Here is a 57,321-nt window from a genome sequence, read left to right on the forward strand (position 1 = left end):
GTGGGACTCCTGGCGCGGGGACAGCTTGGGCTTCTTGCCGCGCAACCGGCCCTTGGCCCGGGCGACCTTCATGCCCTCCCGGGTGCGCATCTTGATCAGGTCGGACTCGAACTCGGCGACCATGGCCAGCACGTTGAACAGCAGCCTGCCGACCGGGTCGGTGGGGTCGTGCACCGATCCGCCGAGGCTGAGCTTGACCTCGCGGGCGGTGAGCTCGGCGACGATGTCGCGGGCGTCGGGCAGCGACCGGGCGAGTCGGTCGAGCTTGGTCACGACCAGGACGTCGCCGCCGCGGCAGGCGGCCATCGCTTCGCGCAGCCCGGGGCGGGCCCGGTTGGTCCCGGTGAGCCCGTGGTCGACGTAGATCCGCTCGGGTGCGACACCGAGCGCGGCCAGCGCGTCGCGTTGGGCGGTGAGGTCTTGTTCGTCAGTGGAGACCCGGGCGTAGCCGATCAGCAGTCCGCTCACAGCGCGAGTGTCCCAGTTAGCACCCCTTCATCGGGCATTTCACCGGGCGGGTCTTACGGGAATCGGTGAGCAGCGGCGACCTTCGACGCGCGGGCGGGGCCCCGGTGCGCCGCTCGCCACGGCGATCGAGTGATCGGCAGCACGCCGACGGGATGGTGACCCGCGGAGAGGCCAGCACCCCGCCCCAGCGCGCGTGGAGGGCCGGACAGTCACGCGCCGGATCGGCGGATGACGCCCCGGTCGGTCGCGGCGGCGACCGCGGCGGTGCGGGAGTCGACGCCGAGCTTCGAGTAGACGTGTACAAGGTGGGATTTGACGGTGGCCTGGCTCAGGTGCAGCCGTTTGCTGATCTGCTGGTTGGACAGGCCGTCGGCGACGAGCTCGAGCACCTCGGTTTCGCGGCGGCTCAGGGCCGTGGCGGGGGTGCGCATGCGGGCCATCAGCCGGCGCGCGACGGTGGGGGCGAGGGCGGATCTGCCCGCCGCGGCGGTGCGCACGGCGGCGGCGAGCTCGTCGGGTGGGGCGTCCTTGAGCAGGTAGCCGGTGGCGCCGGCCTCGATCGCGGCGAGGATGTCGGCGTCGGTGTCGTAGGTGGTCAGTACGAGCACGCGGGGCGCGCCGGGGCGGGCGGTGATCGCCGCGGTGGCCGCGGCGCCGTGCATCCCGGGCCCGAACTGCAGGTCCATCAGCACCACGTCGACGGTTTCGCTCGTGGCGAGTGCGACGGCCTGTTCGGCGGTGGCCGCCTCGGCCACCACGGTGAACCCGGGTTCGGTCTCCAGCACGGCGCGCAGGCCGCGCCGTACCACCGGATGGTCGTCGGCGAGCAGGAGCCGGATCATGTCGTCGCGTCCTGGGTGAGGCTCACGGCAACGGCGGTGCCGTCGCCCGGCGCCGATTCGATGTTCAGGGTCGCGCCCAGTGCCAGTGCCCGGGCGCGCATCGCGGCGAGCCCGTGTCCCCCCGCGCAGCCGGGCTTGGGCAACGCGGCCGGGTCGAACCCGACGCCGTCGTCCACGACGTCGAGCGCCACCCCGTCGTCCATGTAGCTCACCGTCACCTCCACGCGGCTCGCGCCGGCGTGTTGGACGGCGTTGGCCAGCGCCGACTGCGCGATCCGCAGCAGCGCCACCTCGACGGGGGCGGGCAGCGGGGCGGGTGTGCCGCTGCAGTGGAACGCGACGGTGAGCCCGGACTGCGCCGTGGTCGTCGCGCAGAGCCGGTGCAGCGCAGTGGGCAGCGACCGGTCGTCGAGGTCGGGTGGAGCCAGCGCGTGCACGAAGCGGCGGGCCTCGGCGAGGTTGTCCTGCGCGGCCCTGCGCGCCAGCTCGACGTGCCCGGCCGCGGCATCCGGTTGATGCGGCAGGGCACGCTCGGCGGCGCGGAGCAGCAGCTGGATGCTGGACAGGCCCTGGGCCAGGGTGTCGTGGATCTCTCGGGCGAGGCGTTCCCGCTCGGCGAGCGTGCCCGCGGTGCGTTCCGCGGCGGCCAGATCGCTGCGGGTGGCGGTGAGCTCGGCGATCAGGTGCGCCCGCTGCTCGCTCTCGCGGTAGAGGGCCTGGTAGCCCAGCACGGTGGCGACGGCGACCGCGGCGCCCAGCGCCGGCCCGATCACCGCGGAAGGCGTGAGCGAGCCCTGGTGCCAGGTGAACCCGCTGATCGCGGCGAGGGTCGTTGCGGTGACGGCGACAAGCCCGGGGCGGGGCGGGAGCAGGTGCAGCTGGAGGAAGAACAGGGGGAAGGCCAGGTAGACCCCGACCGGGGTCAGCGCGAGCAGCACGAGCCAGGCCGCGCCGAGCACAGCCAACCAGGCCGCTGTGGCGCCGACGGAACGGCCCACCCTGCGGAGCGCGGAACCGGTCGCGTAAACCGCGCCCAGCACCACGGCGGTCGCGGCGACAGCCCCCGCGTGCGCTACGCCGTCGGCCAGTGCGGTGCCGGCGGCCAACGCGAGCAGCCCCGCCACCAGCAGGTGCACGCACACGCGCAGCACCCTCAGTGGGCGGTCGAGCAGGGGCGGGTTCACGACATCCCCAGGCTAGCGCCGTGAGCGCGGGCGTCATCGATCGAAAGGTGGAGCTTTCCCTGCACCGCACGATCCTCCCGGGCCGATCGCCGGCGTGATGACCGGGGCGGCCTCGACCCCGACGCTGGAGGCATGAAACAGCTGTACTACGCCGCACTCATCTACCTGGTGCTCGGCCTCGCCGGTGGCCTGGGTTATCGAGAGATCACGAAGGCGAACGGGTTCACCGGGGACACCCAACTGGCGGTCGTCCACACGCACCTGCTGGTGCTCGGGATGCTCGTCTTCCTCGTCGTGCTCCTGCTCGAGAAGACGTTCACCCTGACTGACAGCCGACTCTTCCCGTGGTTCTTCTGGGTCTACAACGCCGGCGTCGTATGGACCGCCGCGTTCCTGGCGATCAACGGGACGCGCACCGTGGCGGGCGAGCCCACCGGCGCCGCCCTCGCCGGGATGGCCGGGTTCGGCCACATCCTGCTCACCGCGGGCCTGGTCCTGTTCTTCGTCTGCCTGCGCTCTCGGCTGAGTACCTCCGACACCGCGCCTACTACGACGATCGGGCGGTGACCCGGTGTTCGTCGCCTGGCGAGACCTCCGGTTCGCCCAGGGCCGTTTCGCCTTGATGGCCGCGGTCGTCGTCCTGATCACGTTGCTGGTCGGGCTGCTGTCGGGGCTGACCGCGGGTCTGGGCCGGGACAGCACCTCGGCCATCACCGACCTACCCGCCGATCACCTGGTGTTCTCGGCACCGCCGCAGGATGCGGCGCCCTCGTTCACCTCGTCCTCGGTCGGGCCCGACCGGTGGCAGGCGTGGGCGGCGGTCCCCGGCGTACAGCGCGCGGAGCCGCTGGGGGTGGCCACCACCCGGGTCGAGTCCGGTGACCGCTCCGCCGCGCTGACAGCGATGGGGGTCCGGCCCGGCTCGACGCTCGCTCCGGAACCGGTCACCCCCGGCGATGTGGTGCTGTCCACCGGAGCCGCCGAGGCCCTGGGTGCGGAGCCGGGGGACACCGTCACGCTCGCGGCTGTCGCACTGCGCGTCACCGCCGTCTCCGGCGACGGGGCCTACAGCCACACCCCGGTGGTCTGGACCGGCCTCGACGACTGGCAGCGCCTGACCCCGGGCGACGCACCCGCCACCGTGATCGCCCTGACCACCGCTGGCCCCGTCGATCTCGCCTGGGCCGACGCCGAGCTCGGCACCCGCACCCTCAGCCGGGCCGACTCGCTGTCGGCGATCGGATCTTACACAGCCGAGAACGGGTCGCTGCAGCTCATGCGCGGGTTCCTGTTCGCGATATCCGCGCTCGTGATCGGCGCCTTCTTCACGGTGTGGACGATCCAGCGCAGCGGCGACATCGCGGTCCTCAAAGCACTCGGGGCCGGCACCGGTTACCTGCTGCGCGACGCGCTCGGGCAGGCTGTGGTTCTGCTCGTCAGCGGCACCGCACTCGGCACCGGGCTGGCCGTCGCACTCGGCGCCGTGGCCTCGAACACCGTGCCGTTCCTGCTCGACACCACGACCATGCTCTTCCCGGCCATCGTGATCATCGTTCTCGGTGCGCTCGGCGCCGGCCTGTCCATCCGGCGGATCACCGCCGTCGACCCGTTGACGGCCCTGTCCGCCCGCTGAGGAGACCGACTTCTATGAGCCTGCACCTGTCCGACGTCACGCTCACCTACCCCGACGGCGACACCCGGCTGACCGCGCTGGACGGCGTCGACCTCGACGTGCCCGCCGGCACGGTCACCGCGGTCACCGGCCCGTCGGGCTCCGGCAAGTCCAGCCTGCTCGCCGCGGCCGCCACCCTGATCACCCCCGACCGCGGCACGGTGGTCGTCGACGGCACCTCGACCGCCGGGATGAACCGAGTCGAGCTCACCGCGCTGCGCCGCCAGAAGATCGGCATCGTGTTCCAGCAGCCCAACCTGATCGCCTCGTTGACCGCCCTCGAGCAGCTGCAGGTCATCGCGCACCTCGCCGGGCGCTCCCCAGCCGCGGCCCGCGACCGGGCGGCGACGCTGCTCACGGCAGTCGGGATGGCCGACCAGGCCGGGCGGCGCCCACACCAACTCTCCGGTGGGCAGCGGCAGAGGGTCAACATCGCGCGCGCCCTGATGAACGACCCGGCCGTGCTGCTGATCGACGAGCCGACCAGCGCACTGGACGCCGAACGCGGCGCGGCCGTGATCGAGCTGATCATCACGCTCACCCACCGCAGGGGCACCGCCACCGTCCTGGTCACCCACGACCGCTCACACCTCGAGGGGGTCGACGAGGTCGTCGAGATCGTCGACGGCTCGCTCTCGCACCTCGTCAGGCCCGGCGGGTGATCAGGTCACGGTCACGTCGGCGGCGGCCGAGCGAAGATCAGGGTTCGGCGCCGGCGGCAGCGCTGGGGTGCGGTTCCGCGTCCCAGTTCGGTGATCACGGGGCGGGCTGATCACCGCCGTACCGGCTGCACCGGGAAGTCGTCAGAAGAGCTGGACCACCGGACCTCCCCTGGGGGACGTCCAGGTCACCGTCTGCCCGCCGGGACCCCGCACGACCGTTCGATTTCACCAGGAACGGCTGCGCGAAGCCGACGAACGCGCAGCCCAACGCCCCCACTGGCAAGCGACGCTCGACCGGCTCGCCGCCGCTCTCGATCACTGACCGCGCCGCGGCTCGTCCCGATTCAGGATCCCCTTACGGCACGGTCAGGTCGAGCCGGGTGTCCATGTCGAGCCGGAACCGGCCGTAGGGGTTGATGTGGGTCCAGAACAGTGGACTCAGCCCGCGCCGCTCGTCGGCGCCCATCCGGTCGTGGAACGCCGGGGTCTCCAGCACGGTCTGCACGAGCAGCGTCCCGGCTCGGGCAGCGCCGCCAACTTGGGGATGCTGATCCACGGACCCCGCCGGCGGTGCCGTCCCACCAGGGCGGAGTCCAGGCCGGCCAGCGCGGCGGTCATCCGTGCGAACGCCGCGCTCGCGGCCGAGCACGGCGTTGCGGTGCTGCTGGTCACCGGCGACGACCGCGCCTGCGCGGAGGCGGCGGGATACGCGCCCGCCGCGGTGCGCGTCGCCGTCAAGGAGTGCGTGAGCCGCTACGCCGCGATCTGCCTGCCGCCCGCCCGCACCACCGCGATGATCACCGAGGGGGCGCGGTCGGCAATGGCAGCAGCGGGTCGGCGCGCCCCGGCGCCCGCGCCGCACCGCATCGAGGTGGAGTTCGACGCGGCGCACCTGGCCGACGCCGCGGCGGTCGTACCCACTGTGGAGCGGCTCGACGTCCTGCGGGTCGGTTTCGACGCCCCCGACATGACGGCCGCGATGCAGGCCTTCAAGATCGTGACGGCGATCGCGGCGGGCGCGATGCAGGGCATCTATGGCTGACCTCGCGATCGACCCGGCGATCGGCGTCGCCGAGCTGTGCGCCCGCCTGATCCGCTGCGACACCACCAACCGCGCCTCCGGCGATGCCGAGGGCGAACGGGAGGCGGCCGAGCTGGTGGCCGGGGTGCTCGCCGACGAGGTCGGGGTGGCCCCGGTGGTGCTGGAGTCCGCGCCGCGGCGCACCAGCATCGTCGCGCGCATCCCGGGCGCGGACCCGGGGCTCGACGCGCTGCTCGTCCAGGCACACCTCGACGTGGTGCCTGCGGTGGCGGCGGACTGGACGGTGCCGCCGTTCGCGGGCGAGATCCGCGACGGGTTCCTGTGGGGCCGCGGCGCGATCGACATGAAGGACATGTGCGCGGCGGTGCTCTCGGCGCTGCGCTCGTGGCGGGCGCGCGGGGTGGCACCGCGGCGCGACATCGTGGTCGCCTTCGTCGCCGACGAGGAGACCGGCGGGCGGTACGGCGCACACTGGCTCGTCGACGAGCACCGTGCGCTGTTCGACGGCTGCGCCGCCGCGATCGGGGAGCCCGGCGGCTTCACCGTGGGCGTCGACGGGGTGCCGATCTACCCGGTCGGCACGGCCGAGCGGGGCACGCTGCACCTGCGGCTCACCGCGTCGGGCCGGGCCGGGCACGGCTCGCGGCCCAACCCGGACAACGCCGTGGTCGCGCTGGTGCAGGCGCTGGCGCGGATCGCCGACCACCGGTGCCGCGCTCGGCGTCGCCGTGGAGCTGGACTCGGAAGCCGCGGTCGAGGCCACGGTCGCGCGGCCGGGCCGGGCCGGTGCGCTCGCCGCTGTCACCCTGCGGCACAGCACCACGCCGACCGTCCTGTCGGCAGGCGGCGCGGTCAACGTCATCCCCGCGCGTGCCGAGGCGCTCGTCGACACGCGGGTGCTGCCCGGCGGCGTCGACGAGGTCCTCGCAGTGATCGACGGGTTGCTCGGGCCGACGGTGCGTCGCGAGTTCGTCAGCCGGGGGGACCCGGTGCAGGCGCCGCTGGACGGGCCGTGGTTCGCGGCGATGGCCGAGTCGTTGCAGGCGTACGAGCCGGACGCCGTCGTGGTGCCCTACTGCCTGGGTGGCGGCACGGACGCGAAGGCGTTCGCGGCGCTGGGGATCCCCTGCTACGGGTTCGCGCCGCTGCGGGTGCCGCTCGACCCCGCCGAGTACGACTACCGCGCGATGGCCCACGCGGTCGACGAGCGGGTGCCGGTGGCGGGACTGGAATTCGGGGCCCGGGTGCTCGACCGGTTCCTGCTGCACGGCTAATTATCAAACTGGACTGTCTCGTATGATAATGTCGCAGCGTGACAGCGAAGGCGCCCCGGCGCGGGCGGCCACCGTCGGTGGCGAAGGGTGAGGCGATCCTGGAGGCCGCCACCGACGTCTTCCTCGAGGAGGGCTTCGGCGGGGCCGGCGTCGACGTGATCGCGGCGGCGGCCGGGGTGTCGAAGCAGACCGTCTACAGCCGCTACGCCGACAAGGAGGCGCTGTTCCTCGCGGTGGTCGAGGCCGCACGCACCGAGGGGGCCGGGATCGACGGGTTCGGCCTGGTCGGGGCAACGGATCTGCGGGTGGCGCTCGTCGAGCTGGGGGAGCGGCTGCTGGGGATCATGTTGACCCCGCGCGTCACCGCGTTCCGACGGCTGATCATCGCCGAGGCCGGGCGGCGGCCGTGGTTGCGCGAGCTGTGGAACGTCGGCGGGCCCGACGTCACGCTGGCAGCGCTCACCGGTCAGCTCGCGGAGGTGCTCGATGCACCCGATCCGGGCCGGGCGGCCCGGCAGTACCTCGCGCTGCTCGGGCACGAGGCCAACATGCGGTCGCACTACGGCGTGGTGGAGCTCGACCCCGCGCAGCGCCGGGAGATCGCGGACGAGGCCGCGGACATGATCGTCCGGGCCTACGGGAGGGGGAACGGATCGTGATGCGCAGGATCGGGTTTCGGACCTACGGTGGACCCGAGGTGCTGGAGTGCGAGCACGTGCCCCGGCCGGAGTGCGGGCCGGGGGAGCTGCTGGTGGAGGTCGCGGCCACCGGGGTGACGCGGCCGGTCGTGCGCCTGACCCGGGGCGACGGCAACGGCGGGGGCGTCGCGCTGCCGCACGCGCCCGGCGGGGACGTCGCCGGCACCGTCGTCGCGGTCGGGGAGGGCGTATCGGGCTTCCGGGTGGGCGACCTCGTGGCGGGGATCGTGTTCGCGGGCGCCTACGCGGAGTTCGCCCTGCTGCCCGTGGCGTTCGCCGCGCGCGTGCCTGTGGGCATCGATGCCGCGGCGGCCGTCGCGCTCGTGCGCAACGGGCAGGTGGCGCTCGGCGCGCTGCGGGCCGGCGCCGTCCAGCCGGGGGAGAGCGTGCTGGTCACGGGCGCGGCGGGCGGGGTGGGGCACCTCGCGTTGCAGCTCGCCCGGGTGCTCGGCGCGAGCCGGGTGGTGGCGGCGGTCGGGTCGGCGGCGAAAGCGGAGTTCGTGCGCGGGCTGGGTGCGGACGAGGTTGTGGTCTACGACCAGCAGGCGGGGTGGGGCGAGCCCGTCGACGTCGTGCTCGACTCGGTCGGCGACGCCGTGCTCGCCCCGGCACTGCGGGCGGTTGCCCCGCTGGGGCGGCTGGTGGAGTTCAGCGGTGGCGGCGGCACGGTCGACGTGGTCGACCTGCGGATGCGCGCCGTCTCGGTGATCGGCTTCTCGATGGCGCCGTTCGCGGGGCGCCACCGCGACGTCTACGAGGCACAGCGGGAGCGGCTGTGGGAACTGGCCCGGGCCGGGGAGCTCCGGCCTGCCATCACGGCGATGCCGCTGGAGAAGGCGGCCGAGGCCCATCGGCTGCTGGAGTCCCGGGACGGGGTGGGCAAGATCGTGCTGGTGCCGTAGGGCGTGCCGGTGGCCGAGCGCGCACTGGTTCATGATCGAACCGGAACCTGTGGGCGTTGATCACTCGCCCGGCGCGGCAGAATGCGGGGGTGGGCGGCCGGCGCAGCAACGCGGCCGGGACCTCTACCCCACCACCGCCCCGAACACCTGCTCCAGCCGCCCCAGCGTCGCCTCGATCGACCGCAGGTTCCGCTCCGGCGCCCCCCAGAGCTCCAGCCCGCGGGGCACGAGCGAGGGTGCCCAGTCGAACGTCTCCGTCACCTGCGTGCCGCCCGCCACCGGCTCCAGCTCGTAGCGCCAGATGTGGCGGCCGAAGTGGCGCCAGGCGATCCGCCGGTTCTCCTCGAACTCCACCACCGTGTTCTGGATGACGTAGGGCAGCACCCAGTGCATCCGCATCCCGAACGTCGCGCCCGCCGCGAGCCGGTCGGGGCCCTGCACCGCGCTGCGCACCGTGCCGGAGCCGTCGATCTCGTGGTGGCGCCGGGGGTCGGCCAGCAGCGCGAACACCTGCTCCGGCGGTGCCGCGACCACGACCTCGGCGCTGACCGACCGGGCACTCATGCCGCGTTGGCCTTGAGCTTCTTCACGACCTCGAGCGCCTCGTCGGCGTGCAGGTCGAACTTGGTCTCGCTCGCGATCGTCTCGATGAGCCTGCGGTCGGCGCCGATCACGAACGTCATGCGCCGCGTGTGCAGGCCACCGGGCAGGAACCAGCGGTACGCGCCGAGCTCCTTCGCCACCTTGTTGCCCTTGTCCGACAGCAGCGGGTAGCCCAGCGAGTGCGCGGACGCGAAGATGCTCTGCTTCGTGATGCCGTCGCCGCTGATCCCGACGGGCTGCGCGCCCGCGGCCGCGAAGTCGGCGGCGAGGTCGCGGAAGTGGCACGCCTCCTGGGTGCAGCCGCCGCTGGACGCGACCGGGTAGAAGAACAGCACGACGGGGCCACCTCCCAGCAGCGAGGTCAGCGTGCGCGACGTGCCCGTCTCGTCGAGCAGCTCGAAGTCGCTGATCTGGTCACCGGGGTTCATGAAGATCCTTTCGCGATGGACTTGCGGGGCGGCAGCGGGATGAAGCCGCTGGTCCGCTGCACGTACTCGACATAACCGGGCCGCCGCCTGCCGATGCTCGACTCCAGCAGCTTCGCACCGGTGCCCTTCGCCAGCAGCCACGTCATGAGCGCCGCGCTGATCAGCCCGATCAGCCCGGCGCCGTGGTGCAGCGCCAGTGACGTCAGACCCCACCAGACGGCCGCGTCGCCGAAGTAGTTGGGGTGGCGGGTGTAGCGCCACAGGCCGCGGTCCATGACCTGGCCCTTGTTGGACGGGTCGGCCATGAACGCCGCGAGCTGGGCGTCACCGACGGTCTCGAAGGTGAAACCGACCACCCAGGACAGCACCCCGAGCACGGTGACGAGCACCGACAGCGCGCCGTCGGCGAACCCGTACTGGCCCAGCTGTACGGGCAGCGACACGACCCAGAGGATCACGGCCTGCGGCAGGTACACCTTGCGCACGATGTGCAGCAGCGGGTTGCCCTTGGCGCGCTTGATGATCGCGACGTAGCGGGGGTCCTCTGGCTTGCCGTGGTTGCGGCGTCCGATGTGGATGGCCAGCCGCAGCCCCCAGACCACGGTGAGCGCGGTGATCAGCCAGCGTCGCCAGTCGTCGCCGCTGCCCGCCGACACGATCACCGTGACGATGGCGACGATGGCGAAGCCGCCGCCCCACACCACGTCGATGCCGTCGTGGCGCCCCTTCCGGACGGTCACCGCCACCAGCAGCGCCGCAGCGAAGATCGCGACGACGACCACGGCGCTGATCCAGAGGTTCGTCAGGGCTGCCGCCCACGGGTAGGTGCTCACCGGGTCATCGTGGCCGCTCACCCAGCAGCGCGCGCGTCGAGCCGTTGACGCGGGCGCCGTTGGTGGCCCGACGGTGATCGAGCTCCGGGTCCGTGCCCAGGGTGGACGTCCGCCCGCGTGGCAGCTCCGTGCGTCCCTCGGCGTCCGGGCGCACCATGAGGACCTGGTGCACACCCATCCGGTTCTCCTCGAACGCCAGCGCCGCACCTGCCAGGTAGAGCAGCCACACGCGGAACTGTTCCTCGCCGATGAGCGCGACGGCCTCGGCCTTGTTGTCCTGCAACGTGTCGAGCCACGGCCGCACCGTCCAGACGTAGTGCTCGCGCAGCGAGTGCACGTCCACCACCTCGAGCCCGGCGGCCTCCAGGAAGTTCAGGGTCTCCCCGAGCGGGCGCATGTACATGTCGGGCGCCACGTAGCTCTCCATGAACGCCCCGCCACCCGGCGCGGTGTTGGCGCCGGCGGCACCCCGTGACATCTGCTGCAGCAGCAGGCGACCGTGCGGGAGCAGCAGCTTGTGCAGCTGCGCCGCGTAGACCGGGTAGTTGTCCTGGCCGACGTGCTCACCCATCTCGATCGACGAGATCGCGTCGAAGGGCTGGTCAGGGACCTCGCGATAGTCCTGGAGCCGGATCTCCACCTTGTCGGTGAGTCCCAGCGCCGCGACCCGCGCCATGCCGAACGCGCGCTGCTGCGCCGAGAGCGTGACGCCCACCGCGGTGACGCCGTAGTGCGTGGCCGCGTGGATCAGCAGCGACGCCCACCCGCAGCCGACGTCGAGCAGCCGCATGCCGGGCTTGAGTCCGAGCTTGCGGCAGATCAGGTCCAGCTTGTCGCGCTGGGCGTCGACCAGCCCGTAGGACTGGCTGGCCCCCCGCGTCCAGTAGCCGCAGGAGTAGGCCATCTGCGGGTCGAGCAGGAACTCGTAGAAGTCGTTGGACAGGTCGTAGTGGTGCGCGATCGCGGCCCGGTCCCGGCGGCGGGTGTGCAGCCCGCCCGCCAGCTTCGCCTCCGACGCCGGGGGCTTCGGCCGCGGCCCGACCAGGCCCAGCCGGACCGCGGTCCTGACCGCGTCGACCTTGTCGGCGGCAGTGAGCGTGAGCGCCCCGAGGTTCTGGGCCTTCGCGAGCTTCCAGAACCGCGACAGGCCGTCGGCGATGTCCCCGTCGATCTCCAGCTCGCCGGCCACGAACGCCCGGGCCAGGCCCAGCTCGCCCGGGTTCCACAGCAGTCGCCGCAACGCGCGCCGGTGCCGGATGGTGACGACCGGACCGTCGGACGCGCCGCTCTCGCTGCCGTCCCAGGCGCGGATCCGGACGGGCAGCGGCGCGCCGATCAGGCGCTCGACGAGCGCGACGAGCTGCGGGGCAACGGGGCTGGGCACGGGGCCTCCTCGAACAGGGGTGGCAGGGATCAGCGGCTGTAGTGCGCGGGGCGCGGCTGCAGCGAGAACTGGAAGACGTCGAGGTAGCCGACGCGGAAACCGGCCTCGCTGTAGGCGAGGTAGAACTCCCACATCCGGCGGAACGTGTCGTCGAAGCCGAGCCCGGCGACGTCGGCCCAGCGGGCCATGAACGTCTCCCGCCAGTGCGCGAGCGTGCGCGCGTAGTCGGGGCCGAGGCTGCGACGCTCGGCGATGCGCAGGCCGGTGTGCTCGGCGACGTTGTCCTCGATCGCCTCGACCGACGGGATGAGCCCGCCGGGGAACACGTACTTGTGGATCCAGGAGTAGTCGCTGCGGGCGGCGAGCATCCGGTCGTGCGGCATGGTGATCGCCTGCAGCCCGACGGACCCGCCCGGCTTGAGCAGGCGGTCCAGCGCCGCGAAGAACGTGGGCCAGTACTCCATGCCGACGGCCTCGATCATCTCGACGCTCACGACCGCGTCGTAGCTGCCCTGGGCCTCGCGGTAGTCGCGCAGCAGCACCTGCACCTGGTCGGCGACACCCGCCGCCGCGATGCGCTCCTGCGCGAGCTTGGCCTGCTCGGCCGAGATCGTCAGCGTGGTGACGCGGGCGCCCCGCTGCGCCGCGCGGATCGCGAGCCCGCCCCAGCCGGTGCCGATCTCCAGCACGTGCTGACCGGAACGGACGTTCGCCATGTCCAGCACGCCGTCGATCTTGCGGCGCTGCGCGTCGGGCAGATCGTCGCTGCCGGGCGCGAACCATGCCGACGAGTACGACATCGTCTCGTCGAGGAACGTGGTGAACAGCTCGTTGGACAGGTCGTAGTGGCGGTGGATGTTCTCCCGCGACCCGTCGACGGTGTTGGACTCCTCGCTGGGCTGGCGGGCCTCGGCGAAGCGCCGCCCGATCCGCTGCAGCGTGGGCGGGATCAGCGTGGACAGGCGCGCCGCGAACGGTGTGAGCAGGTCGGCCAGGTCGGTGGAGGTCCAGTCGCCCGCCATGTACGACTCGCCGAACCCGATCTTCGAGCCGGCCCCGAGGCGGTTGAAGAACGCCGCGGGGCGCACGATGCGCATCACCGGGGAGTCGTCGTCACCGACGCCGAGCCGCTCGCCGCCGGGGAAGACCACCCGCACCGGCAGCTCCTTGACGGCGCGCCGGAACAGCGACTCGGCGATGCGCGCGCGGGCCGGTACGTGCGGAGGCGTGGCCAGTCCCGGCCAGACGCCCTCGCTGGGCCGCGGCAGTGCCTGGGGGGTGTACCGGCGGAAGGTCGCCGGCGCCGAAGCGGGGGTGATCGGATGAGTGGTCACTGGACGCCCTCCTGTGGTGCGTGGGTGGGTCGGGAGATCACGGGCAGCCTGCGCAGCCACAGCGCGATGCCGTGGCGCCGGATCAGTGCCGAGGTGCGGTAGGTCATGAGCGGGCGGCGCACGAGCATCCGCACGAGCGCCGCCGGTGTGGCGGGTCGGCGGGCCCCGGCGACGCTGGCCGTCAACGCCGTGGCGCCCTCCTGTCGCAGCGTCACGGAGATCGCGAGCCGCTCGCCGGGAAGGCGCAGCAGCATCCGGTACTGCCCCTCGACGGACAGGAACGGCGAGACGTAGAAGTCCTTGTCGGTCTCGGCGCGGCCGGCGTCGTCGGTGTGCAGCAGGTAGCAGTGGCGCTCGCCGTAGGTGTTGTGCACCTCGGCGACGACGCAGGCGAGCGTGCCGTCGGGCCGGTGGCACCAGTACACGGTGATCGGGTTGAACACGTAGCCCAGCAGCCGCGCGTTGGCGAGCATCAGCACCTGGCCGCCGTCCAGGTCGATGCCATGGCTGGCGAGCCAGGCGTCGAGGTTCTGGCGGATCGTTCGCGCGGGGTCGCCCAGGTGGTCGCGGGCCTCGAACCGGGCGAAGGGGCGCAGCCAGGCGGGGAGCCGCGGCAGCGCGTCGATGTCCACGAGCCAGAGGTAGATGTCGTGGCCGAACCGGCGGTCCATGGCCTGCTTGCGGACGTGGGTGACCGTGGCGTCGTACAGCGCCGGCACGGCCACCGGTGCCCGGACGACGGTAGGTGTGTGGCGTGGGTGTCGTGCCGCGGTGGCCGTCACCAGCCCGCTCCCAAGGACGCGGCCGCCCGCACGCCGGCGGCGCAGCCGTCCTCGTGGAAGCCCCAGCCGTGGTAGGCACCGGCGAAGGCGACGGTGCCGTCGTTGAGCACCGGCAACCGCCGCTGGGCCGCCACCGACTCCGGCGTGTAGACGGGGTGCTCGTAGTGCATGGTGGCGAGTACCCGGTCCTGGTCGACGGTCTCGGTGCCGTTGAGCGTCACCACGTAGTCGTCGGGTTCGGCGAGGCGCTGCAGCCGGTTCATGTCGTAGCTGACGAGCACCGGGGCGTCGGTGGACGAGCAGGACGGCTTCAGGTAGTTCCAGGAGGCCCGCGCGGCGGCCCGGCGCGGCAGCACCGACGTGTCGTGGTGCAGCTGCGTGACGTTCTGCGAGTAGGTGAACGCGCCGAGCACGCTGCGCTCGTCCGCGGTGGGCGCGGCGAGCAGCGCGAGGGCCTGCGCCGGATGCGTCGCGACGACGACCCGGTCGAAGGTGTGCGTGCTGTCGGACTCGTCGCGGACCTCGACGCCGTCGCCGGTCCGGCCGACGGCGCGCACCGGCGTGGCGACGTGCACGGCGCTGAGGCTCTTCACGGCCTGCTCGACGTAGCTGCGCGAGCCGCCCACGACGGTGCGCCACTGCGGCGAGCCGCCGATGGCGAGCAACCCGTGGTGGTCGAGGAAGGTGAACAGGTACCGGGCCGGGTAGGCCAGCGACACCGTCTCACCCGCCGACCAGACGGCCGAGACCACCGGGAGCATGAAGTGCTCCACGAAGTAGCGGGAGTAGCCGCCGATGGCGAGGAAGGCGCCGAGCGTGACGTCGCCTGCGCGCTCGTCGGCGAGTACGCGGCGGGCGTGGCGGTGGAACCGCACGACCTCGGCGAGCATCTTCAGGTAGGCGGGTCGGGCCAGGTTGGACGCGCCCGGGAAGAGACCGCCGATCTTGCGGGCGCCCGCGTACTCGAGCCCGCACCCGTCGCAGCGGACGCTCATCGACATGTCCGACTCCTGCGTCGCGACGCCGAGCTCGCCGAACAGCCGGAGCAGGTGGGGGTAGGTGCGCGCGTTGTGCACGATGAACCCGGTGTCGACGTAGGCGCAGCCGCCGTCCGCCGTCGGGATCGCGTGGGTGTGGGCGTGGCCGCCGAGGCGGCCGTCGGCCTCGAACAGCGTCACGTCGTAGCGGCGTTGCAGCAGGTAGGCGGCGGTGAGCCCGGCCACCCCGGAGCCGATGACGGCGGCCGTCGCGCGGCCCGTCGCGTTGCTCGTCATGCGGTGCCTCCTGTTCCGTGCGTTGCCGGCAGCGCGGTGCGCAGCCGGTCCGGGTCGCTCTCTGCGAAGGCATTCGTCAGAAGAGGGTCCTCAGGTTCGATCCCCAGCGCACCGAGTACGAACCGGCTCACGAGCCACTGCCAGTCCCGGGCGCGGCTGATCATGAAATGGCCGGCCCCGTGCACGTCGAAGCGGGCGATGCGACCGGCCACCCGCTGCGCGCGGACGGCGTAGTCGTAGGACTCGACGGGGTCGGTCCAGCGTTCCCGGTCGCCGTGCGCGATGAGGACCGTCCGCCCGGCGAGCTGCGCCACCGGGTCGGAGCCGTCGAGCCACGGGGCGAGCGCGCAGACCGCGACGACGTTGGACGCGCTCGCGGCGGCGAGCGCGGCCCGGCCTCCCATCGAGTGCCCGACGAGCGCGACCGGCACACCCGGGTGCCGGGCCGCGAGGTCCGCGAGCACCGCCTGCGCGTCGCGTAGCGCGTCGGCCGCGGGGGCGTTCCATCCGCGGTACCGGTAGCGGAGCATGAAGACCGCCAGCCCGGAACCGGCACCGTGGTGCACCAGCGTGCGCGCGAAGGGGATCATCCGGCGGTAGGTCAGGCGCTTGCGCTCACCGCTCTCGCGGCTGTGCGCACGGCCGCCGTGGAGCAGCACGACGATCGCGGACGGGTCGCGCGGCGCGTCGCCCACGTGGTCGAGACGGGGCAGCCGGGAGTTCTCGATCACGGCGCGTCCTCGCGGTCGGGGGAACAATGGTGTCGCCCAGGTGTTCTTGCGTGACGGGGCCACCGGTTCGAGGCTGGGATCGATGTCACACCATGGAGCCGTGCCGGCGAGCGTCCGGGCACGATCGTCGCGTGGTGCGGGATGATCTGCGCGCCGTCGTGGGAACGAATGCGCTAAAAGGAGGACAAATGACGGGTACCCGACAGCTGACCGTGAGGGAGAAGCTGCGACTGAGCTTCTCCCGGCGCTTTCGGGACTCGGGGTTCTGGTACGGGCTCGCCATCGCCGTGATCTGGCCGTTCGCGATCTTCGGCACCCGCATCGGCTGGCGCGGCGGGGAGCACATCCCGCGCGAGGGCGGGGCGCTGCTGGCCATCAACCACGTGTCGTTCTCCGACCCGCTGTTCGACGTCGCCTTCACGATCAGCCACGGGCGGATGCCGCGGTTCCTCGCGAAGTCGGAGCTGTGGAGCACCCCCGTCGCGAAGTACGTGCTCGCCGGCGGCAAGCACATCCCCGTGTACCGGGAGTCCGCGCGCGCCACCGACGCCTTCCGCGGCGCCGTCGACGCCGTGAAGCGCGGCGAGGTCGTCGCGTTCTACCCCGAGGGCACCTACACCTCCGACCCCGACGGCTGGCCGATGAAGTCGAAGAACGGCATCGGCAAGATCGCGCTGCTCACCGGCGCCCCGGTGATCCCGGTGGCGAACTGGGGGAGCCAGGAGTTCCTGGTGCCCGGCAAGGGCCGCCCCCACTTCTTCCCCCGCCGCAGGGTCACGGTCGTGGCCGGGCCGCCCGTGGACCTCTCCGCGTGGCTCGGCGGCCCCCGCACCCGCACGGCGCTCGACGGCGCCACCGCGGCGATCATGGCCGACGTCACGGCGCTGGTGGCCGACATCCGGGGGGAGCAGCCGCCGCAGGTGGCCTACGACCCGGCGGTGGAGCGGCCGGCGAGCTAGCCCGGACGATGATCGCCGGGTGCGGTACCTGAGCTGCGCATATGCAGCTGCGGTACCGCTGACGGTGATCTTGCGTTCACATGTGCATCGAAATCGTGCGATTCGGCTCCGTTCGCGGCGCCCTTCGCCCATCCTCTGGCCCATGTCGTTGGCACGCATCCTCACCCGCCAGGCCGGGGTCATCAGCCTCGCCCAGGCCGTGCGGGAGGGCGTATCGGCGTCCACCGTGCAGCGGTGGACGCGGCAAGGCGAGTGGGAACGCCTCCACCCGGCCGTCTACCTGGCAGGCGGACACCGTCTCACCGACGAGGCCCGGGTCCGGGCAGCGTGGCTGTGGGCGGGGGAGTCTGCCGCGGTGAGCGGAGTGGCGGCCGCGTTCTGGCACGGCATGCTCGATCGGATCCTGCCGGAGGTCGAGCTGACACTGCCCCGGCAGACGCACCTGCGGGAGCGGCCCGGGATCGTGCTGCGCCGCCGTGATCTGCCGCCGATCGACACCGTCTCGGTGCGGCGGCTGCGCGTCACCGACGTCCCGCTGACCACGCTCGACACGGCCGTCACGCTGCCGAACGGGTCCACCTTCCTGGACCGGGCCCTACAGCGGCACGTGCGGTTCCCTGCCCTCTACCGCGCGTACTGCCGCAACGTCGGACGTACCGGCTCGTCGCAGGCCGGCCGCATGATCATCGCCGCTGCCGACCACGCCGACTCGGCGGCCGAACGGCTGCTGGTGTCGCTGCTGCGGGCTGCCGGCATCGAGGGGTGGGTGCTGGGCTACCCGTTCGGCCCCTACCGGATCGACCTGGCCTTCCCGGCCGCAAGACTCGCGATCGAGGTGGACGGCTGGGCCTGGCATGTCGACGCCGACCGGTTCCGCACGGACCGGCGCAAGGGCAATGCCATCACCCGCGAGGGCTGGGACCTGCTGCGCTTCACTTGGCACGACCTGCACGGTGAGCCGACGGCGACGATCCGGGAGATCGGTTCCGCGCTGGGCAATGTTCCGAATCGCACCCGCACGCGAGGCTGAGCTGGGACCATCGGTGGGTGGCGGAGATCGAGAGCGATCCGGGGATGGTCGATCCGGGTAAGGAGATCGACCGGGCCCGGGCGGGGTTGGCCGCGGCGCAGGGGATGCGGGACGAGGCGATCCGGGCTGTGGGCGGGTACGTGGTGGATCCGGAGCGGGCGCAGGCGTGCATTCGCGAGATGGATCGGATCCTCACCGAGGTCCGCAAGAGTTTGATCTCCACTCACATGGCGACGTTCGATCCGCCGGGATTTGATGAGGTCAGCCTCAATGTGACGCGCAACGCGGCATTGATGGCGTCACGGGCCGCCGCGTACATCGAAGCGTGGGCCGGCCAGATCGAAGCGACACGGACTGCACTGCAACGCCAACTGGATGCGTACCTCATGGCAGAGCAGGCCAACGCGAGCGAGCGATCGTGATCTCTTGGGAGCGACTCGTAGCGGTCGGATTTGCCGCAGGGGTGCTGGCTGGATGCGCATCACCGGCTTCGTCCGCCAGCGCTCCAACTGCGCCGTCGACTGCCATACCGTCGACATCGAGGCCGTTGCCGCGTTTCGCACCCTCGGTCCAAAGTCCATTGGACGCCCGAGGATTGGCACCCTGCGATCTGCTGACCTCCGCACAAGCCACGGAGCTGGACCTTCTCCCGGAGACTGCCAAGGCTGGCATCGCCGGACCTGCAAAGACATGCACCTGGGATTCGCGGATCGGAGGCGGCGCGGCCGGCCTCCAGATGCGGACGGAATCGGAACTCCCCGTACTGGACGGGATCCACCTCCTCAAGGAGGCGCTTGTCGTGTTCGAGCCGACCGAGGTGGCAGGGCATCCCGCGATCCATGGTGACTACACAGTCGACGGAGCCTGCACGATCTACACGGCCATTGCCGACTATCAGATCCTCACCACCGACGGCGATCTCTCCGGCCACACCCGCCCCGACAAGTGCGCCCCGTCCCGCCGCATGGCGGAGCTGATCCTCTCCAACCTCCCGCCCCTGCGTTCCTAGCCGGCCTCATGATCGGCGTGTGCGGTGCAGGAGGTGCAGATATGCAGCTCATGCACCGCAGGCGCTGATCAAGGCGGCTGTCGGGTGGCCGGTCAACCTGGGAACCTTCGCCAGCCGCTCCCAACTAACCGTTCTCGACATGAGGTACTCGTCGCCGCCCGGCGCGTCGGTTCAGATGTCGAGCCCCAGCAGCGCGTTCTCGACCACCTCGGGCAGCGCCGGGTGGATCCAGTACTGCCCGGTGGCCATCTCGCGCACCCCCAGCCCGAACGACATGGCCTGGATCAGCGGCTGGATCAACGACGACGCCTGCGGGCCCATCAGGTGCGCGCCCAACAGCCGCCCGGTGCCGCGCTCGGCCAGCAGCTTGCAGAAGCCGGTGGTGTCCTCCATCGCCCAGCCGTACGCGACGTCGCCGACCGCCTGGATCTTGACGGCGTAGTCGATGCCCTCGGCGCGGCAGTCGGCCTCGGTGCGGCCGACCGACGCGATCTGCGGGCTGGTGAACACCGCCGACGGGACGAACCGGTGGTCGGTGTAGCGGGGCTCGTCGGGGTGGGCGAGGTTGTGCGCCACCACCCGCGCCTCGTGGTTGGCGACGTGCTTGAGCTGGTAGGGCGAGCTGATGTCGCCGAGGGCGAAGATCCCGTCGACGGGCGTGCGCTGCTGGCCGTCGACGACGATCCGCCCGTCGGCGTGCACCGGGATGCCGGCCTTCTCGAGGTCGAGGCGATCGCTGTTGGGGATCCGGCCGGTGGCGACGAGCAGTGTGTCACCGCGCACCACTGTGCCGTCGGTGAGCACGACCTCGATGCCCGACGCGTCGCCGGTCGCGTGGCTGACCTTGCGGCCCAGGTGCAGGTCCCACCGCTTCGCGGCCAGCTCGGTGAACCGTTCGGACACCGTCTCGTCCTCGGCGCGCAGCATGCGGTCGCCGCGCGTGATGATCGAGACCTGCGCGCCGAGCGCGGAGAAGACGTGCGCGAACTCGGCCGCGATGAACCCGCCACCGACGATCACCAGCCGCTCCGGCACCGCGTCGATCCGCATGATCGTGTCGGAGGTGTGGAACGGCACCCCGGACGCGGCGATCGGGTCCGGCACCATGGCCCGTCCGCCCGCGGCGATGACGATCCGGTCGGCGGTGAACGCGTCGGTGCCCGAGCCGTCGGTGCGCTCGACGCTCAGCTCGTGGGCGCCGGTGAATGTCGCGTGCCCCTCGTAGACCGTGACGTTGGGGGAGCGGTCGACGCGGTACTCGCGACCGCCCGCCGCGATGGGGTCGATGCGCCCGAAGACGCGGTCGCGGATGTCGGCCCAGCGGATCTTGTCGATGCTCGCATCGATGCCGTAGCGCGAGGCCTTGAGGATCGTCTGCGCCACGTCGGCGGGGTAGACGTACATCTTGGTCGGGATGCAGCCGACGTTGAGGCAGGTGCCGCCGAAGACGCCGTGCTCGACGATGGCGACGTCCAGATCGTCGAAGCGACGGTCGACGATCGAGTTGCCGGAACCGGTGCCGATGACGGCCAGATCATGGTGACGCACCCCACGAGGCTATGCCGTGGCCGTTGGGGCCGGGCCTTACGGCTTCGTGATTCATCTTGCGGGCGGTCCGGGAAGAATCTGCCGGGGAGACTGCCGTCACCTGATCTGGTACCCCTATGCGATGACGAGCGAGGCGATGTCAGCAACCGTCCACCGGGCGTGGGCCGCTGACCTGGACACGGCCACGCTCTACGCGTTGCTGCGGCTGCGCGTCGACGTCTTCGTCGTCGAGCAGGCCTGTCCCTATGGCGAGCTCGACGGACGCGACCTCGAGCCTCGCGCCCGGCACTACTGGCTCGGCGGCGCGGGGCGTCCCGAGCCGGTGCTGGGGTGCCTGCGGCTGCTCAAGGAGCCCGACGGCGCCTACCGCATCGGGCGCCTGTGCACGGCGCGGGCGGGCCGCGGTCGGGGGCTGGGCCGCCGGTTGATGGAGGCGGCGCTCGGTGAGGTCGGTGACGGCGCCTGCGTGCTCGATGCCCAGGAGCACCTCGCCGACTTCTACCGGACGCACGGGTTCGAGGCCAGCGGTCCGACCTATGACTGGGACGGCGTAGCGCACCTGCCGATGCGCCGCGACGGGCGCTGACGACCGGGCGAACCGGACGCCCATCCACCGATCGTGGTCTGCCCGACACGCGTTGTTGCGGGATACTGCGCCGCACCGGGCCGTGTGGGCCAGGCAGCGAGGGAGAGCCATGACCGACGAATCCGGCCGGGCGATGCGGTACCCCGTCGAGGCGACCGGCCCCGCCGGCAGCGCCCCCACGATCGACTCCGCCATCGACGCGGCCGCCGATCCGGCGACGGATCCGGGGATGCTGCCGGTCCACGTCGACGACGTGGAATCCGCGCCACCCGCCGCACCGCCGACCAAGCCGATCCCGACCACGCCACCGGCTCGTCGCCAGGACCAGGCGCTCGCCCACAGCCGCTCGGGCGGGCTGTGGACCGGCTTGATCCTCTCGGCCGTCGTGCTGCTGTTCCTGCTGATCTTCATCCTGCAGAACCTGGGGCCGGTCCAGATCAACTTCCTCTGGATGAGCGGTAGCCTCCCGGTCGGGGTCGCGATGCTGCTGGCCGCGATCGCCGGCCTGCTGCTCATCGCCATCCCGGGCGGGATCCGCATCCTGCAGCTGCGCCGGGTCGCCCGACGCGGGCCGAAGAACCTGCGCTGAGTCGGCAACACGAAAGGGCCGGGCCCGCCACCGTGCTGGTGGCGGGCCCGGCCCCCTTCGTACGAGCCGGCTCAGGCTGCGGTGTCGCGCCTGCGCCCACCGCGGGAACCCGACGAGCGACCGCCCGATCCGCCGGAGCGGACCGGACCGCCACCGCTGCGCGAGCGGCGACCGCTGCCGCTGCCGCGCGGGTTCTGGGCAGGCTTGGGCGGGTCGATGATCGGCACGCCCGACGGCGGGCGAGCGCCGGTGATCTTGGCCAGCGCCGCGTCGCCGGGGGCGACATCGGTGTTGGTGGCCCGGACACCGGCCAGGCGGGTGAGCCGGTCGACGTCACGCCGCTCGGGCGGGGTGACCATCGTGACGACGACACCCGAGTCGCCCGCGCGGGCCGTGCGGCCCGCCCGGTGCAGGTAGTCCTTGGGGTCGGCGGGCGGGTCCACGTGGACGACGAGGCTGACGTCGTCGATGTGGATGCCGCGAGCAGCCACGTCGGTGGCCACGAGGACCGGCGTCTGCCCGTCCTTGAAGTCCGCGATGGCCCGGTTGCGGGCGTTCTGCGCCTTGCCACCGTGCAGCGCTCCGGCGTTGATGCCGTCGCGACGCAGGCCCTTGACCAGGCGATCCACGCCGTGCTTGGTGCGCACGAACAGGATCGTGCGGCCGTCGCGGGCGGCGATCTCGGTGATGACCCGCGGCTTCGACGCGAGGTCGACGTGGAGCACGTGGTGCTCCATCGTCTCGACCTGCGCGGTCGCCGACGCGACGGAGCGCGTGACCGGGTCGGTCAGGTACTGGCGCACCAGCGTGCCCACGTCACCGTCGAGGGTGGCCGAGAACAGCAGCCGCTGCCCGTCGGCCGGGGTGAGGTCGAGGATCTTGCGGACCTGGGGCAGGAACCCCATGTCGGCCATCCGGTCGGCCTCGTCGATGGCGGTGATGCTGACCTGGGACAGGTCGCAGGTGCGCTGCGTGGTGTGGTCGGTGAGCCGGCCCGGCGTGGCGACCAGCAGGTCGATGCCCCGGGACAGCTCGGCGGCCTGCCGGTTGAACGACATGCCCCCGACCACGGACGTGGTGGTGAGACCGAGCGCCTTGGCGAACGGCGTGAGCGCGTCGACTACCTGCGTGGCGAGCTCACGGGTGGGCACGAGCACCAGCCCGCGGGGCTGCTTCGCGTGGGAGCGGCTCCCGGCGAGGCGGGCCAGCAGCGCGAGACCGAACGCGAGCGTCTTGCCCGAACCGGTCTGGCCGCGACCGAGCAGGTCGCGCCCGGCGATGGTGTCGGGCAGCGTTGCGGCCTGGATCGGGAACGGCTCGGTGAAGCCGTTGGCGGTCAGCGCGCGCAGCACGGGCTCGGGGAGACCGAGTTCGGCGAAGGACGGCATCCCGGTCTCGGGGACGGTCCAGAGCACCTCGGGCGGGGTGGCCGCCGCGGGGGTGCGAGGAGCAGCGGTGCCGCGGGAGCGGCCACCGGTGGAGCGGGGACGTCCGCCGTCGGAGCGACGGGGACGGGGACTCGCCGAGGTGAAAGTGGCGCGGCGAGAAGACGGGGAAGACAAACGAACCTCCGGGACGTGGCACGCCGCACGGGGAGTCAGCGCCGAAATGGCGGCAGCTGAGAATCACAGGGACGAGCCCGGGTGGCCCTGGCGTTCAGGGCAACCCATGGGTACAGCGGGACGCGCCCGCACAGCGTCGTGTAGGGCTGGGCCAAAATGGGCTGGAAGCCGTGTCGGGCCGGGGCGCTCGTGATCCATCCTATCCCAGCGCCCGCCCCGGCACGGCTGCCACGGGCTTCTATTGCTGTGACGTTGCTGTCCCTCCCGGCATTCCCGCCTCGACGCGCAGTGCCTCCAGCAGGTCGCCGGGATCACCCGACTCGGGCGGCAGACCGCGCGCGACGAACCAGTCGCCGATGCGGCGGACGTCGCGGGCGAGGAACTCCGGTCCCTGCGGGTTGCCGATGACGTCGACGACCTGCGGAAGGTCGATCATCATCAGCCTGCCGTCGTGGACCAGCAGGTTGTAGGCCGACAGGTCGCCGTGGGTGAGCTGGTGGCGAGCCAGCCCGAGCAGTGCCTCGGCGAGCTGCTCCCAGAGGTCGACCAGCTCGTCCGGCTCGGGCCGCAGCTGGGCCAGGCGCGGCGCCGCCGAGCCGTCCTCGCTGCCGAGGAACTCGATCAGCAGCTCGGTGCCGGCCACCTGGACGGGGTAGGGCACCGCGACGCCGTCGGACCAGAGCGTGGTGAGCGCGGCGAACTCCGCGCCCGCCCACTGACCGGCCAGGATGTCGCGACCGAAGGCAGTGCGGTTGGCCATCGCGCGCATCTCGCGCGACCGCCGCACGCGGCGGCCCTCGAGGTAGCCGGCATCGCGGTGGAACATGCGGTGCTCGGCACTGCGGTAGCGCTTGGCGGCCAGCAGCGTCCGGCGGCCGGTGCCGGGCACGGAGCGCTCGACGAGGTGGACGTCGGCCTCCTTGCCGGTCTTGATCACGCCCAGCTCGGCGTCGACGGCGCCGTGGTCGGTGATGACCCAGTCCGGACGGGGCTGCGGGCCGTGCTCGGCCCCGTCCCAGGTCGACCAGCGGTCGCCCTCCGGTGGGCCGTCGAGATCGTCGGCACCGCGCCCGTCGACGTCGGAGACGTCGACGTGGGCCGTGCGGCCCCGGTGCTGCTGGACGGGTTCGTCGTCATCGAAGCGGCGACGGCCGCCCCGGCGGGTGGAGAAATGGGTGTCGTAGAGGTCGTTCTCGCGCAACGCGGGGTCTCCTGTGGAGTGCCACCCCGCGGATCTGCGTCAGCGCGGGGCAGGAAGGAACGGACGGGGACGTGCCACATCCCGGGCAGTCGTAGCCACGAGGCACCTCCCTAGTTCCACCGCAGCGCGGTTCGTCGGCGGTGAGCCTGGCGCAGCGCCGCCGCTGTCCGCAACGGGTTTTCCGCCACTACCCTCCGCGGGTGCTCTCCGACCGGCGGACGTCTGCGGGTGCCATCACGTTCTCGCTCGTCGGGTTCCTGTTCCTCGTGGAGATCACGAGCGGGATCCTGCAGGGGTTCTACGTGCCGCTGATCAGCGATCTCGTCACCCACCTCGGCATCCACGACGCCGACTTCAACTGGTTCGAGGCCGCGCAGCTGCTGGTCTCGGCGCTGGTGGTGCCGGTGCTCGCGAAGCTCGGCGACATGTACGGCCACAAGCGGATCCTGCTGGTCTCCACCGCGCTCACCGCCGCGGCGAGCTGGTGGCTGGCCTTCGCCGACACGTTCACCACGTTCCTGATCGCGTGGGCCCTGCAGGGCTTCTACGTCGTGTGGCTGCCGCTGGAGGTCGCGCTGATCTTCGACAGGGGTCGCCGGACGGGCACCGCGGCGTCGCAGACCCGCCGGGCCGCGGCGCTGCTCGTCGTCGCGCTCGAGCTCGGGGCGATCATCGGGGCACTGGGTGGCCCGCAGGTGTTCGGCGCGCTCGGGGCGGACGTGTCGCTGACGCTCGCAGTGCCCGCGATCGTCGTATCGCTGGTGTTCTTCGCGATCCTGTTCGGGGTGCCCGAGTCCGAGCCGGTGCCAGGACGTTCGCTCGACGTGCCCGGGTTCGCGATGCTGGCCGCGGCGCTGCTACTGATCACGTCCGGGCTGATGTTCCTGCGGATCAACGGCCCGTCCGCGTGGTTCGTGTGGGTGCTGATCGCGGCTGGCGCGGCCGCACTCGTGCCGTTCGGCCGCTTCGAGCTGCGCCGCCCCGACCCCGCGATCGACATGCGGGTGCTGCGCAGCCCGTCGATGTGGCCGGTGCAGCTCACCGCCGGGCTGATCGGCATCAGCGTGCTCGGCGCGCAGGCGCCGCTGTCGACGTACGCGGGCACCGATCCTGCGCTGGGCTACGGGCTGGGCCTCGACGCGGGTACGCGCGGGATCCTGATCGGTCTCTACGTGATCATGATGATCCCGGGGGCGCTGCTGTTCCCGATCGTGTCCAGGCGGTTGACGCCGCGGGTGACGCTGATCATCGCGACGTTCCTGGTGGGCGTCGGGTACGCGCTGTTCCTGCCGTTCCACCTGGTGACGTGGCAGGTGTTCGTCAACATGTCGATCGCGGCGGTGGGCACCGGGGCGCTGGTGGCCGCGCTCCCCGCGGCGGCGGCTGCCGCGGCACCACGCGGCCAGACGGGGATCGCGGCGGGGCTCACCAACACCACCAAGACGATCGGCGGCTCGTTCGCGTCCGCGGTGTTCGGGGTGGTGCTGCTCTCGGGTGCCACCGCGGCGCTGGGGACGTCGGCGAGCCTCACCGGCTACATGATCGTGTGGACGATCTGCGGGGTGACGGGGCTGGTGGCGGGGCTGGCCCTGTTCGCGGTGCCCAGGTCGGCCTTCGCGGATCCGGCGCCGGAGGTGGGGTGATCGGGCTCGCCCCATCTCCCGGGTTGCAGGAAAGCCACTTTGCTGCAACCACGTTGCGGGAAAGTGGCTTTCCTGCCATCGCTACGCTCGGCCGGGCACGAAGATCAACGCCCACTGGCTCATGGTCAACACCGAACCGGTAGGCGTTGATCGCCGGGCCTGATCCGCGTGAGCCGCACCGCAGCGCCTGCGCGAGGACCGTCGTGTCGCCATGACGGGCTCTCCTGCAACGTGGCAGGGTCGCCCGCAACCCCGGGAGCGCTACCGACCTAGTGCATCGCCGCATCCGACGACACGATGACGGAGAGGGCCTTCCCGGCCCGCTCCACCCGCATCCCGGCTCGCCGCGCCAGCGTGGCGACACCCGCCGCATCCGACGGCTCCGCCCGCGAGCCGGCGAGCAGCCGGGCCAGCCGCCCCTTGTGCGCCTTGTTGAAGTGGCTCACCACGGTGCGGTGGCCGTCGGGGTGCTCGGCCAGCACCGTGACGGTGACGGCGCCGGGGATCTTCGCCAGCGCCGCGTAGGAGCCCGACCGCAGGTCGACGACGAGCTCGCCGGTCGCGATCGTGGCGAGCACCGGTTCCAGCACCGGCTTCCAGCGCGCTGCGATCGTCGCGCGTCCGGGCAGCGCCGAGCCCGCCGACAGGCGGTAGGCCGGCACCGGGTCGCACGCGCGCAGCAGCCCGAACAGCGCCGAACCGACCGCGAGCCGTTCCTGCGCGCGCGCCGCGGCGGTGCCGCGCAGTGACCGCACGTCGAGCGCGTCGTAGAGCACGCCGGTGTAGCGCAGCAGCGCGGGCATCGTCGGCGACGTCCAGATGGCGGCGTTGCGGGCGATCTCGCTGTCCAGGGACGGGGAGATCCCGAGCGCCTTGCGGCTCGCCACGAGGTCCCCTGACAGTTCGACCAGGTCGGTGACGAGTTCCTTGCGGACGGTGTCCAGCTCGGGGTACGGGAGGACGTCGAGGCGCAGCGGCGGGCCGTCGCCGCCGTCGATCTTGGTTTCCGACGGCGGGAGCAGCACGAGCACGCCGCAGAGCGTATCGCCGGGGTAACGGCGGGGTATCGATGGTGCTGTTGTGCCTGCGCATGGGGCCGACTACGGTTCGCCTCGTGATCAGCCTCGTGGCGCGACGGCATGTGGACTTCATGCGCGTCACCAGCGCGGCCTGTCGTCGCGGCCGCTGAACCCTGCCGAGCAAACCTTCCCGCTTGAACCCTCTCAGGGAGACGACTGTGTCAGATACGGCGAATTCGACCGACGACGCCCCAGACCCCACCGCCAACTGGTCCTTCGAGACCAAGCAGGTGCACTCCGGTGCCGCCCCCGACCCCACCACGGGCGCCCGGGCCACCCCGATCTACCAGACCACCTCGTACGTCTTCCGCGACAGCGACCACGCCGCTGCGCTGTTCGGGCTCGCCGAGCTCGGCAACATCTACACGCGGATCATGAACCCGACGCAGGACGTGCTGGAGCAGCGCGTCGCCGCGCTCGAGGGCGGGATCGGCGCCGTGGCGTTCGCATCCGGCCAGGCCGCGCAGACGCTCGCGATCCTCAACATCGCCGAGGCGGGCGACCACTTCGTCTCCAGCGCCTCGCTCTACGGCGGTACGTACAACCTGTTCCACTACACGCTGCCCAAGCTCGGCATCGAGGTCACGTTCGTCGACGACCCCGATGACATCGAGGCCTGGAAGGCCGCTGTCCGGCCCAACACGAAGCTCTTCTACGCCGAGACGCTGGGCAACCCGCGCGGCAACGTGCTCGACGTGCGCGCCGTCGCCGACGCTGCCCACGAGGCGGGTGTCCCGCTGCTCGTGGACAACACGGTGCCCACGCCGTTCCTGCTGCGCCCGATCGAGCACGGCGCCGACATCGTGATCCACTCCGCCACCAAGTTCCTCGGCGGCCACGGCACCACCATCGGCGGCGTCGTCGTCGACTCCGGCAACTTCTCGTGGGGTGACAACGCCGCGCGGTTCCCCGGCCTCACCACCCCGGACCCGAGCTACCACGGCCTCGTCTACTGGGACGCGCTCGGCCCGGTGTCGTACCTGATCAAGCTGCGCGTCCAGCTGCTGCGCGACCTCGGCCCGGCCATCTCGCCCAACAGCGCGTTCCTGCTGATCCAGGGCATCGAGACACTGTCGCTGCGCATCGAGCGCCACGTCCAGAACGCGCAGGCGCTGGCCGAGTGGCTCGAGGGGCGCGACGAGGTCGAGAAGGTCTACTACGCGGGCCTCGAGTCGAGCGAGTGGTACGGCGCGGCGCAGAAGTACCTGCCCCGCGGTGCCGGTGCCATCGTGTCGTTCGAGATCGCGGGCGGCGTCGAGGCCGGCAAGAAGTTCGTCGACGCGCTGGAGCTGTTCAGCCACCTCGCCAACATCGGCGACGTGCGCAGCCTGGTGATCCACCCGGCCAGCACCACCCACAGCCAGCTCACCGGCGCGGAGCAGATCGCCACCGGCGTGACGCCGGGCCTGGTCCGGCTCTCGGTCGGGCTCGAAGGCATCGAGGACCTCAAGGCCGACCTCGACGCCGGGTTCCGGGCGGCCAAGGGCGCGTGACCATCGCACGACCACGCCTCGATCTCCCTCCCGCCAGCGGTGCCTGGCGGGAGGGAGGCGATGCCGGACGTCGCCAGTGGGTGACGCTGCCCGGGTCACTTCAGCTGGAGGCGGGCGGCACGCTGCCCGGGGTTCGCATCGCCTACGAGACGTGGGGCACGCTCGCGCCCGACGGCTCCAACGCCGTGCTGGTGCTGCATGCGCTCACCGGTGACAGCCACGTCTCCGGGCCGGCCGGGCCGGGGCACCCCACCGCGGGCTGGTGGGATCCGGTCGTGGGGCCGGGCCGCGTGCTCGACCCGGCGCGCTGGTTCGTCGTGGCGCCCAACGTGGTCGGCGGCTGCCAGGGCAGCACCGGGCCGTCGTCGTCGCACCCGGACGGTGCTCCGTGGGGTAGCCGCTTCCCGCTGGTGACGGTGCGCGACTCGGTCGCGGCGGAGACGGCGCTGGCCGACGCGCTCGGCATCGACCGCTGGGCCTGCGTCGTCGGCGGGTCGATGGGCGGGATGCGGGCGCTGGAGTGGGCCGCCACCGAACCCGATCGGGTGCAACGGTTGTTCCTGCTCGCCACCACGGCCGCGGCGTCGGCCGACCAGATCGGCTGGGCGTCCCCGCAGATCGCCGCGATCCGCGCCGACCAGGGGTGGTGCGGCGGCGACTACCACGCCGCGCCGCCCGGGCAGGGCCCGCACAACGGACTGGGGATCGCCCGGCGCATGGCCCACCTGAGCTACCGCAGCGCGTTCGAGCTGTCCGAGCGCTTCGGTCGCGAGGCGCAGGACGGTGAGGACCCGTTCGCCGGGGGCCGCTACGCCGTCGAGTCCTACCTCGACCACCACGCCGAGAAGCTGGTGCGACGCTTCGACGCGGCCTCCTACGTGCGGCTCACCGAGATGATGAACGCCCACGACGTCGGCAGGGGCCGGGGCGGGGTCGCCGCCGGGCTGGCCAGGGTCACCGCCACCACGTTGGTGGCCGGTGTGACGTCGGATCGGCTCTACCCGCCGGAGCAGCAGCACGAGCTCGCGGCCGGGATTCCGGGGGCCGATGCGGCCCGGATGATCGATTCCCCCTACGGTCACGACGGCTTCCTGATCGAGGCCGAGACGGTCGGCGCGCTGCTCGGTGAGTTGCTCACGAGGTAACGAGGGCGACCCTCGTCACGATCCGTGAGGCAGGACTGAACTTCGCGGCCCGCTCCTCCGTGTATCTCACGAGTTGGTGACGGCCTCTGTGAAGTGTTCAGACAACTTCGTAGGATCGGCGGGGGGATTACTTTGGAGTCGGCACCAGTTCGGCTACCGTTCGCCCCGAAGGTGGTGGGATGAACGCATTCCTCGAGGTCTGGCGGCCCGCCGGGGCTGATCTGGTGCAGCTGGATGCTGACCGCATCACCGTCGGCCGTTCCGCCGGCAACGACATCGTGCTGTCCGACGACAGCCAGGTCTCCCGGGTGCACGCCATCCTGGAGCGGTTCGCCGGGATCTGGAGCGTGCGCGACGTCAGCTCGCGCAACGGCACGTTCGTCAACGGTTCCCGGGTGGCGGGCGAGGCCCGGCTCGGTCCGGGGGACGAGCTGCGGATCGGTCGCACGCGCATCGTGCTGCGTGCCGACCGCACCGCGGATGACCCCGGCCTGACCGAGGTGCCGGCACCGCCCCCGCAGCTCACGCCGCGTGAGCGCGACGTCCTCATCGCGCTGTTCAAGCCGATGATCGGCGCCGACATGTTCACCGAGCCGGCGTCCACCCGGCAGATCGCGCAGGCGCTGTGGGTCAGCGAAGCAGCGGTCAAGCAGCACCTGCTGCGGCTCTACGACAAGTTCGGCATCGGCGGTGAAGGCGAGCGGCGGCGCAGCAGGCTCGCGAACGAAGCACTCCGGCGCGGTGCCATCACCCTGGCCGAGGTGCGCGCGGCGGAGTCGAAGGGCTGAGCAGCCATGACCACCGACCACGGCTCGGCGCACACCGCAGGCGGCCGCCCCGCTGTTGTACTCGACCTCAATCGCGCCGGATTCAGTGACGCCACCGAAGTCGGGCGTGGCGGGTTCGGCGTGGTGTTCCGCTGCCACCAGGAGGCGCTCAACCGCACCGTCGCGGTGAAGCTGCTCCACACCGATCTCGACACGGTCAGCCGCGAGCGGTTCTTCCGCGAGGGCCGGGCCATGGGCGGGCTCTCGGGCCACCCCAACGTCGTCGACGTGCTGCAGGTCGGGGTCACCGACAGCGGCCGGCCCTACATCGTCATGCCGTTCCAGTCGCTCGACTCGCTTGCTGCGCGCGTCCGTCGCGAGGGCCCGGTCGTGTGGACCGACGCCATCCGCCTCGGGGTCCGGCTGGCCGGTGCGCTGGAGAGCGCGCACCGCGTGGGCACGCTGCACCGCGACGTCAAGCCGGCCAACATCCTGCTGTCGGACTACGGCGAGGCCCAGCTCACCGACTTCGGCATCGCCCGCATCGAGGGCGGCTTCGAGACGGCGACGGGTGCGTTCACCGGCTCGCTGTCCTACACCGCGCCCGAGGTGCTCAACGGGCACCCGCCCACGCCGGCATCCGACATCTACGGGCTCGCCGCGGCGCTGTTCTCGATCATCGCGGGCCGCGCGGCGTTCGAGCGCCGTGAGGGCGAGGAGATCATCGCCCAGTTCCTGCGGATCACCGGCCAGCCGGTGCCCGATCTGCGTGGCCACGGCGTACCCGACGAGCTGTGCGACGTACTGGAACGCGCGATGGCGAAGAACCCGCTGGAGCGACCGGCGAGCTCCGAGGAGTTCGGCCACGAGCTGCAGGAGGTGCAGCGCGCCGCCGGCCTGCCCGTCGCCGAGATGGCGTTGCCGGCCGCCCGCCCCACGCCCCGGCCACTGGCCGACGGCGAGGTCACCGAGATGGCCAGCCGCGACGACCTGTCACCGCACCGTGTCTCGGCGCCCCTGCCGATCGTCGACCGTCCATGGGTGGCCTCGGAGATGACGGTGGTGCAGCCACCGTCCCGGCCCCAAACCGGTTCGCACCAGACCGGTTCACACTCGACCGGCTCGTACCAGACCCACTCGCCGGAGACGCAGCGGATCGCGCCGGTGCCCGCACCGCGGCCCGCACCGCCGGACCACCGCGACAACTCCGGTGGCCAGCAGCCGCCGCAGCGCCCTTGGCCGCCGAACAACGGCCAGCAGGGCCCGCCGCCGCCGCAGGGACCGCGGCGGCGCAAGCCCTGGACGCTCGTGGCGATCGCGGCCGTGGTGGTCCTGCTCGCCGGTCTCGTCGTGGGCGGGGTGTACCTGGTGCGTGATCGGTTCGGCGCCAACACCGCGGCGGCCGCCGGCACCGGTCAGGCCGACGTCGCCGAGCCCGACGTCCCGGCGAGTGCGTGGCGTCCGCTCGACGCCTCGCCGACGAAGCGCCAGCAGGTGGCCTCCACGGTCGCCGACGGCACCATCTGGGTGATCGGCGGTCTCACCGACACCGGCGCCAGCACGAAGGTCGAGGGCTTCGACTCGGCGATCAACACCTGGAAGACGGCGATCGACCTGCCGGTGGCGCTGCACCATGCCATGGCCGTCACCTACGCGGGCGAGATCGTGGTGCTCAGCGGCTGGCAGCCGGTGGGCAGCGACCTCACCGCGATCTTCTCCAACAAGGTCTACGCGCAGCGCGGTGGCGGCTGGCCGGAGCTCCCGCCGATGGCGGGCCCGCACGTGGCGGGTGGTGCGGCCGTGGTCGGCAACAAGATCATCGTGGTGGGCGGGCAGTCGGCGAAGGACACCCTCGCCACCACCACGGAGGTCTTCGACGGCACCAAGTGGACGCTCGGCGCACCCATGCCCACCCCCCGTGAGCACCTCGCGGTGGTCACCGACGGCACGTTCGTCTACGCGATCGGTGGTCGGAACCTCACGGCCGACAAGAACACCGCGGTCGTCGAGCGCTACGACCCGGTTGCGAACAAGTGGCTGAAGATGGCCGACATGCCCACGCCGCGCGGCAGCATCGGCGCGGCCGTGGCCGACGGGCGGATCGTGGTGGTCGGCGGCGAGGACGCCACCCACGTCTTCGACGCCGTCGAGGCTTACGACATCGTCTCCAACTCGTGGTCCACGATGCCGAAGATGACCACGCCGCGCCACGGCGCGGCCGTCGCCGCCGTCGGCAAGACGATCTATGCGATCGACGGCGCGGCGAAACCGAGCCACCAGGCCTCCAGCGACGTCGGGGAGGCGTTCACGATCCCGCCGCGCCGGCTGGTGCCTGCCGCGGTATGGCGGCCGCTGCAGGATGCGCCGGTGGCCCGCCAGTTCACCGGGTCCGCCGTGGTCGACGGCACCCTGTGGGTGGCGGGCGGGCTCACCACGGGCGTGGCCACACCGCAGGTGTTCGGCTACGACATGGCCATCGACAAGTGGAAGGCGGGGCCGGATCTGCCGATCCCGCTGCACCACACCGTCGCGGTCGCCTACAAGGGCGAGCTGGTGGTGATCGGCGGCTGGACACCGAAGGACGGCAACCAGTCCGGCGCCTACTCCGACAAGGTGTTCGCGCTGCGGGCCGGTGCCTGGGTGGAGCTGCCCCCGTTGAAGCAACCGCGCGCGGCGATGGGCGCCGCCGTGGTCGGCGACCGGATCGTGGTCGCAGGCGGGCAGAACAACAAGAAGCTGGTGGCCACCACCGAGGTGTTCGACGGCACGGCGTGGACCGAGTCGGCGCCGATCCCCACCCCGCGCGAGCACACGGCCGCCACCTCCGACGGCAAGTACGTCTACGTGGTCGGCGGCCGGGATCTCTCCCCGGACAAGAACAGCGCGGCGCTCGAACGCTTCGACCCCGCCACCGGCAAGTGGCAGAAGCTGGCGTCGATGCCCACCCCGCGCGGTGGCGTGGCCGCCACCTACGTCGACGGCCGCATCGTCGCGGCAGGCGGTGAGGAGCCGACCCGGGTGCTGGACACCGTCGAGGCCTACGACATCGCCACCGGAACGTGGTCGAAGCTGGCCCCGCTCACCATCGCACGGCACGGCATGGCCATAGCAACGCTCGGCAACTCGGTGGTCACCGTGGGCGGCGCCAAGCGCCCCACCCATGAGCAGTCCGCCGCCAACGCGGAGGCGCTCGACTTCAGCTGACGCCGCGGGACGGGGTTGCCGGACGGTAAGGCGGCCCTGTCCCCGGCGCTCGCAGAAGCTTGCCTCCGCGGTGATTCTGCCGATCCCGCCCGCCCGCCACGATGGTTGCGTATCCCGGGAGTCTCCGGGTGCGGAACGGCAGGAGCGGGCATGACCATGGCACGGGCGGGTGCACAGCGGGCGATCGGCGCGGCTCCGGTGTCCCAGCAGCCGGTGTCCCAGCAGCCGGTGTCCCAGCAGCCGGTGTCCCAGCAGCCGGTGGTGCGGAGCTCCCGCGAGGTGGCGTCGCGCCCGTCGCAGCAGCCGATGCCGGCCCGCCCGCCGATGCCGGCCCGCCCGCCGATGCCGGCCCGGCCCCCGCTGCCGACCCTCGCCGCCGGTGCGGCCACGCGCCCGCACAGTGCCCCCCAGAGCGCCCCCCAGGGTGCCCGAGGGGCGGGCATCGGCCGATTCCCGGCGTCGGCGCTGGTCACCTGGCGATCGGTGGGGGAGTCGGCGTGGTCGGCACCCGCGTCCGGTGCTGCGCCCACATCGTCGGCGGCGAGCTTCACCGCGAACACCCCGGCCGGCACGCCGCGCGCGCGGATCAAGCGCATCCTGATCATCGCCGCGCTGGTGGCGATCCCGCTCGTGTCGTTGCTCATCCCGTCGGTCGGCAAGGGCTACGAGTCGCTGCTGGGCATCGCGCCGCCGGGTGTGGCCAACGCCGCCGAGCAGTCGGCGCCCCGGCCGTCCGTGCTGGCGGCCCCGGAGGGGTCGTCGGGCGGGTTGCTTCCCCAGGCCGACGGCGTGCAGGCCGTCGGGCCCAGTCCCGTCGGTGCCGGTCCGGACACCGTGGCAGTACAGCCGGCCGCTGCCGGCGCGGAGCGGTCGGTCCGGCTGCTGCCGTCGGACGCACCGGGTCTCGTCACGACGCTCGCCCTGCTGCTGCTCGCCCTGCCGCTGGCTGCGATCGCCGCCACCACGACGTGGTGGATGCTGCGCGGCTGGCACGCTGCCGAGGCCCGGCTCGGCGGCGGGTTCACCCGCCGCACGGCGACGCGGCCCCGCATCTTCACCCTCCTCCTGCCGGCCCGTCACGCCGGGCGGGCACTGGCGGGCACGATCGACGCACTCGCCCGGCAGCACCACGACGCCTTCGAGATCGTCGTGGTCGTCGGGCCCGACGACCCGGGTACGGCTGCCGTCGCGCGGGAGGCCGCCCGCCGGTATCCGCGACTGGTCCAGGTGGTGGTCGAGCCGCTGATGGTCGGCGACCGGCCGGCGGCACTGACCGCGGCGCTCCCGCACTGCCGTGGCGAGATCATCGGGGTGTTCGCCGCAGGCGGCGAGGTGCGTCCCGGGCTGCTGCGGATCGTCGAGGAGCGCTTCGCGGAGTCCGGGGCGAGCGTGGTCCGGCCGGGGGTGCAGCCGACGAACGCGCTGCCGACCTGGTGGTCGCTGCGCAACGGCATCGAGCGGTTCTACTGGTTCCGCTCCCGGCTCCAGTCGTACGCCCAGCGCCGGTTCGTGCCGCTGGAGGGCACCACGGTCTTCGTCAGGGCGATCGCGCTGCGTGGGTTCGGCGGCTGGGAGGCGGGTTGTCTCGCCGAGGGCGGCGAGATCGGGATGCGCCTGACGCCGGGGACCCACGGCGTCGCGGTGGCCTACGACCCCGCCGTCAGCACCCGGGAGGCGGCTCCCACCTCGCTCGGTGGCCTCATGGCCGACCGCATCCGGCGCGACCGGTTCAAGCTGGAGCAGCTGCGCAACGGCCTGTGGATGGCGATGCCGACCCGGCGCACGCGCCTGGCGGCCCGCTACACCCAGTCCCTGCCGTTCCTGCAGGCCTGCTGCACGGTGCTCATCCCGGCCTGCCTGCTCACGCTGGTCCTGATCGGGGCGCCGCTCGTCGCGGTGCTGTTGACGTTCGTGCTGCTCGTGCCCGCAGCGGTCGGCACGGCCGTCGAGGCGGCCGGGCTCGGGGAGTTCGGGCGGGCCGCCGGCGTCGACATCCGGTTCCGCCACTACGCCCTGCTGCTGCTCGGCGCGATCCCGTTCCAGGTGGTGCTCGCACTTGCGGCGTTCCGCGCGCTGGCCGGGGCGTCCGGCGGCCGCCGATCCCGCCCCCAGGTGGTGTCCGGGAGCTGACGGGTGGGGTTGCCGTCGGGTGACATGAGCCTTACCCACCCGTAGCGGAACCTGGCGGTCCGCCGACTACCTCAGTACCGCGAACCGGACCAGCATGGACGCAGCCCAGAACTCCCCCGGAAGGGTCTCTCGATGCGCACCTCGCCTTCCTCCAGCGCACTGCTCCGCTCTTGGTTGACGACTGCGTCGGTCCTGCTGCCCCTGCTGGCGCTCACCGAGGTGATGCGCCTGATCAACCTGGTCGGCACGCCGCAGCGCATCGACGACGAGGGCACCTACATGGCCCAGGCGTACGCGATCCTGCACTTCGGGCGCGTCAGCCCGTACACGTTCTTCTACGACCACCCGCCGCTGGGCTCGGTGCAGCTCGCCGGGTGGCTGTGGCTGTCGGAGAACCTCTGGGGCTCCACCGACGCGATCGCGACCGGCCGGCAGTTCATGGTGCTCGCGGCGGTGGCGTCGGCGGCCCTGCTGTGGGTGCTCGTGCGTCGGCTGGGGTACGGGCGGTTCACCGCCGCTGCCGCGGTGGCGGTGTTCGCGCTGTCGCCGCTGGCGATCACGTTGGGCCGCGTGGTCTTCCTCGACAACCTGTCGGTGATGTGGCTGCTCGCCGCGGCCGTCTGCCTGTGCACGCCGCGGCGCCGCCTCGCGGCCTACCTGGGTGCCGCGGTCTGCTTCGCCGTCGCCGTCCTCGCCAAGGAGACGTCGCTGCTGCTGCTCCCGGCGCTGGCCTGGCTGGGCTGGCAGCGCGGTGACCGCAGCAACCGCCGCCTCGCCATGGTGGCGGCCGGCACCCTGTTCACCTCCCTCATGGCGGTGTACGTGGTGGTCGCGGCCGTGCGCGGCGAGCTGCTGCCGGGTCCCGGGCACCCCAGCCTGATCGACGGCATCGTCTACCAGCTGTTCACCCGCCCCACCGGGGGCAGCGTGTTCACCGCGGGCTCCGGCAACCAGGACACGCTCTTCGGCTGGATCGGGCTAGACGGCGTGCTGCTCGCGGCAGGAGCCGTCGCTGCGCTGGTGGCGCTCGCGGTGCGCGGGCTCCGGCCGCTGGCCTTCGGCTTCCTGCTGCTCGCCGCGATGGTGGTGCGCGGCGGCTTCGTGCCCATCCCGTATGTGCTCGTGCTGATCCCGCTGGCCGCGCTGCTCGTCGCCGGGGTCGCCACGGAGGCCGTGCGCGGGCTGGGCTCCCCGGTGGCGTGGCGCAAGGCGGTCGCCATCGCCGCGCTCGTCGTGGTGGCCGCGGCCGGTGGCATCGCGCTGCCGCGCTGGCACGACACGATCGACACGCTCGCCACGAGCGATGCCGACGCCCCGATGCGCCAGGCCCGGAAGTGGATCATCGACAACGTCGCGCACCGCAACCGGCTGATCGTCGACGACGCACTGTGGACCGACCTCGTCGACGCCGGCTGGAAGCGCGACGACGTCACCTGGTTCTCGATGCTCGACACCGACCCCGGTGTCCGCGCCGCGAGCCCCGCCGGCTTCCGGGACTACGACTTCATCGTCGTCACGGCGGCCGTCCGCGCGGCTCCGGCAGCGTTGACGCAGGTCCGGTCGGCCGTGTCGGAGTCGGTGACGGTGGCCACGTTCGGAGCGGCCGACCGCCGCGTCGACGTCCGCCGGATCAACCGCAGCGCCGCCGCCGGCCCGGCACCGCTCTCCGTGGAGCCGGAGCGGGCCACCGTCGGCGCGGCGCTGGCCACCCGGCTCGGCGACGCCGCGGTCGGGGCCATCCCGGATCTGCTGCGCAGCGGCCGCGTCGACGCCCGCGTGCTCGCCACGCTGAGCGACTTCCCGCTGGGCGCGCTCAAGGTTGCGGACCTGCCGCCGATCCCCGGCGAGGACGAGGCCGGCCTGCCGCGCCGGCAGGTGCTGCTCGCCGGGCCCGGCGCCGAGGGCGCCGTTGCCTACTTCAAGCTCCAGTACGGGCCGTTCGCCGCGCAGAGCGTGGCGCCGGGACCGGCCGGGGTGCTCGTCACGTTCCCGCCCGCCACGGCCGTCGGGCTGCTGTCGGCGGCCGTCACGCCGCCCGCTTCCGGAGCGCCTGCAGCGGTGCGCGTGCTGGACCTGATCCCCGGCTCCGGGCCCGTCCGGGTGCGCTTCGCCGGCCTGGACGGCACGGCCATCGCGCCGATCGGCGTCGGCGGGTACGGCACGGCCACCGGCTACAGCGCGGTGCCGGCCGGGGTCGCGACGCTCGGCGTCGGGTCCAACGACGCGGCCGCACCCACGGCCGTCGTGCAGGCCGTGAAGCTGGCGCCCGGCGGCAGCTACACCCTGATGCTCTTCGCCGGGCCCGCCGGTTCCGGGCCGCGGGGGCAGTTCGTGGCCGATCCCGCCACGCAGGGCCCGGCGGGTCGCGCCATGGTCCGCATGGTCGACGGCGCCGCCAAGGCCCCCGGGCTCAGCGTGGCGACCGGTACGGACGACCGGTTGGCCCAGGGCGTCTCCTACGGGCTCGTCACCGGCTACTCCGAGCTGGCGCCGGGCGCGGTGGTGGTGAAGCTGTCAACCGGTGCCAAGACGAGCACCACCACCGTCAACCTCAAGGCCGGCACGGTGGGCACGCTCGTGGTGCTCGACGGCGCCGACGGGCCGGTACTCGTGGGCGTCGACGACCCGGTGCGGACCCCGACGGGCGCGCCGCTGGCGACGAAGGCACCGGCGCGGCCGGGTGCGCTGACCTCGGCCGTCGCGACCGTGGCCGCACCCGCGGCCCCGCAGGCCACGCTGCTGGGCTACGTCCCCGTCGCGGTGCTGGGCTGGGGGATCATCGCCGCGGTGGTGCTGCTCCTGCTGCGTCGCCGTCGCGGCGTGCCGGTGCTCGCGACGCCGGCTCCCGGACCGGTTCCGATGGCGGGCCCGCCGTTCGCGCCGGTACCGCCGTACGCCCAGCAGCACCACCAGCGGGGGCCGGTGCCGTCGGGTCCGGTTCCGATGGTGCGGCCGCTGCCGCCGCAGGGCCCGGGGCGCCAGCAGGTGCCGATCCGGCACCCGGTGCATCCGCCGGCACCGGTCCGGCCGGTCCCGCCGCCGCGGCCGATGCCACCGGTCGCCCCGGTGCCGGTCCCGAACCGCGACGAGAACCCGACGATCATGGCGAATGCGCCGATGCGACCGGGTCCGGTGGATCCGCTGGTCGACCCTGACCGTACCGATGTGGTGGACACGAAGGTCGCGCTGCGGATCGCGGCCACCTCCGAGGACGAGCGCACCCGCGTGATCGCGGTGCCGCCGCCGATCACCGCCGACCCGCGCTCGGCGCCGAGCCCAGCCGACGTCGACCCGACGGTGTTCCTGGGCAGCATCGCCAAGCTGCGCCGGGCCGCGGCCAACGTGCGGCGGGCGGAGGCGGAGGAGGCGCGCAACGAGGGCCGCCCGCAGTAGCAGCGCGCGTGCGGCAGGATCATGGTCATGCCCGACCGGCCGTTCGTGCTCCTGTCCGCCGCGATGTCGGTGGATGGCTGCATCGACGACACCTCGTCGCAGCGGCTGGTGCTCTCCGACGCCGCCGACCTGGACCGGGTCGATGCGGAGCGGGCCGGCGTCGACGCCGTGCTGGTGGGCGCCACCACGATCCGCCGAGACGATCCCCGGCTGCTGCTGCGCTCGGTGCCGCGACAGGAGGCCCGCGTGGCGGCCGGGCGCCCACCGCACCCGATCAAGGTGGCACTGACCGGCGGCGGTGACCTCGACCCGACCGCACGGTTCTTCACCACCGGCTCGGGCCTGCGGCTCGTGTACGCGCCGTCGGCTGCGGTGGGGCTCGCCGCGGAACGGGTGGGTTCGCTGGCCACCGTCGTCGATGCGGGGGAGCGGGTCGACCCCGCGTGGCTGCTCGCCGACCTGCACGCCCGCGGCGTGGCGCGGTTGATGATCGAGGGCGGTACGAGCGTGCACGCGCTGTTCCTCACCGCCGGGCTCGTCGACGAGATCCAGCTGCTCGTGGCCCCGTTCTTCGTGGGAGAGGCGGCGGCGCCGCGGTTCGGCGGCACCGGCGCGTTCCCGCACAACGCCGGGCACCGGATGCGGCTGGCCGAGGCCCGGGTGCTCGGTGACCAGGTGCTGCTGCGGTACCTGCTGGGGGAGTCCGATGGATGATCACGCATTGCTCGCCGCGACGATCGAGCTGTCGCGCAACTGCCCGCCGTCGGACTCGGCGTTCTCGGTGGGCGCGCTCGTCGTCGACGCCGCCGGTGCGGTGCTCGCCGACGGCTGGTCGCGCCGCGACGACCCGCACGATCACGCCGAGGAGGCCGCCCTCGCCACGTTGGGCGACGGCTGGCGGGCCCCGCCCGGCACCACCGTGTACAGCTCGCTCGAGCCGTGCAGCGCGCGGGCGTCGCGGCCGCGGACCTGCACGCAGCTGATCCTCGCGGCCGGCATCGACCGGGTGGTGTTCGCGTGGCGGGAACCGTCGATCTTCGTGGACTGCGAGGGGGCGGAGCTGCTGCGGGCCGCCGGGGTCGAGGTGCTGGAGATGGCGGAGCTGGCGGCCGGGGTGCGGAAGGTGAACGCGCACCTGCTGGGGTGATGGCAGGAAAGCCACTTTCCCGCAACGACGTTGCGGGAAAGTGGCTTTCCTGCAACCTGGGCCCGCCCGCCCGGCTCCCGCCACCCGCCCCACCGGTAACCGCCGCAACCTCGCCCGGAAGGCCTCAGTACCCTTCTGCGGGTGTTGACCCGGATGTCGTCGCTGTTCCTGCGGACCCTGCGTGATGACCCGGCCGACGCGGAGGTACCGAGCCACAAGCTGCTCGTCCGCGCCGGCTACGTCCGTCGCGTCGCGCCAGGGATCTACTCCTGGCTGCCGCTCGGCCTCAAGGTGCTGCGCGCCGTCGAGGAGATCGTGCGCGAGGAGATGGACGCCATCGGCGCCCAGGAGATCCAGTTCCCCGCGCTGCTGCCCCGCGAGCCGTACGAGGCCACGGGCCGGTGGACGGAGTACGGGCCCAACATCTTCCGGCTCAAGGACCGCAAGGGCAACGACTACCTGCTCGGCCCCACCCACGAGGAGCTGTTCACGCAGGTCGTCAAGGGCGAGTACGCGTCGTACAAGGACTACCCGGTCATCCTCTACCAGATCCAGAACAAGTACCGCGACGAGGCGCGGCCCCGCGCGGGCATCCTGCGCGGGCGCGAGTTCCTGATGAAGGACTCGTACTCGTTCGACCTCAGCGACGAGGGCCTGTCGGAGTCCTACCGCAAGCACCGCGACGCCTACGGCAAGATCTTCGACCGGCTCGGGCTCGAGTACGTCATCGTCGCCGCCACGTCGGGTGCGATGGGCGGGTCGGCCTCGGAGGAGTTCCTCGCGGTCGCGCCCACCGGCGAGGACACGTTCGTGCAGAGCCCTGGTGGCTACGCCGCCAACGTCGAGGCCGTCACCACCACGGTGCCGCCGGCCCGCGAGCTCGCCGGGCTGCCCGAGGCGCAGGCGCACCACACGCCCAACACGCCGACGATCGACTCGCTGGTGTCGTTCCTCAACGGTGCCGGCCTCGGCCGGGAGTTCACCGCGGCCGACACGCTCAAGAACGTCCTGCTCAAGACGAAGGTCCCCGGCGCCACCGAGTGGACGCTGCTGGGCGTGGGCCTGCCCGGCGACCGCGAGGTCGACATGAACCGCATCGAGGCGGCGCTCGCACCCGCCGAGGTCGCGCTGCTGGACGAGGCCGACTTCGCGCGCAACGCCTTCCTCGTCAAGGGCTACATCGGTCCGGCCGCGCTCGCGGCCAACGGCGTGCGCTACCTCGTCGACCCCCGCGTCGTCACGGGCACGGCCTGGGTCACCGGTGCGGACAAGGCCGACCACCACGTCGTCGACCTCGTCGCGGGCCGCGACTTCACCCCCGACGGCACCATCGAAGCAGCCGAGGTCCGCGAGGGCGACCCCGCGCCCGACGGCAGCGGGCCGCTCTCGGCCGCCAGGGGCATCGAGATCGGGCACGTGTTCCAGCTCGGACGCAAGTACGCCGACGTCTTCGGGCTCGACGCGCTCGGCCCCGACAGCAGGCCGGTGCGGATCACGATGGGTTCCTACGGCGTCGGGGTGTCCCGCCTCGTCGCGGTGATCGCCGAGCAGAGCCACGACGACTCCGGGCTCATCTGGCCGCGCGCGGTCACCCCCTACGACGTGCACGTCGTCGTTGCAGGCAAGAACGAGGAGATCACCGCGGGTGGTGAGCTGCTGGCCACCGAGCTGGAGGCCGCGGGCCTGCGCGTGCTCCTGGACGACCGCAAGTCGTCTCCGGGTGTCAAGTTCGCCGATGCCGAGCTGGTGGGCGTGCCGACGATCGTGGTCGTCGGCAGGGGGCTGGCGAACGGCGTGGTCGAGGTCAAGGACCGGCGCAGCGGCGAGCGGGTCGAGATCGCCCGCGACGGTGCGGTCGCCCATCTCCTCGAGCTCACCCGCCGGTAGCCGGCACGCCGAGGTCTGGTGGCACCCGACCTCGGCGTGATCGACTGTGGCGGGTGTGCGGGTGGGGGGAGCTGCAGGCATGCGCGAGGACACCATCCGGCTGCCGGGCGCCTCGTTCGCCCCGGATCCGCCCACAGGGGGTTGCGCCATGGCGGGAGACCTCACCCCGGCCCTGATCGACACGGAGTGGTGGTCCGACGACGCGCTGGTGCGGGCCGGGATCCCGGTGATCGACGCGCCGTTCGTGTCGATCGGCGGGGGGATCGGCTCCTTCGTCACGGTCGACTACCTGCGGATCTGCGGCGTGCCCACGTCCGACATCCGGGTGCTGACGCAGCTCGAGCACCCGTGGGAGAGCTACGAGTACCTGACGCGGGTGTCGCAGATCCCGCGCGGGGAGCGGCTGCGCAGCGACTCGGCATCGTGCCCGGACAACATCTGGGGCTTCCCCAGCTACGCGCTGCGCGAGGCCGTCGCGACGCGGTCGTTCAAGCCGCTGCTGCAGGTGGCCGTCGAGCCGGTGTTCGACGACTACTACACGCCGAAGGCCGGGCAGGTGTTCGAGGCGATGGAGCGCGAGCACGACCGCATCTCCTACGCCGACACGGTGGTGCGCGGCCAGGTCCGGATGGTGCGCAGGCGCATCGGCGGCGGCTACTTCACGATCCTCACCCCGCCGGAGGGCGCGAGCCGCACGCGCCGGATCGCCTACCGCAGCCGCTACGTCCACCTGGCCGTCGGCTACCCCGGGCTCAAGTTCCTGCCCGACCTCATGGACTACCGCGAGCGCCATCGCGACTACGGCAGCGTCGTCAACGCCTACGAGCCGCACGAGCAGATCTACCAGCGGCTGCAGGCGAAGCCGGGCACCGTGCTGGTCCGCGGCGGCGGCGTCGTGGCCTCGCGCGTGCTGCAGCGCCTGATCGACGACCGGGACGCCCACGGCCTGCAGACGCAGATCCTGCACGCGTTCCGCACGTTCGTCACCGGGTCGCACGGGCCGCACGCCTGGATGCGGCGCCGTGGCGGCGACGGCTGGGCCTACCAGGGGTTCAACTACCCGAAGTCGGTGTGGGGCGGGCAGCTCAAGGCCCGCGTCCGCGCGCTGGAGGGCCAGGAGCGGGCCGATCTGTACGCGCAGTTCGGCGGCACCAACACGCCCTACCGCAGGCGCTGGCAGGAGCAGTGGCGGCGCGGCCGTCGCGAGGGGTGGTACCACCCGTTCCAGGGTGAGATCACCGGCATGGAGCCTGCCGGCGGCGGGGTCGTGAAGGTCGGGCTGACCACCCAGCAGGGGGCGCAGCAGGTGGCGGTGCTCGGGGTGATCGACTGCACCGGTCTCGAAGCCGACATCCGCGAGCACCGCGTCTTCGCTGACCTGCTCGACAACGGCGGCGCCGGTCGCAACCCGCTCGGCAGGCTCGACGTCGAGCGATCGTTCGAGGTGCGGGGCACCCGCAGCGAACCCGGGCGGTGCTACGCGTCGGGCAGCGCGACGAACGGCGGGTACTTCCCGGGCGTCGACACGTTCCTCGGGCTGCAGATCGCGGCCCAGGAGATCGCCGACGACCTGGCCGCGCTCGGATTCTGCGCCCGGCTCGGCCCGGTGCGCTCCACGCAGCAGTGGTGGCGCTGGGCCCGCGGGAAGAGGATCTGACGTGTTGCCCACGCTGTCCGGTCGGATCCAGACCCGAATCCTCGTACTCGTCGTTGTCGGCGGTGTATGGACTCTGGTGATCGGCCCGTTACTCCCCGTATCAGGAAATCTCGGCCACGTGTACGTCACCGCATACCTGGTACTTCTCACCGTGCTCGCGCTGGGCATCGGGTGGGAGTTCGTGTACCACTTTTTGCAGCAGTTCCGATGGGAGAAGGACTGGCCCACGCTGTTCGGGCTGGTCACATTGGTCAACGAGGGCCTGCTGGTATGGCTGATACTGGCCATCGATGCGGTGCCGGGGATGCCGGAACCGGTCCCGTTGGGGGCGTTTCTGTTGCAGTTCCTCACCACGTGGATCATCGGGTGGCTGGTGGCGAACGGGCCGATGCGGATCCCGTTCGTGCACTGGCGGTTTCGCGGGGGGAGGCTGGTCTAGGTGGGATTCGACCTGCAACGTGCCGCCGTGGTCACGGGCGACGGGATCGTCGCGCGTTTCCCCGGGGTGCTGGTCGTCGGGTGGTGCACGGACCGGGAGCCGCTGCGGCGGCTGCTGGAGCTGTGCGCCGATGTGGCGGGTCCCGATCCGGGCCGGGCGCTCGCGCGGCGGCTCGTCACGTGGCTCGCGGGTCCGGACGCGCCCGGTGACGGGCTCGTGTTCGGCACGGTCGCGGCCGCCGGGGAGCACCTCGCGGTGTTCCTGTCGGGCACCGCGGGCGTCGAGGTGGCCGGCACCGGCATCACCGTGTCCGGCACCGACTCGGCGTCGTGGACCGACCGGTTGCTGGCCCGCCCCGACACGGCGCTCGTGCTCGCGCTGGACGGCAGTGCCGCATCCGGCGCCACCGACGTCGCCCTGTTCGACCTGCGTGCCGGGGTGGTGCCGGGAGCGGGTGTCGTGCTGTTGCCCGCGGCCGGCCCCGACGCCGGTACCGGGCGGTCCGACGCGGGCGGCTGGGCCGCCGGCCGGGCCGATGCGCCGTCGGACCCCGGTCCGCAGCCGGTGGCCGACCGCGTGCCTGCCGGGCACGGCGGCTACGGGGGAGAACCGGGCCAGGGCCTGCCGCGGCGCGAGTCCCGCAACGAGGCGCGGGGCGAGCCGTCGATGCATGCCGCGGGCCGCCGGGCGCTGCCCGACGACGCCCCGGTCTACCGTCGCGATCCCAACCTGCCCTCGCGCCGCTCGCGGCACCTGTCCACCGCCACGCCGTCGTGGAGCGCAGAACCCGCCGCGGAGCCCGAGCCGGAGGTGTCCGACGCGGTCGCCACCCCGCCCGTCGGGGTGCCCACGGCCCGGCCGCCCTCGCTCGACGAGGCGATGACGCCGCCCGCTCTCCCCACGTCGGCCCCGGCGCGGATCGACGCCCCGGTGAACGGGCACGCCGTCGAGGAGCCCGAGGCTCCCGAGTCCTACGGTGACCAGCCCTACCCCGCCGCCGCCCACGACGGCAACGGGCATGCCCCCGAGCAGTACGCCACCGGCACGTACGAGGCGGAGAACGCCCCCCGTCACGTCAACGGGCACAACGGGTACGTGGCGGAGTACGCCGGGGAGCCCGACATGGCCACCCCCCTCGAGATCCCCGAGGTCGAGATCCCGGAGGCGATCGGCGGGGAGGACTTCTCCTCGGGTGAGTGGTTCGGTGCCGACGAGGCCGCGGCGCAGGCCGCCGCCGACGGCCCAGACCACGGGGGCGCAGCCAACGAGCAGATGCCCGACGACGCCGCGGTCTGGACCGAGCCCAACCCCACCACGAGCCCGGTGGCCGACGGCCCCGATCCGGCCGAGGCGCCTGCGGGCGTTCCCGCCGAGCAGGAGGGTTACGCCGCCGAGGAGTACTCGGCCCAGGAGTATCCGGCCCAGGAGTATCCGGGGCAGGTCGAGGCCGAGCCGTCCGAGGACGGGGCCGTTGCCGCCGGATCGGGCCAGTACCCGCCGGACGAGGTCACCAGTGGGGCCCCGGGGGAGGGCGGTGTCGTGGCCGACGCGGACCGTCCCCGGCCCCCGCTGCGCGCCGAGCAGATCATGGGTGTCGCCCCGACCGAGGCACCGCGGCCGCCGCTGGAGGCGGGCCCGTCGGGCCCCACCGTCCAGGACGGCACGAACGGCGACGGCGGCACCATAGCCGACGAGCCGCAGGCGCAGGGCCACCTGTGCGCCCGCGGCCACCTCAACGATCCGCGCTCGCACTTCTGCGTGCTGTGCGGGATCCGGATGAACGAGCGCACCGGGGTGCTCGTGATGGGTTCCCGGCCGCCGCTGGGGCTGCTCGTGTTCGACGACGGCGCCACCTACACGGTCGACGCCGAGTACCTCGTCGGCCGGATGCCCGAGGCCGACCCGCGGGTGCGTGCGGGCTCGTTGCGCTCCATCGTCATCGAGGACCGCACCGGCGCGGTGTCGCGGGTGCACGCCGAGATCCGCGTCAGCGGCTGGGACGTGCTGCTGTCGGACTCCGGCTCCCGCAACGGCACGTTCGTGGCCGGGGCGTCCGAGACCGGCTGGACGCCGCTGGCTCCCGGCCGTGGCCGCCGGCTGGTGCCGGGCACGCGCGTGCGCATCGGTGGTCGGTCGTTCGTCTTCGAGTCACCCTCCGGCGTTCGATAGCGACCCCGCCGCACGACCGCGCCGACCAGTTGGCCACGGCGCCAACGTCCTGACGTCGGCGCGGTGGCCACTGGGTTGGCGCGGTCGGGTTGGCGTCGTGGGGTGCCCCACCGCGCCAACGGTGTAGCCACGGCGCCAACGTCCCGACATCGGCGCGGTGGCCATCCGGTTGGCGCGGTCGCGCCGGCCCTCCGGGCGTAGCCACGGCGCCGATGGTGTGGCTACGGCGCCGACGTCCTGACGTCGGCGCGGTGGCGATTTGGTTGGCGCGGTGGCGTCGGCGTTCGTGTGCGGCCCACGGCGCCGACGCTGTAGCCGCCGCGCCAACCGTGTAGCCACGGCGCCAACGTCCCGACATCGGCGCCGTGGCCATCCGGTTGGCGCCGTCACGGCACGCGTTGCGCCGCGAGCCAGGTCTGCACCAGGTACTGCTCGATCGAGTCCGATCGGTGCGTGCCTGCCGCCCGGTGCTCCTCCTGCAGCGCCGCCACCTCGGCAGCGGTGAACCAGCGGGCCTCCTGCAGCTCGTCGCCGTCCACGTCGATCTCCTCCGACAGCGCCACCGCGCTGAACCCGATCATGAGCCCGGACGGGAACGGCCAGCTCTGCGACGCGAGGTAGGTGATTGCGCCCAGCTCGATCCCCGCCTCCTCGGCCATCTCGCGTTGGACGGCGCCCTCGAGGCCCTCGCCGATCTCGACGAACCCCGCGAGGGTGGCCCAGGCGTTCGGCGCGGCGCCCCGGTGGCGGCCCAGCAGGCAGCGGGCGGGTGGGTTGGGCGCCTGCACCAGCACGATGACGGCCGGCTCGATCCGCTGGAAGTGCAGCTTCCCGCAGCCCGTGCAGGCCCGCAGCTGCCCGCGGTCGCGGCTCTCGGTGGGGGCGCCGCACGCACCGCAGAACCGCTGGTTGCGGTGCCAGAGCAGCAGCCCGCGGGCATGCGCGAGCTGCGCGCTGGTGGCGGCGTCGACGCTGCCGAACAGGTGCCGCACCTCGACGGCCGCCCGGGCGCCTCCCAGCGCGATCGCCGCGGGCTCCGCCAGCGTGGAGAGGTCGGCGGCGAAGACGCCCGCGTCGCCGTCGAGGCCGAGGAGCACCGGCTCCGCGGGCAGCCCGGCCGGGTCGCCGGTGGCCAGCGTGACGGGGCCGTGCGGGCCGACCAGTGCCCGGTCGCGCCACAGCAGCAGCGTCCGCGACGACGGCCGGGAGGCGACCTCGGCGAGCCACCGGGGGTCGGCGCGGTGGCGCCCGGCCCGGTCGAGCGGCGAACCGTTGTAGGGGAGCACGGCGTCAGCCACGGCCGGCCCCCGACGGCATGGCGGAGACGTCCAGGGGCCGCTCGAAGAACGTGTCGAGCACGACGATCGTGCCGGTGCCCGTGACGCCGTCGATGTCGTAGATCGCCTTGAGCACGCCCTGCAGGTCGGCGGTGGTGGCGGTGCGGATCTTCGCGAGAACCGACGGGCCACCCGCGACGATGTGCGCCTCCTCCACCCACGGCAGCGCGCGCAGGGCCGCACCCGTCTCCTGGCCGCCGATCCAGGCGTCGGCCTCGATCATGACGAAGGCGAGCACGCCCCGGCCGGCGGCAGCGGGGTCGACGTCGATCGTGGTGCGCCGGATCACCCCGCGCTCGCGCAGCTTGCGCACCCGTTCGTGGGTGGCAGCGGTGGAGAGGCCCACGGCGGCGCCGAGCGTGGCGTAGGACTGCGTCGCGTCCTCCTGGAGGTGGCTCAGCAGGAGGCGGTCCGTGTCATCCATGACAGGACAGGATCATCATCGGCATGAGGTGACGTTAGCCGAACCTGGTACTGGTCAGGGTGTGACCGTGATCCGGGCGACGGCCTGCGCCAGCTCGTCGTCGACATCGGCCGCCACCCCGTGCCGTTCCAGCGCCGCGACCACGGCGACAGCGCCGGCCCGGTCGCTCCCCGGCGGCGGTGACCGTGAGCCCGGCGCCCGCGCGCAGCGCCAGATGCGCCGCGATCCGCGGGCGGCCCGCGCGCCCGCCCGCGGTGTCGTCGACGAGCACTCCGACCGCACCCGCACCGCCCACCGGCCCGGAGACGGTGACGACCGTCGCGTCGGGCACGGCGAGCGCGGCCCCGACGTCGCGGTCGCCCGCACCGACCAGCGCGGCACCGACCAGCACGGCATCGGCGCCGGCCACGGCGACCAGCGCGGCGAGCTCGGCCAGCCCGCCGGCGAACTCCAGCTCGACGCGCGTGGGCAGCAGCCGGCACAGCACGACCTTGGCGGGGTGCTCGCGTCCGGTCAGCGCGGCTGCCAGCGCCGCGAACCGCCGGTGGTCCACCGCCCCCGGCTCGGGCTCCGGCAGCAGCGCGAACACCGTGTAGGCGTCCACCACACCGAGCTCGGCACGCTCGGCCGCCGCCAGCTCACGCTGCAGCACCAGCTCGGGGTAGACGCGGCGCAGCAGCGGCCCGGTCATCATCGTGGTGACCAGTGCCATGATCACCATCAGCGTGAACATCGTGGGGTCGAGCACGCCGACCTGTTGGCGCCGCGGCATCCGCTGGGTCCGCGCGGCCGCCGCAGCGCCGAGGAACTTGCTGCCGATCGCCGCAACGAGGATCAGGGCGAGCTGCCAGATCCCGTCGACGCCCAGCGCGCCGACGTCCACCTGCAGGCCGGCGACGACGAAGAACACCGGCAGCAACAGCAGCAGGCTGACCTGCTCGAGCCGCTCGAGGATGTCGCGGGTCAGCGCGCCCGCGTCCCGGCGCGGCATGGCCGCCCCGAACACGAAAGGCCCCGAAGATGGCGTGCACGCCGATGAGGTCGGTGATCCACGCGAGATCGCGATGCCGAGGAACAGCACGAACGCGAGCATCGGTACCGCCACGCCGGCGACCTGGGGATGCAGCGGGTGGAGCACCAGCGCGAACGGCGCCACGATCGAGCCGGCGGCGATCGTGCCGGCCGCGCGGGCCCGGCCGCGGATCAGCGACAGGTCGACCTCGAGCCCGACGATGAACATGAACAGCGCCAGCCCGAGCTTGGCGATGAACGACAGGTAGGGGCGGACGTCCGGCGGGAACAGCACCTGGTCGAGGTGGCCGGGGAACGCGCCGAGCAGCGTGGGGCCCAGCGCGATGCCGGCCACGATCTCGCCGACCACGGCGGGCTGGCCGATACGCCGGAACAGCAGCCCCGTGAGCCGGGCGGCGATCACCACCGGTGCCACGTCGAGGAGCACGAAGGTGACCACGTGCGAATTGCTCAACGGGGGCGACCTCCGGCTCGGCGCCGGTATGTTGAACGAGATCGATCAGGAGGTTCGGTATGGACAGCCCATCGACGAACCCGCTCCCCGAGGGCGGGGCCACGCTGGCGGCCGACCGCGTCGCCGACTACGAGCTCGTCCAGCTGCTCGGCGAGGGCAACCACGGCCGCTACTACCTGGCCCGCCCGCCTGCCCGGCTGGGCCTGTCCGACGAGTTCGTGGCGCTCAAGGTCTTCGGTGACCGGGTGGGGGAGCAGGCCTACCAGCGCGGGGTGCGGGAGCTGCGGGCGTTCGCGGCGGTGCGCTCGGCGTACCTGGTGCCCGTGTTCGACGCCGTGCTGGAGGAGACCTTCGGCTACGCCACGGCCTACTTCCCGCTCGGCTCGCTCGCCGCGCCCGCCCGCGCGCTGAGCCGCACCGACGTCGTCACGGCGCTGGAGCACGGGGCGCGGGCCGCCCACGACCTCCACGAGGCCGGGCTCGCCCACGGCGACATCAAGCCCGGCAACATCCTGCTGGCCGACACGGCCGGGGCCATCGGGGGCCGGCTGTCGGACCTCGGGCTGGCCCGGGTGCTCACCCCGGGCACCACGCTCACCGGCATGGGGCACGCCAGCGCCGTGGAGTTCACCGATCCCGACCTGCTCGCGGGCGCCCGCCCGTCGCGGCGCACCGAGGTCTGGGCGCTGGGCGCCACCATCCACCGCGCGCTGACGGGCACCGGGCTGTTCGGTGAGCTGCCCGACAACCAGCCGCTCCTGGCCATTCGCAAGGTCCTCTCGGCGCGCCCGCAGGTCCATCCGGCGCTCGCCCCGGCGGAGGCGGCGCTGATCGGCGAGTGCCTCGGGGAGGGCGAGCACCGGTTGCCCACCGCGCTCGCCGTGGCCGACCGGCTCGCGCAGCTGCGTGCCGGCGCCGACGACGACGGGGCCGGCTGAGCCTGCCTACGGTGACGGGGTGCGTACCGCCTTCGATCACCCGTTCGACGTCCCTGACGGCTATCTGAACACCGCCTCCATCGGCATCCCACCCGCCTTCGCCGCCGACGCCGTCGAGGCCGCGATCCGTGGCTGGCGCACCGGTGCCGGGCGGCCACCGGCTTTCGACGCGCCCGTCACCACCGCGCGGGCCGCCTTCGCCCGCCTCGTCGGGGTGGCCACGGACCGGGTCGCGATCGGATCAACGGTCTCCGGGCTCGTCGGGATCGTCGCCGCCGGCATCCCGGACGGCTCGCGGGTGCTCGTCGCCAGGGGCGACTTCACGAGCGTGACGTGGCCGTTCGCCGCGCAGCACGGCCGTGGGGTCACGGTCGAGGAGGTCGAGCTCGACGAGCTGCCCGGCCGCGCGGCGGCCGGCGGCGTCGACGTCGTCGCGGTGAGCGTCGTGCAGTCGGCAGACGGCCGGATCGTCGACCTGCCTGCGCTGCGCGCCGTGCGGGCCGGCGGCACCCGGGTGGTGCTGGACGCCACGCAGTCCGCCGGGTGGTTCGACGCCGACCTGAGCTGGGCCGACGCCGTCGTCGCCGCCGGGTACAAGTGGCTCATGTCGCCGCGGGGCGTGGCCTGGATGGCGGTGCGCGAGGACTTCCCGCTCGTCTCGGGTCAGGCCGGCTGGTACGCCGCCGCCGACCCCTGGGCGGGTGTCTACGGGCTGCCGCTGCGCCCGGCGCCCGACGCGCGGGCACTGGACACGTCACCGGCCTGGTACAGCCACGTGGGCGCGGCCGCCGTACTCCCGTGGGTCGCGGGCCTGGACCGCGCCGCGGTCCAGGCGCACTGCGGGGGGTTGGCCGATGCGGTACGCGCCGGTTTGGGGATGGAGCCGACCGGGTCGGCGATCGTGGCCGTCCGGGCCCCCGACGCGCTGGCGCGCCTCACAGCGGCGGGCGTGGTGAGCAGCGCCCGGGCAGGCGCGGCGCGCCTGTCGTTCTACGTCTACAACACCCGCGCCGACGTCGACGCGGTGCTCGAGGCGCTCGGGTAGCTCGCACACACCTCCGGGGCACCGCACACACCCTGTGCGGTGTGTGCGGTGCCACTGCGGTGTGTGCGAGCTCAGGGGCGGCCGGGGAACACCGGGATCGCCGGCGGGCTGCCGACCACCACCCGCCACCGGGCGCAGCGCAGGGTGCCGTCGGTGAGGGCGTCGAGCGCGGCCTTGCGCAGCCCGCGGTCGGTGGTGCGCTCCATCACCGACCGCCACGCGGCCATCGCGTCGGTCTCGGCCACCAGCACCAGCGCCGCCGCGGACGGGCCGTCGGTGACGGGGGTGGGCGTGGCGTAGGCGGGCAGCGCCGAGACGGGGCGGGCCCCGATCTGCGTCAGCGTCTGCTCGACGGCGCCGCGCAGCACGCGGTGGGCCTCGGCGTCGCTGCGGGCCTGGTCGTCCTGCGACGCGGGCAGGAACGCGACGGCGAGCGCGTAGCACCACAGCGCCGCGTGCTCGGCGGCGAGCGCGTTCTGCAGGGAGTCGGCGGCGACCGGGTCGATCGTGGACGCCCCCGGTGTCGGAGCAGGGGTGGTCATACCAGCACCTTCGCGTAGGTGGAGCAGCACGCGGCGACGGACGCGACGAGCCCGACCCGGGCCGCGGGGGCATCCATCGCCGCCGTGGCAGCGGCCTTCGCGGAGGCCTCCAACGCGTCGTGCAGCTGGGCGAGCGTGACGGGCTGGCCCGCCACCTCCCCGGCGGTGGGCGCGGTGGGCGGCGCCGGTGCCGGGGTGCGCGTGGGCGTGACCCGGCTGACCTCGGCGTCGAGTGCCGCGGCGTGCTCGACGCGCGCGGCGCGCAGCGGCTCGACGCGATCGGCGAGCGTGGCCTTCGCGGCGATCACGGCTGCGGCGAGCGCCGCGTCGGAACGGGCGGCGCTGGCGAGCGCGATGAGCGGGTCGGGCGCCGGCGGTGCCGACGACCTGCCCAGCGAGCAGCCGGCGAGCACCGGCGGGGTGAGCAGCAGTCCCGCGAGCAGCCTGCGGCGCGAGAGCACCATCGCCGTCGCGGACACCGGCGGGCTGATGCCGGCCATGAGGCCCCCTTCGTGCAGCTCACCGGCCGATGACGGCCGTGGCCCGCACCGCATGGGCGAGCCGGGTGGCGATCGGTGACCCGGCTCGCCGGCCGCCCATCCTGCCAGGCGGGCCGCGCCGCCTCGCAGCGGAGCGCGTGTGGATCGGGGCGCCTCCCCGGCGCGATACCCTGACGGGCCAACCACGCCCCGCTGCCGCACCCGCCGACGATCGCCCCATCGGCGCCGCTCCGTGTACCGACCCGGCCACGTACCGTCCCGGGCCACGCGGAACGACCGCTTCGCCTTCCCGCCTCACCGACGATCAGGAGCCATGCGATGTCCTCCCCCCGCCCTGTGCGGCAATCCGCCGGGCAGCAGCTGTCCGGGCGGCTGCACGGCGTGCTGGAACCGGTCATCACCGATGCCGGCTTCGACCTCGAGGAGCTCGACGTCCGCACCGTCGGGCGGCGCCACACCGTCAAGGTGGTGGTGGACTCCGACACCGGCGTCGGCCTGGACGACATCGCGATGCTCTCCCGTGCTGCCTCCGAGGTACTCGACCAGCACGACGAGCTGATCAACGGGGCCTTCACGCTGGAGGTCACCTCGCCCGGCACCGACCGGCCGCTGACCCAGCTGCGGCACTGGCGGCGCGCGTTCCTGCGGCTCGTCGCCGTCCGGACCAAGGACGGCGCCACCCTCGCCGGCCGGGTCGGGCGCGCCGACACCGATTCCGTCACGGTGCTGGTCGGGGGCAAGCGCCAGGAGCTGCGCTACGCCGACGTCACTCACGCGGCCGTCGAGGTCGAGTTCCGGACGCCACCCGAGTCCGAGCTGGAGCTGCTGCGGGGCAAGATCGAGACAACCCCGGAGGAGACGTCGTGAATGTCGACATCGCCGCGTTGCGCGCCATCGAGCGCGACAAGGACATCCCGTTCGAGACGGTGATCGAGGCCATCGAGACGGCGCTCATCACCGCGTACCGCCACACCGACGGCCACCAGCCGCATGCGCGGATCGACATCGACCGCAAGACCGGACTGGTGCGCGTCATGGCGCAGGAGCCGGGTGCCGACGGCGCCGCGGGCACCGAGTGGGACGACACCCCGGAGGGGTTCGGTCGCATCGCGGCCACCACGGCGCGACAGGTCATCCTGCAGCGGCTGCGTGACGCCGAGCACGAGCGCACCTACGGCGAGTTCGCCGCCAAGGAGGGCGAGATCGTGGCCGGGGTGGTGCAGCGCGACGCCCGCGCCAACGCCCGCGGCGTGGTCATCGTCCAGCTGTCGGGCCAGATCGAGGGCGTGCTCCCGCAGGGCGAGCAGGTGGCGGGGGAGAACTACGCGCACGGCGAGCGGATCCGCTGCTACGTCGTCGCGGTGACGCGCGGCATGCGCGGCACCCAGATCACGTTGAGCCGCACGCATCCCAACCTCGTGCGCAAGCTCTTCGCGCTGGAGGTCCCGGAGATCGTCGACGGCTCCGTGGAGATCGTCGCGGTCGCCCGCGAGGCCGGCCACCGCTCCAAGATCGCGGTGCGGTCCACGGTGCCCGGCGTCAACCCCAAGGGCGCCTGCATCGGCCCGGTCGGGGCCCGGGTGCGCGGCGTCATGAGCGAGCTCGCCGGCGAGAAGATCGACATCATCGACTGGGACGAGGACCCGGCCACGTTCGTGGGCAACGCGCTGTCGCCGTCGAAGGTGGTGTCGGTCACTGTTCTCGATGCCAAGACGCGCACCGCGCGCGTCGTCGTCCCGGACTTCCAGCTCTCCCTCGCCATCGGCAAGGAGGGGCAGAACGCACGCCTCGCAGCCCGGTTGACCGGCTGGCGCATCGATATCCGCAGCGACGCCGACCCGCGGGGTACCCGCGACGAGGCGGAGTCGGAGTCGGTCGGCTGAACGGCTCCACGTCGCACCGCGGCACGGTGATCACGGGCGCTGCGACCCGCACGGGAGGAGCGCCCGGGGATGCTGCGCTACACTCCATCACGGCCCTCGATCTCGGGCCGGCACCCGAACGTCTCACCACCGATGCGGATCAGCAATCCGCGACGGGCCCGGTGCGGACATGCGTCGGATGCCGAACCAGATCGCCGGCCGACGGTCTGTTGCGTGTCGTCGTGGTGCACGGGGTGCTCACCCCGGATCCGCGCCGTCGACTCCCCGGACGAGGTGCCTGGCTGCACCCCGCCCCGGAGTGTCTGGACCGTGCCGAGCGACGCTCGGCGTTCCCACGGGCGCTCCGCGCCCCGGGACCGCTGGACGCCAGCGCGGTGCGGGCGCATCTGAACGTCGTACGAGGGGCTCGGGAAACTCCCGGGTCCGCCAGAGCGGAAAGCAAGGTCGACCCGTCATGAGCCAGTCGTGAAGATCGCACCATGAACGTGCTTCGACACTAGGTTCGAGGTCGAGCGGGACCAGCCGCCGGCCTCCGAGAAACAAGGAGTGCAGTGGCAGGCAAGGCCCGCGTGCACGAGCTCGCCAAAGAGCTCGGCATCAGTAGCAAGCAGGTCCTGAGCAAGTTGCAGGATCTCGGGGAGTACGTGAAGTCTCCCTCGTCCACCGTCGAGGCCCCGGTCGCCCGCAAGCTGCGGGAGTCGGTCGCCGGCGGTGGTGGCGGCCGTCCCGGTGGCGGCGCCCGTCCGCGTCCCGGTGGCGCCCCCCTTCCCGGCCCGCGTCCCGGCGCCGGACCCGTTCCCGGACCGCGCCCCGCGGCTCCGGCACCCAGTCAGCCCGTTCCGGCTCCGTCCGAGGCCCCGCGCCCGGCGGCAGCATCACCGGTGGCAGCGTCCGCGCCGGCTCCCGAGCGCACCAACGGCCCGCGTCCGGCAGGTCCCAGCGGTCCCCGTCCGGGCCCCCGGCCCGGCCCGGCCGCTCCGGCCGCCCCGGTCCACGAGGAGCCGGCAGCTCCGGCGGCAGCGCGTCCGGACACCCGTCCGGCTCCGTCGCGGCCCCAGAGCCCGGGTCAGCAGACCCCCGGCCAGCAGGTCCCGGGTCAGCAGCCGGGTGGCCAGCAGCCCGCGGCCGCCAGCACCGGTAGCTCCACCGTGCCGCCGCGTACCAGCGGCCCGCGTCCCGGCCCGCGCACCCCGCGCGTCGGCAACAACCCGTTCGGTGTCGGTTCGGGCGCCCCGCCGCGTCCGGCTGCACCGCGTCCCGGCCCGCCCGCCCAGAGCGCTCCGGCGCAGGGTGGCGCTCCGGCTCCCGGCCAGACCGGCCAGGGCCCGGCGCAGGGTCAGGGTCAAGGCCAGGGCGCTCCGCGTCCGGGTGGACCCCGTCCCGGTGGTCCGCGTCCCGGCGGTCCCGGTCAGGGCGGCCCCCGGCCGCCGTCGCCGGGCAACATGCCTCCGCGGCCGAACCCCGGCATGATGCCGCCCCGGCCCGCAGGTGGACGTTCCGGCGGCCCCGGTGGCCCCGGTGGCCGTCCGGCAGGTCCCGGTGGACGTCCCGGCGGTCCGGGTGGACGCCCGGGTGGTCCGGGTGGTCGTCCCGGCGGTGGCGGTGGCGGTTTCCGCCCCGGTGGCGGCGGTCCCGGTGGCGGCGGTGCTCCGGCCGGTGGCGGTTTCCGTCCCGGTGGCGGTGGCGGCGGTCGTCCCGGTGGTGCCGGTGGTCGTGGTCGCGGCGGTGCCGCGGGTGCGTTCGGTCGTCCCGGTGGACCGGCCCGCAAGGGTCGCAAGTCGAAGCGGCAGAAGCGGCAGGAATTCGACTCGATGCAGGCCCCCTCGGTCGGCGGCGTTCGCCTGCCGAAGGGTCGTGGCGAGATCGTCAAGCTCGCCCGCGGTGCCTCGCTCACCGACTTCGCCGACAAGATCAACGCGAACCCGGCCTCGCTGGTGCAGGTGCTGTTCCACCTCGGTGAGATGGTCACCTCCACCCAGTCGGTGTCCGACGAGATCCTCGAGCTGCTCGGCACCGAGATGAACTACGTCGTGCAGGTCGTGTCCCCCGAGGAGGAGGACCGCGAGCTGCTCGAGGGCTTCGACATCTCGTTCGGCGAGAACGCCGGCGACGACGACGACCTCGAGTTCCGCCCGCCGGTCGTCACGATCATGGGTCACGTCGACCACGGAAAGACGCGACTGCTCGACACGATCCGCAAGGCCAACGTCCGCGAGGGCGAGGCAGGCGGCATTACGCAGCACATCGGTGCCTACCAGGTCATCACCGAGCTGGAGGGCAACGAGCGCCCGATCACCTTCATCGACACCCCGGGTCACGAGGCGTTCACCGCCATGCGTGCCCGTGGCGCGAAGTCCACGGACATCGCGGTGATCGTGGTCGCCGCCGACGACGGCGTCATGCCGCAGACGGTGGA

General features: G+C 72.9%; 51 protein-coding genes and 2 pseudogenes (2 of these 53 only partly in view). 32 read left to right on the forward strand and 21 right to left on the reverse strand.

Annotation, left to right across the window (positions count from 1 at the left end; all coding sequences use genetic code 11):
* From ACFPFQ_RS18365 to ACFPFQ_RS18375, 3 genes are all read right to left on the reverse strand, one after another.
* On the reverse strand, positions 1–468 hold the 5' portion of the coding sequence (locus ACFPFQ_RS18365) for a recombinase family protein (protein ID WP_379620331.1). The gene continues 126 nt to the left of window position 1, outside the view; 468 of the gene's 594 nt are visible here — the first part of the coding sequence; the start codon lies at positions 466–468; its stop codon lies beyond the left edge, outside the window.
* 209 nt (positions 469–677) lie between these two features.
* On the reverse strand, positions 678–1,310 hold the full coding sequence (locus ACFPFQ_RS18370; RefSeq protein ID WP_379620333.1) for a response regulator: 633 nt from the start codon (positions 1,308–1,310) through the stop codon (positions 678–680).
* Positions 1,307–2,494: a sensor histidine kinase gene (locus ACFPFQ_RS18375; protein WP_379620335.1), complete on the reverse strand. Its 1,188-nt coding sequence runs from the start codon at positions 2,492–2,494 to the stop codon at positions 1,307–1,309. The genes ACFPFQ_RS18370 and ACFPFQ_RS18375 overlap by 4 nt, the downstream gene beginning before the upstream one ends.
* 132 nt (positions 2,495–2,626) lie before the next feature.
* Here ACFPFQ_RS18375 and ACFPFQ_RS18380 point away from each other — a divergent pair, with 132 nt between their 5' ends.
* The 3 genes from ACFPFQ_RS18380 to ACFPFQ_RS18390 are packed head-to-tail and all read left to right on the forward strand — an operon-like array spanning position 2,627 to position 4,828.
* Positions 2,627–3,061, forward strand: coding sequence for a DUF2871 domain-containing protein (locus ACFPFQ_RS18380; RefSeq protein ID WP_379620337.1), 435 nt, complete (start codon positions 2,627–2,629; stop codon positions 3,059–3,061).
* Positions 3,062–3,065: 4 nt separating this feature from the next.
* Positions 3,066–4,127 carry an ABC transporter permease gene (locus tag ACFPFQ_RS18385; protein ID WP_379620339.1) on the forward strand — a complete coding sequence of 354 codons (1,062 nt, stop codon included), beginning with the start codon at positions 3,066–3,068 and terminating at the stop codon, positions 4,125–4,127.
* Between the two features lie 14 nt (positions 4,128–4,141).
* Complete coding sequence (locus ACFPFQ_RS18390) at positions 4,142–4,828, forward strand: ABC transporter ATP-binding protein (protein ID WP_379620341.1); 687 nt, start codon at positions 4,142–4,144, stop codon at positions 4,826–4,828.
* Positions 4,829–5,183: 355 nt separating this feature from the next.
* On the opposite strand, the gene ACFPFQ_RS18395 is transcribed toward ACFPFQ_RS18390, so the two are convergent.
* Positions 5,184–5,333 carry a hypothetical protein gene (locus ACFPFQ_RS18395; RefSeq protein WP_379620343.1) on the reverse strand — a complete coding sequence of 50 codons (150 nt, stop codon included), beginning with the start codon at positions 5,331–5,333 and terminating at the stop codon, positions 5,184–5,186.
* A 93-nt stretch (positions 5,334–5,426) separates the two neighbouring features.
* On the opposite strand from ACFPFQ_RS18395, the pseudogene ACFPFQ_RS18400 reads away from it, so the two are divergent.
* The 4 genes and pseudogenes from ACFPFQ_RS18400 to ACFPFQ_RS18415 all read left to right on the forward strand — a co-directional run.
* Positions 5,427–5,870 (forward strand): annotated as a pseudogene (locus ACFPFQ_RS18400) (M55 family metallopeptidase); the annotation flags it as partial.
* A pseudogene (locus tag ACFPFQ_RS18405) lies at positions 5,863–7,144 on the forward strand (M20/M25/M40 family metallo-hydrolase). The pseudogenes ACFPFQ_RS18400 and ACFPFQ_RS18405, both read left to right, overlap by 8 nt.
* A 38-nt stretch (positions 7,145–7,182) precedes the next feature.
* Positions 7,183–7,803 (forward strand): TetR/AcrR family transcriptional regulator, encoded by a 621-nt coding sequence (locus ACFPFQ_RS18410; RefSeq protein WP_379620345.1) that lies wholly within the window; start codon positions 7,183–7,185, stop codon positions 7,801–7,803.
* Entirely contained in the window at positions 7,803–8,744 is a 942-nt protein-coding gene (locus ACFPFQ_RS18415; RefSeq protein ID WP_379620743.1) for a quinone oxidoreductase family protein, read from the forward strand. The genes ACFPFQ_RS18410 and ACFPFQ_RS18415 overlap by 1 nt, the downstream gene beginning before the upstream one ends.
* Before the next feature lie 123 nt (positions 8,745–8,867).
* Here ACFPFQ_RS18415 and ACFPFQ_RS18420 read toward each other — a convergent pair whose 3' ends face one another.
* The 8 genes from ACFPFQ_RS18420 to ACFPFQ_RS18455 all read right to left on the reverse strand — a co-directional run bounded on the left by ACFPFQ_RS18420 (position 8,868) and on the right by ACFPFQ_RS18455 (position 16,113).
* Positions 8,868–9,308, reverse strand: a complete 441-nt coding sequence (locus ACFPFQ_RS18420) for an SRPBCC family protein (protein ID WP_379620347.1) — start codon at positions 9,306–9,308, stop codon at positions 8,868–8,870.
* Complete coding sequence (locus ACFPFQ_RS18425; RefSeq protein WP_379620349.1) at positions 9,305–9,775, reverse strand: peroxiredoxin; 471 nt, start codon at positions 9,773–9,775, stop codon at positions 9,305–9,307. The genes ACFPFQ_RS18420 and ACFPFQ_RS18425 overlap by 4 nt, the downstream gene beginning before the upstream one ends.
* The gene (locus tag ACFPFQ_RS18430; protein ID WP_379620351.1) at positions 9,772–10,608 is read right to left on the reverse strand and encodes a DUF1295 domain-containing protein; all 837 of its coding nucleotides are present in this window, start codon (positions 10,606–10,608) and stop codon (positions 9,772–9,774) included. Before ACFPFQ_RS18430 ends, ACFPFQ_RS18425 begins: the two co-directional genes overlap by 4 nt.
* 4 nt (positions 10,609–10,612) lie before the next feature.
* A complete protein-coding gene (locus ACFPFQ_RS18435; protein WP_379620352.1) occupies positions 10,613–11,992 on the reverse strand; it encodes a class I SAM-dependent methyltransferase in 1,380 nt (459 codons plus the stop codon).
* A 29-nt stretch (positions 11,993–12,021) separates the two neighbouring features.
* Complete coding sequence (locus ACFPFQ_RS18440) at positions 12,022–13,260, reverse strand: class I SAM-dependent methyltransferase (RefSeq protein ID WP_379620745.1); 1,239 nt, start codon at positions 13,258–13,260, stop codon at positions 12,022–12,024.
* A gap of 62 nt (positions 13,261–13,322) precedes the next feature.
* On the reverse strand, positions 13,323–14,051 hold the full coding sequence (locus ACFPFQ_RS18445; RefSeq protein ID WP_379620354.1) for a DUF1365 domain-containing protein: 729 nt from the start codon (positions 14,049–14,051) through the stop codon (positions 13,323–13,325).
* 53 nt (positions 14,052–14,104) lie between these two features.
* Positions 14,105–15,382, reverse strand: a complete 1,278-nt coding sequence (locus ACFPFQ_RS18450; protein WP_379620356.1) for an NAD(P)/FAD-dependent oxidoreductase — start codon at positions 15,380–15,382, stop codon at positions 14,105–14,107.
* Positions 15,379–16,113 carry an alpha/beta fold hydrolase gene (locus ACFPFQ_RS18455; RefSeq protein WP_379620358.1) on the reverse strand — a complete coding sequence of 245 codons (735 nt, stop codon included), beginning with the start codon at positions 16,111–16,113 and terminating at the stop codon, positions 15,379–15,381. Before ACFPFQ_RS18455 ends, ACFPFQ_RS18450 begins: the two co-directional genes overlap by 4 nt.
* Positions 16,114–16,301: 188 nt before the next feature.
* Between ACFPFQ_RS18455 and ACFPFQ_RS18460 the strand changes: the two genes are divergently transcribed.
* The 4 genes from ACFPFQ_RS18460 (at position 16,302) to ACFPFQ_RS18475 (ending at position 19,111) form a co-directional block, all read left to right on the forward strand.
* Entirely contained in the window at positions 16,302–17,072 is a 771-nt protein-coding gene (locus ACFPFQ_RS18460) for a lysophospholipid acyltransferase family protein (RefSeq protein ID WP_379620360.1), read from the forward strand.
* Positions 17,073–17,214: 142 nt separating this feature from the next.
* The gene (locus ACFPFQ_RS18465) at positions 17,215–18,102 is read left to right on the forward strand and encodes a type IV toxin-antitoxin system AbiEi family antitoxin domain-containing protein (RefSeq protein WP_379620362.1); all 888 of its coding nucleotides are present in this window, start codon (positions 17,215–17,217) and stop codon (positions 18,100–18,102) included.
* A 17-nt stretch (positions 18,103–18,119) separates the two neighbouring features.
* Positions 18,120–18,524 (forward strand): PE domain-containing protein, encoded by a 405-nt coding sequence (locus ACFPFQ_RS18470; protein ID WP_379620364.1) that lies wholly within the window; start codon positions 18,120–18,122, stop codon positions 18,522–18,524.
* Positions 18,525–18,565: 41 nt separating this feature from the next.
* Positions 18,566–19,111 carry a DUF3558 domain-containing protein gene (locus ACFPFQ_RS18475; protein WP_379620747.1) on the forward strand — a complete coding sequence of 182 codons (546 nt, stop codon included), beginning with the start codon at positions 18,566–18,568 and terminating at the stop codon, positions 19,109–19,111.
* Positions 19,112–19,282: 171 nt separating this feature from the next.
* On the opposite strand, the gene ACFPFQ_RS18480 is transcribed toward ACFPFQ_RS18475, so the two are convergent.
* Positions 19,283–20,659 carry a mycothione reductase gene (locus ACFPFQ_RS18480; RefSeq protein WP_379620366.1) on the reverse strand — a complete coding sequence of 459 codons (1,377 nt, stop codon included), beginning with the start codon at positions 20,657–20,659 and terminating at the stop codon, positions 19,283–19,285.
* 136 nt (positions 20,660–20,795) lie between these two features.
* Between ACFPFQ_RS18480 and ACFPFQ_RS18485 the strand changes: the two genes are divergently transcribed.
* Positions 20,796–21,245, forward strand: coding sequence for a GNAT family N-acetyltransferase (locus ACFPFQ_RS18485; protein ID WP_379620368.1), 450 nt, complete (start codon positions 20,796–20,798; stop codon positions 21,243–21,245).
* Positions 21,246–21,354: 109 nt separating this feature from the next.
* Positions 21,355–21,834 (forward strand): lipopolysaccharide assembly protein LapA domain-containing protein, encoded by a 480-nt coding sequence (locus tag ACFPFQ_RS18490; RefSeq protein ID WP_379620369.1) that lies wholly within the window; start codon positions 21,355–21,357, stop codon positions 21,832–21,834.
* Positions 21,835–21,905: 71 nt separating this feature from the next.
* Here the strand turns inward: ACFPFQ_RS18490 and ACFPFQ_RS18495 are convergent, their stop codons facing one another.
* Positions 21,906–23,222, reverse strand: coding sequence for a DEAD/DEAH box helicase (locus ACFPFQ_RS18495; RefSeq protein WP_379620749.1), 1,317 nt, complete (start codon positions 23,220–23,222; stop codon positions 21,906–21,908).
* 412 nt (positions 23,223–23,634) lie between these two features.
* A complete protein-coding gene (locus ACFPFQ_RS18500; protein ID WP_379620371.1) occupies positions 23,635–24,597 on the reverse strand; it encodes a serine protein kinase RIO in 963 nt (320 codons plus the stop codon).
* Between the two features lie 200 nt (positions 24,598–24,797).
* Here ACFPFQ_RS18500 and ACFPFQ_RS18505 point away from each other — a divergent pair, with 200 nt between their 5' ends.
* The gene (locus tag ACFPFQ_RS18505) at positions 24,798–26,240 is read left to right on the forward strand and encodes an MFS transporter (protein ID WP_379620373.1); all 1,443 of its coding nucleotides are present in this window, start codon (positions 24,798–24,800) and stop codon (positions 26,238–26,240) included.
* Between the two features lie 269 nt (positions 26,241–26,509).
* Here ACFPFQ_RS18505 and yaaA read toward each other — a convergent pair whose 3' ends face one another.
* Positions 26,510–27,271, reverse strand: coding sequence for a peroxide stress protein YaaA (gene yaaA / locus ACFPFQ_RS18510; protein ID WP_379620375.1), 762 nt, complete (start codon positions 27,269–27,271; stop codon positions 26,510–26,512).
* 206 nt (positions 27,272–27,477) lie between these two features.
* Between yaaA and ACFPFQ_RS18515 the strand changes: the two genes are divergently transcribed.
* The 12 genes from ACFPFQ_RS18515 (at position 27,478) to ACFPFQ_RS18570 (ending at position 46,750) form a co-directional block, all read left to right on the forward strand.
* Positions 27,478–28,812, forward strand: coding sequence for a bifunctional o-acetylhomoserine/o-acetylserine sulfhydrylase (locus tag ACFPFQ_RS18515; RefSeq protein ID WP_379620377.1), 1,335 nt, complete (start codon positions 27,478–27,480; stop codon positions 28,810–28,812).
* Positions 28,813–28,814: 2 nt separating this feature from the next.
* Positions 28,815–29,957: a homoserine O-acetyltransferase MetX gene (gene metX / locus ACFPFQ_RS18520; RefSeq protein WP_379620751.1), complete on the forward strand. Its 1,143-nt coding sequence runs from the start codon at positions 28,815–28,817 to the stop codon at positions 29,955–29,957.
* Positions 29,958–30,136: 179 nt separating this feature from the next.
* Positions 30,137–30,745 (forward strand): FHA domain-containing protein, encoded by a 609-nt coding sequence (locus ACFPFQ_RS18525; protein WP_379620379.1) that lies wholly within the window; start codon positions 30,137–30,139, stop codon positions 30,743–30,745.
* Positions 30,746–30,751: 6 nt separating this feature from the next.
* Entirely contained in the window at positions 30,752–33,928 is a 3,177-nt protein-coding gene (locus ACFPFQ_RS18530; protein WP_379620381.1) for a DUF1668 domain-containing protein, read from the forward strand.
* 150 nt (positions 33,929–34,078) lie between these two features.
* The gene (locus ACFPFQ_RS18535; RefSeq protein WP_379620383.1) at positions 34,079–36,058 is read left to right on the forward strand and encodes a glycosyltransferase; all 1,980 of its coding nucleotides are present in this window, start codon (positions 34,079–34,081) and stop codon (positions 36,056–36,058) included.
* A 174-nt stretch (positions 36,059–36,232) separates the two neighbouring features.
* A complete protein-coding gene (locus ACFPFQ_RS18540; RefSeq protein ID WP_379620385.1) occupies positions 36,233–39,451 on the forward strand; it encodes a DUF4397 domain-containing protein in 3,219 nt (1,072 codons plus the stop codon).
* A 27-nt stretch (positions 39,452–39,478) separates the two neighbouring features.
* Positions 39,479–40,165, forward strand: coding sequence for a RibD family protein (locus ACFPFQ_RS18545; protein ID WP_379620387.1), 687 nt, complete (start codon positions 39,479–39,481; stop codon positions 40,163–40,165).
* Positions 40,158–40,598, forward strand: coding sequence for a dCMP deaminase (locus ACFPFQ_RS18550; RefSeq protein ID WP_379620389.1), 441 nt, complete (start codon positions 40,158–40,160; stop codon positions 40,596–40,598). The genes ACFPFQ_RS18545 and ACFPFQ_RS18550 overlap by 8 nt, the downstream gene beginning before the upstream one ends.
* Positions 40,599–40,739: 141 nt before the next feature.
* Positions 40,740–42,485: a proline--tRNA ligase gene (locus ACFPFQ_RS18555; RefSeq protein ID WP_379620391.1), complete on the forward strand. Its 1,746-nt coding sequence runs from the start codon at positions 40,740–40,742 to the stop codon at positions 42,483–42,485.
* A gap of 79 nt (positions 42,486–42,564) precedes the next feature.
* Entirely contained in the window at positions 42,565–44,142 is a 1,578-nt protein-coding gene (locus tag ACFPFQ_RS18560; RefSeq protein WP_379620393.1) for a hypothetical protein, read from the forward strand.
* Positions 44,143–44,260: 118 nt separating this feature from the next.
* A complete protein-coding gene (locus ACFPFQ_RS18565) occupies positions 44,261–44,581 on the forward strand; it encodes a hypothetical protein (protein WP_379620395.1) in 321 nt (106 codons plus the stop codon).
* Positions 44,582–46,750, forward strand: a complete 2,169-nt coding sequence (locus ACFPFQ_RS18570; RefSeq protein ID WP_379620397.1) for an FHA domain-containing protein — start codon at positions 44,582–44,584, stop codon at positions 46,748–46,750.
* Positions 46,751–47,136: 386 nt separating this feature from the next.
* Here ACFPFQ_RS18570 and nudC read toward each other — a convergent pair whose 3' ends face one another.
* From nudC to ACFPFQ_RS18585, 3 genes are read right to left on the reverse strand one after another with little or no spacing between them, the layout of a single operon-like run.
* Positions 47,137–48,048, reverse strand: coding sequence for an NAD(+) diphosphatase (gene nudC / locus ACFPFQ_RS18575; RefSeq protein ID WP_379620399.1), 912 nt, complete (start codon positions 48,046–48,048; stop codon positions 47,137–47,139).
* The gene (locus ACFPFQ_RS18580) at positions 48,041–48,511 is read right to left on the reverse strand and encodes an Lrp/AsnC family transcriptional regulator (RefSeq protein WP_379620401.1); all 471 of its coding nucleotides are present in this window, start codon (positions 48,509–48,511) and stop codon (positions 48,041–48,043) included. Before ACFPFQ_RS18580 ends, nudC begins: the two co-directional genes overlap by 8 nt.
* A 34-nt stretch (positions 48,512–48,545) precedes the next feature.
* On the reverse strand, positions 48,546–49,997 hold the full coding sequence (locus ACFPFQ_RS18585; RefSeq protein WP_379620403.1) for a cation:proton antiporter: 1,452 nt from the start codon (positions 49,995–49,997) through the stop codon (positions 48,546–48,548).
* 59 nt (positions 49,998–50,056) lie between these two features.
* Between ACFPFQ_RS18585 and ACFPFQ_RS18590 the strand changes: the two genes are divergently transcribed.
* Positions 50,057–50,935, forward strand: a complete 879-nt coding sequence (locus tag ACFPFQ_RS18590) for a protein kinase domain-containing protein (RefSeq protein ID WP_379620405.1) — start codon at positions 50,057–50,059, stop codon at positions 50,933–50,935.
* A gap of 19 nt (positions 50,936–50,954) precedes the next feature.
* Positions 50,955–51,980, forward strand: coding sequence for an aminotransferase class V-fold PLP-dependent enzyme (locus tag ACFPFQ_RS18595; RefSeq protein ID WP_379620408.1), 1,026 nt, complete (start codon positions 50,955–50,957; stop codon positions 51,978–51,980).
* Between the two features lie 71 nt (positions 51,981–52,051).
* Here the strand turns inward: ACFPFQ_RS18595 and ACFPFQ_RS18600 are convergent, their stop codons facing one another.
* Complete coding sequence (locus ACFPFQ_RS18600; protein WP_379620410.1) at positions 52,052–52,522, reverse strand: ferritin-like domain-containing protein; 471 nt, start codon at positions 52,520–52,522, stop codon at positions 52,052–52,054.
* Positions 52,519–53,022, reverse strand: a complete 504-nt coding sequence (locus tag ACFPFQ_RS18605; protein ID WP_379620412.1) for a hypothetical protein — start codon at positions 53,020–53,022, stop codon at positions 52,519–52,521. Before ACFPFQ_RS18605 ends, ACFPFQ_RS18600 begins: the two co-directional genes overlap by 4 nt.
* Positions 53,023–53,340: 318 nt before the next feature.
* Here ACFPFQ_RS18605 and rimP point away from each other — a divergent pair, with 318 nt between their 5' ends.
* From rimP to infB, 4 genes are all read left to right on the forward strand, one after another.
* Positions 53,341–53,889 (forward strand): ribosome maturation factor RimP, encoded by a 549-nt coding sequence (rimP, locus tag ACFPFQ_RS18610; RefSeq protein WP_379620414.1) that lies wholly within the window; start codon positions 53,341–53,343, stop codon positions 53,887–53,889.
* Complete coding sequence (nusA, locus tag ACFPFQ_RS18615) at positions 53,886–54,905, forward strand: transcription termination factor NusA (RefSeq protein ID WP_379620416.1); 1,020 nt, start codon at positions 53,886–53,888, stop codon at positions 54,903–54,905. Before rimP ends, nusA begins: the two co-directional genes overlap by 4 nt.
* A 161-nt stretch (positions 54,906–55,066) precedes the next feature.
* Positions 55,067–55,363, forward strand: coding sequence for a YlxR family protein (locus ACFPFQ_RS18620; RefSeq protein WP_379620753.1), 297 nt, complete (start codon positions 55,067–55,069; stop codon positions 55,361–55,363).
* A gap of 93 nt (positions 55,364–55,456) precedes the next feature.
* On the forward strand, positions 55,457–57,321 hold the 5' portion of the coding sequence (infB, locus tag ACFPFQ_RS18625; RefSeq protein WP_379620418.1) for a translation initiation factor IF-2. 1,231 nt of this gene lie beyond the right edge of the window; only the first 1,865 of its 3,096 coding nucleotides appear in the window; its start codon is at positions 55,457–55,459; the stop codon falls past the right edge of the window.

It is taken from the genome of Pseudonocardia sp. GCM10023141, from assembly GCF_042653605.1.

What these genes read in the sequence shown, in the direction of transcription:
- ACFPFQ_RS18495 (WP_379620749.1), bottom strand. Translation starts at nt 23,222, where the DNA reads ATGCCGTCCTTCGCCGAACTCGGTCTCCCCGAGCCCGTGCTGCGCGCG.
- ACFPFQ_RS18415 (WP_379620743.1), top strand. Translation starts at nt 7,803, where the DNA reads ATGCGCAGGATCGGGTTTCGGACCTACGGTGGACCCGAGGTGCTGGAG.
- ACFPFQ_RS18605 (WP_379620412.1), bottom strand. Translation starts at nt 53,022, where the DNA reads ATGGCCGGCATCAGCCCGCCGGTGTCCGCGACGGCGATGGTGCTCTCG.
- ACFPFQ_RS18370 (WP_379620333.1), bottom strand. Translation starts at nt 1,310, where the DNA reads ATGATCCGGCTCCTGCTCGCCGACGACCATCCGGTGGTACGGCGCGGC.
- ACFPFQ_RS18465 (WP_379620362.1), top strand. Translation starts at nt 17,215, where the DNA reads ATGTCGTTGGCACGCATCCTCACCCGCCAGGCCGGGGTCATCAGCCTC.
- ACFPFQ_RS18460 (WP_379620360.1), top strand. Translation starts at nt 16,302, where the DNA reads ATGACGGGTACCCGACAGCTGACCGTGAGGGAGAAGCTGCGACTGAGC.
- ACFPFQ_RS18560 (WP_379620393.1), top strand. Translation starts at nt 42,565, where the DNA reads ATGCGCGAGGACACCATCCGGCTGCCGGGCGCCTCGTTCGCCCCGGAT.
- ACFPFQ_RS18550 (WP_379620389.1), top strand. Translation starts at nt 40,158, where the DNA reads ATGGATGATCACGCATTGCTCGCCGCGACGATCGAGCTGTCGCGCAAC.
- ACFPFQ_RS18545 (WP_379620387.1), top strand. Translation starts at nt 39,479, where the DNA reads ATGCCCGACCGGCCGTTCGTGCTCCTGTCCGCCGCGATGTCGGTGGAT.
- ACFPFQ_RS18590 (WP_379620405.1), top strand. Translation starts at nt 50,057, where the DNA reads ATGGACAGCCCATCGACGAACCCGCTCCCCGAGGGCGGGGCCACGCTG.
- ACFPFQ_RS18380 (WP_379620337.1), top strand. Translation starts at nt 2,627, where the DNA reads ATGAAACAGCTGTACTACGCCGCACTCATCTACCTGGTGCTCGGCCTC.
- ACFPFQ_RS18425 (WP_379620349.1), bottom strand. Translation starts at nt 9,775, where the DNA reads ATGAACCCCGGTGACCAGATCAGCGACTTCGAGCTGCTCGACGAGACG.
- ACFPFQ_RS18530 (WP_379620381.1), top strand. Translation starts at nt 30,752, where the DNA reads ATGACCACCGACCACGGCTCGGCGCACACCGCAGGCGGCCGCCCCGCT.
- ACFPFQ_RS18390 (WP_379620341.1), top strand. Translation starts at nt 4,142, where the DNA reads ATGAGCCTGCACCTGTCCGACGTCACGCTCACCTACCCCGACGGCGAC.
- ACFPFQ_RS18485 (WP_379620368.1), top strand. Translation starts at nt 20,796, where the DNA reads ATGTCAGCAACCGTCCACCGGGCGTGGGCCGCTGACCTGGACACGGCC.
- ACFPFQ_RS18420 (WP_379620347.1), bottom strand. Translation starts at nt 9,308, where the DNA reads ATGAGTGCCCGGTCGGTCAGCGCCGAGGTCGTGGTCGCGGCACCGCCG.
- ACFPFQ_RS18535 (WP_379620383.1), top strand. Translation starts at nt 34,079, where the DNA reads ATGACCATGGCACGGGCGGGTGCACAGCGGGCGATCGGCGCGGCTCCG.
- ACFPFQ_RS18600 (WP_379620410.1), bottom strand. Translation starts at nt 52,522, where the DNA reads ATGACCACCCCTGCTCCGACACCGGGGGCGTCCACGATCGACCCGGTC.
- ACFPFQ_RS18490 (WP_379620369.1), top strand. Translation starts at nt 21,355, where the DNA reads ATGACCGACGAATCCGGCCGGGCGATGCGGTACCCCGTCGAGGCGACC.
- rimP (WP_379620414.1), top strand. Translation starts at nt 53,341, where the DNA reads ATGTCCTCCCCCCGCCCTGTGCGGCAATCCGCCGGGCAGCAGCTGTCC.
- ACFPFQ_RS18450 (WP_379620356.1), bottom strand. Translation starts at nt 15,382, where the DNA reads ATGACGAGCAACGCGACGGGCCGCGCGACGGCCGCCGTCATCGGCTCC.
- ACFPFQ_RS18580 (WP_379620401.1), bottom strand. Translation starts at nt 48,511, where the DNA reads ATGGATGACACGGACCGCCTCCTGCTGAGCCACCTCCAGGAGGACGCG.
- ACFPFQ_RS18525 (WP_379620379.1), top strand. Translation starts at nt 30,137, where the DNA reads ATGAACGCATTCCTCGAGGTCTGGCGGCCCGCCGGGGCTGATCTGGTG.